This is a genomic window from bacterium (assembly GCA_008933615.1).
GTDB lineage: Bacteria > CLD3 > CLD3 > SB21 > SB21 > SB21.
Genome location: WBUR01000032.1, coordinates 1 through 52,022, shown reverse-complemented (window position 1 = coordinate 52,022; position 52,022 = coordinate 1). Strand labels below are relative to the sequence as shown.

Annotated in this window: 41 protein-coding genes; 21 read left to right on the top strand and 20 right to left on the bottom strand. The window is 44.5% G+C overall.

The features are described from left to right. The first annotated feature begins 20 nt into the window (after window positions 1-20). The 3 genes from F9K33_12260 to F9K33_12250 all read left to right on the top strand — a co-directional run bounded on the left by F9K33_12260 (window position 21) and on the right by F9K33_12250 (window position 4,235). Window positions 21-221 carry an outer membrane beta-barrel protein gene (locus F9K33_12260; GenBank protein ID KAB2878729.1) on the top strand — a complete coding sequence of 67 codons (201 nt, stop codon included), beginning with the start codon at window positions 21-23 and terminating at the stop codon, window positions 219-221. A 254-nt stretch (window positions 222-475) separates the two neighbouring features. Further along, entirely contained in the window at window positions 476-3,607 is a 3,132-nt protein-coding gene (locus F9K33_12255; GenBank protein ID KAB2878728.1) for a hypothetical protein, read from the top strand. A gap of 1 nt (window position 3,608) precedes the next feature. Further along, window positions 3,609-4,235, top strand: coding sequence for a response regulator transcription factor (locus tag F9K33_12250; GenBank protein KAB2878727.1), 627 nt, complete (start codon window positions 3,609-3,611; stop codon window positions 4,233-4,235). Window positions 4,236-4,344: 109 nt separating this feature from the next. Here F9K33_12250 and F9K33_12245 read toward each other — a convergent pair whose 3' ends face one another. From F9K33_12245 to F9K33_12230, 4 genes are read right to left on the bottom strand one after another with little or no spacing between them, the layout of a single operon-like run. Then, window positions 4,345-5,307 carry a stage II sporulation protein M gene (locus tag F9K33_12245; GenBank protein ID KAB2878726.1) on the bottom strand — a complete coding sequence of 321 codons (963 nt, stop codon included), beginning with the start codon at window positions 5,305-5,307 and terminating at the stop codon, window positions 4,345-4,347. Between the two features lie 12 nt (window positions 5,308-5,319). Next, complete coding sequence (locus tag F9K33_12240; protein KAB2878725.1) at window positions 5,320-6,042, bottom strand: NTP transferase domain-containing protein; 723 nt, start codon at window positions 6,040-6,042, stop codon at window positions 5,320-5,322. A 1-nt stretch (window position 6,043) separates the two neighbouring features. After that, a complete protein-coding gene (locus tag F9K33_12235) occupies window positions 6,044-6,817 on the bottom strand; it encodes an HAD family hydrolase (GenBank protein KAB2878724.1) in 774 nt (257 codons plus the stop codon). Next, window positions 6,795-7,805, bottom strand: coding sequence for a phosphotransferase (locus tag F9K33_12230; GenBank protein KAB2878723.1), 1,011 nt, complete (start codon window positions 7,803-7,805; stop codon window positions 6,795-6,797). The genes F9K33_12235 and F9K33_12230 overlap by 23 nt, the downstream gene beginning before the upstream one ends. Before the next feature lie 105 nt (window positions 7,806-7,910). Here F9K33_12230 and F9K33_12225 point away from each other — a divergent pair, with 105 nt between their 5' ends. From F9K33_12225 to F9K33_12215, 3 genes are read left to right on the top strand one after another with little or no spacing between them, the layout of a single operon-like run. Then, complete coding sequence (locus F9K33_12225; protein KAB2878722.1) at window positions 7,911-8,714, top strand: CHAD domain-containing protein; 804 nt, start codon at window positions 7,911-7,913, stop codon at window positions 8,712-8,714. Window positions 8,715-8,763: 49 nt separating this feature from the next. Then, entirely contained in the window at window positions 8,764-9,228 is a 465-nt protein-coding gene (locus F9K33_12220; protein ID KAB2878721.1) for a Rieske (2Fe-2S) protein, read from the top strand. A gap of 18 nt (window positions 9,229-9,246) precedes the next feature. After that, complete coding sequence (locus tag F9K33_12215) at window positions 9,247-9,732, top strand: cytochrome C (protein ID KAB2878720.1); 486 nt, start codon at window positions 9,247-9,249, stop codon at window positions 9,730-9,732. Window positions 9,733-9,809: 77 nt separating this feature from the next. Here F9K33_12215 and ftcD read toward each other — a convergent pair whose 3' ends face one another. The 4 genes from ftcD to F9K33_12195 are packed head-to-tail and all read right to left on the bottom strand — an operon-like array spanning window position 9,810 to window position 13,351. Then, the gene (gene ftcD, locus F9K33_12210) at window positions 9,810-10,850 is read right to left on the bottom strand and encodes a glutamate formimidoyltransferase (GenBank protein KAB2878719.1); all 1,041 of its coding nucleotides are present in this window, start codon (window positions 10,848-10,850) and stop codon (window positions 9,810-9,812) included. Window positions 10,851-10,891: 41 nt separating this feature from the next. Then, on the bottom strand, window positions 10,892-11,368 hold the full coding sequence (locus F9K33_12205) for a hypothetical protein (GenBank protein ID KAB2878718.1): 477 nt from the start codon (window positions 11,366-11,368) through the stop codon (window positions 10,892-10,894). Next, window positions 11,355-11,669 carry a hypothetical protein gene (locus tag F9K33_12200; protein ID KAB2878717.1) on the bottom strand — a complete coding sequence of 105 codons (315 nt, stop codon included), beginning with the start codon at window positions 11,667-11,669 and terminating at the stop codon, window positions 11,355-11,357. Before F9K33_12200 ends, F9K33_12205 begins: the two co-directional genes overlap by 14 nt. A gap of 38 nt (window positions 11,670-11,707) precedes the next feature. Beyond that, entirely contained in the window at window positions 11,708-13,351 is a 1,644-nt protein-coding gene (locus tag F9K33_12195; GenBank protein KAB2878716.1) for a phosphomannomutase/phosphoglucomutase, read from the bottom strand. A gap of 157 nt (window positions 13,352-13,508) precedes the next feature. Between F9K33_12195 and F9K33_12190 the strand changes: the two genes are divergently transcribed. Then, window positions 13,509-14,516 carry an ABC transporter ATP-binding protein gene (locus F9K33_12190; protein KAB2878715.1) on the top strand — a complete coding sequence of 336 codons (1,008 nt, stop codon included), beginning with the start codon at window positions 13,509-13,511 and terminating at the stop codon, window positions 14,514-14,516. Between the two features lie 23 nt (window positions 14,517-14,539). Here the strand turns inward: F9K33_12190 and F9K33_12185 are convergent, their stop codons facing one another. The 4 genes from F9K33_12185 to F9K33_12170 form a co-directional block, all read right to left on the bottom strand. After that, on the bottom strand, window positions 14,540-15,754 hold the full coding sequence (locus F9K33_12185) for a membrane dipeptidase (GenBank protein ID KAB2878714.1): 1,215 nt from the start codon (window positions 15,752-15,754) through the stop codon (window positions 14,540-14,542). A gap of 18 nt (window positions 15,755-15,772) precedes the next feature. Continuing rightward, window positions 15,773-16,387, bottom strand: coding sequence for a DUF4112 domain-containing protein (locus F9K33_12180; GenBank protein ID KAB2878713.1), 615 nt, complete (start codon window positions 16,385-16,387; stop codon window positions 15,773-15,775). A gap of 25 nt (window positions 16,388-16,412) precedes the next feature. Next, window positions 16,413-17,216, bottom strand: a complete 804-nt coding sequence (locus F9K33_12175) for a glucose 1-dehydrogenase (GenBank protein ID KAB2878712.1) — start codon at window positions 17,214-17,216, stop codon at window positions 16,413-16,415. 156 nt (window positions 17,217-17,372) lie between these two features. Next, window positions 17,373-19,481, bottom strand: a complete 2,109-nt coding sequence (locus F9K33_12170; GenBank protein ID KAB2878711.1) for a hypothetical protein — start codon at window positions 19,479-19,481, stop codon at window positions 17,373-17,375. Window positions 19,482-19,699: 218 nt separating this feature from the next. On the opposite strand from F9K33_12170, the gene F9K33_12165 reads away from it, so the two are divergent. From F9K33_12165 to F9K33_12105, 13 genes are all read left to right on the top strand, one after another. Further along, window positions 19,700-20,458: a class I SAM-dependent methyltransferase gene (locus tag F9K33_12165; GenBank protein KAB2878710.1), complete on the top strand. Its 759-nt coding sequence runs from the start codon at window positions 19,700-19,702 to the stop codon at window positions 20,456-20,458. A 75-nt stretch (window positions 20,459-20,533) separates the two neighbouring features. Then, window positions 20,534-21,667, top strand: coding sequence for a hypothetical protein (locus tag F9K33_12160; protein ID KAB2878709.1), 1,134 nt, complete (start codon window positions 20,534-20,536; stop codon window positions 21,665-21,667). A gap of 229 nt (window positions 21,668-21,896) precedes the next feature. Further along, entirely contained in the window at window positions 21,897-22,565 is a 669-nt protein-coding gene (locus F9K33_12155; GenBank protein ID KAB2878708.1) for a hypothetical protein, read from the top strand. A gap of 331 nt (window positions 22,566-22,896) precedes the next feature. Further along, window positions 22,897-24,009, top strand: a complete 1,113-nt coding sequence (dnaN, locus tag F9K33_12150; GenBank protein ID KAB2878707.1) for a DNA polymerase III subunit beta — start codon at window positions 22,897-22,899, stop codon at window positions 24,007-24,009. Between the two features lie 18 nt (window positions 24,010-24,027). Then, window positions 24,028-25,155 (top strand): DNA replication/repair protein RecF, encoded by a 1,128-nt coding sequence (gene recF / locus F9K33_12145; GenBank protein ID KAB2878706.1) that lies wholly within the window; start codon window positions 24,028-24,030, stop codon window positions 25,153-25,155. Continuing rightward, window positions 25,152-25,442, top strand: a complete 291-nt coding sequence (locus F9K33_12140) for a DUF721 domain-containing protein (GenBank protein KAB2878705.1) — start codon at window positions 25,152-25,154, stop codon at window positions 25,440-25,442. Before recF ends, F9K33_12140 begins: the two co-directional genes overlap by 4 nt. A gap of 183 nt (window positions 25,443-25,625) precedes the next feature. Continuing rightward, window positions 25,626-27,560 (top strand): DNA topoisomerase (ATP-hydrolyzing) subunit B, encoded by a 1,935-nt coding sequence (gene gyrB, locus F9K33_12135; GenBank protein ID KAB2878704.1) that lies wholly within the window; start codon window positions 25,626-25,628, stop codon window positions 27,558-27,560. A 17-nt stretch (window positions 27,561-27,577) separates the two neighbouring features. After that, window positions 27,578-27,838, top strand: coding sequence for a hypothetical protein (locus tag F9K33_12130; GenBank protein ID KAB2878703.1), 261 nt, complete (start codon window positions 27,578-27,580; stop codon window positions 27,836-27,838). Continuing rightward, complete coding sequence (locus F9K33_12125; protein ID KAB2878702.1) at window positions 27,831-28,388, top strand: hypothetical protein; 558 nt, start codon at window positions 27,831-27,833, stop codon at window positions 28,386-28,388. Before F9K33_12130 ends, F9K33_12125 begins: the two co-directional genes overlap by 8 nt. A 17-nt stretch (window positions 28,389-28,405) precedes the next feature. Further along, window positions 28,406-30,856: a DNA gyrase subunit A gene (gyrA, locus tag F9K33_12120; protein KAB2878701.1), complete on the top strand. Its 2,451-nt coding sequence runs from the start codon at window positions 28,406-28,408 to the stop codon at window positions 30,854-30,856. A gap of 4 nt (window positions 30,857-30,860) precedes the next feature. After that, window positions 30,861-31,541 (top strand): redox-sensing transcriptional repressor Rex, encoded by a 681-nt coding sequence (locus F9K33_12115; GenBank protein KAB2878700.1) that lies wholly within the window; start codon window positions 30,861-30,863, stop codon window positions 31,539-31,541. Window positions 31,542-31,546: 5 nt separating this feature from the next. Then, window positions 31,547-32,950: a hypothetical protein gene (locus F9K33_12110; protein KAB2878699.1), complete on the top strand. Its 1,404-nt coding sequence runs from the start codon at window positions 31,547-31,549 to the stop codon at window positions 32,948-32,950. A gap of 41 nt (window positions 32,951-32,991) precedes the next feature. After that, window positions 32,992-33,144 carry a CcmD family protein gene (locus F9K33_12105; protein KAB2878698.1) on the top strand — a complete coding sequence of 51 codons (153 nt, stop codon included), beginning with the start codon at window positions 32,992-32,994 and terminating at the stop codon, window positions 33,142-33,144. Here F9K33_12105 and F9K33_12100 read toward each other — a convergent pair. Then, complete coding sequence (locus F9K33_12100; protein ID KAB2878697.1) at window positions 33,141-33,893, bottom strand: serine/threonine-protein phosphatase; 753 nt, start codon at window positions 33,891-33,893, stop codon at window positions 33,141-33,143. The genes F9K33_12105 and F9K33_12100 overlap by 4 nt on opposite strands. A gap of 178 nt (window positions 33,894-34,071) precedes the next feature. Between F9K33_12100 and F9K33_12095 the strand changes: the two genes are divergently transcribed. Continuing rightward, window positions 34,072-34,473, top strand: a complete 402-nt coding sequence (locus tag F9K33_12095; GenBank protein ID KAB2878696.1) for a hypothetical protein — start codon at window positions 34,072-34,074, stop codon at window positions 34,471-34,473. A gap of 236 nt (window positions 34,474-34,709) precedes the next feature. On the opposite strand, the gene F9K33_12090 is transcribed toward F9K33_12095, so the two are convergent. The 7 genes from F9K33_12090 to F9K33_12060 form a co-directional block, all read right to left on the bottom strand. Continuing rightward, entirely contained in the window at window positions 34,710-38,603 is a 3,894-nt protein-coding gene (locus tag F9K33_12090; protein KAB2878695.1) for a T9SS type A sorting domain-containing protein, read from the bottom strand. A gap of 148 nt (window positions 38,604-38,751) precedes the next feature. After that, the gene (locus F9K33_12085) at window positions 38,752-39,330 is read right to left on the bottom strand and encodes a hypothetical protein (GenBank protein ID KAB2878694.1); all 579 of its coding nucleotides are present in this window, start codon (window positions 39,328-39,330) and stop codon (window positions 38,752-38,754) included. 57 nt (window positions 39,331-39,387) lie between these two features. Beyond that, entirely contained in the window at window positions 39,388-43,518 is a 4,131-nt protein-coding gene (locus F9K33_12080) for a T9SS type A sorting domain-containing protein (GenBank protein ID KAB2878693.1), read from the bottom strand. 22 nt (window positions 43,519-43,540) lie between these two features. Then, window positions 43,541-43,948, bottom strand: coding sequence for a hypothetical protein (locus tag F9K33_12075; protein ID KAB2878692.1), 408 nt, complete (start codon window positions 43,946-43,948; stop codon window positions 43,541-43,543). Between the two features lie 517 nt (window positions 43,949-44,465). Beyond that, window positions 44,466-46,775 (bottom strand): hypothetical protein, encoded by a 2,310-nt coding sequence (locus F9K33_12070; protein ID KAB2878691.1) that lies wholly within the window; start codon window positions 46,773-46,775, stop codon window positions 44,466-44,468. Window positions 46,776-46,789: 14 nt separating this feature from the next. Continuing rightward, window positions 46,790-47,725: a hypothetical protein gene (locus tag F9K33_12065; protein KAB2878690.1), complete on the bottom strand. Its 936-nt coding sequence runs from the start codon at window positions 47,723-47,725 to the stop codon at window positions 46,790-46,792. Between the two features lie 15 nt (window positions 47,726-47,740). After that, a complete protein-coding gene (locus F9K33_12060; protein ID KAB2878689.1) occupies window positions 47,741-49,993 on the bottom strand; it encodes a hypothetical protein in 2,253 nt (750 codons plus the stop codon). Window positions 49,994-52,022 lie beyond the last annotated feature (2,029 nt).

The window sequence follows — 52,022 nt, the reverse complement described above, 5'->3', positions numbered from 1 at the left end:
TTGAATATGGATTCAAAAACATGTTCTTCGCACGAGGCGGTTATACCTCGGCATTGAAATCGGATCGTGATTATACCGGAAGCGGTATGAGCGGTCTCACGCTTGGTGCCGGTGTGGACTACAAGTTTACGGATAAATTCGGCGCAGCCGTTGATTATGGATTTATGGACATGGGCGATCTCGGTAAAACCCATCGCTTTACTGTCGGCCTAAAATTCTAAGGCTAAGAGCAGCTATCCAAAGTAACATTTGTCAGATAAAATGAGTTCATAAATATCCTTCTCTTCTCTCCTAAAGGGCATCAACAAAATAGTTGATGCCCTTTTTTGTAACCGAAATAATGAAGCCAGTAAAATAATTAACCCATATAGGGTATTGCTTGCTAATGCTTTTTTAATTAGCATCAATAACCTAAAAGGGTTAATTTTATCTCGTTTGACTGTTTCCCTATACAAACAGACAACTCTATTTTTCAATGAAACGACTAATTGTTATTGTTTATCTATTATTGAATGGGTGCATTATTTATTGCCAGTCGCAACCCTTTCATATTGAAACACTATCTGCCGAGATGGGTCTGTCCCAAAGTACAGTGACGTGCATATTTCAAGATTCGAGAGGTTATCTGTGGATTGGAACACAGAATGGACTCAATCGGTATGATGGGTATTCAATAAAAGTTTATAAACGCAACTTCAATAATGAAAACTGTATCTCAAATAACGGGATAAATTCTATATATGAGGATAACGGTAAGAAACTCTGGATTGCGACCAACAGCGGACTGAATATGTTCGATCCGGATTCAGGTGTTTTTAGACAATTTATTTTTTCTGAAAACGATTCCAACACCTTGAGTGGTAATTTTATACGTGACGTTTGTCAGGATAAAGAAGAGCACTATTGGATTGCTACGCGTGGAAGAGGCCTCGATATGTATGATGCGCGACTTGGCCGGTTCCGAAACTATAGAAACGATCCGAAAAACCTAAAGAGCCTGAGCAACAACGCACTCACATCCCTTTGCATTGATATCAGTGGAAACCTATGGATTGGAACGTGGGGCGGCGGACTGAACAGGTTCAACCCCGAAGATCAATCCTTCTTTGCATTTCGGCACAATCCTCAAGATATCAATTCCATCGCGAGTGACTATATTGTTAGACTATATTCTGATTCTCTTGGTAAGATTTGGATAGCAACTCAGAACGGACTCAGCAAATTGGACCCACAAACAAACACATTCCGATCGTACAAAAATACGGCGAATAAGTTTGATTCGATGGTCTATTCTATTCTGCCGGATAAAAAAGGAATGCTTTGGTTGGGAACAACCGACGGTCTCATTTGGTATGACAGCGAAACGCAAGAGTACGAGAAAGAATACTTAAGCAATTCTCAAGGAGCCGGGACTCAAGAAATATCATCTCTTTTCAGAGACCGTTCAGGTGTGGTCTGGGTCGGAACTACGCGCAGTGGCATTATGAGAATCATTCCTAAAAAATTCAAAACGTACCGGTATGATCCAGTATCAAATCCCGGATTTTCAAATAACAACATTTGGTCCTTTGCTGAACATCCAGATGGAAATATCTGGGTAGGAACAGATGATGGCATATTCTTTTTTGAGCCAAAAAAAGAACGGATTACTCGGAAGTTCAATTCTATTTTTCAATCTTTAAGTTCATCTGCAATCAGTGTTAATGCGTTAATTGTGGACGGAGGTACTCTCTGGGCGGGCACTCCGGTAGGGTTGTTAGAAATTAGCTTGAATAACGAACAATATGTACAGCATCTGACCAATAGAAATGATTCCACTTCTTTGAGTTCAAATTTTGTTCTTTCACTTGAAAAAGCTGATAATGGGGACTTGTGGATTGGTACGTCAACGGGCCTTAACTGGATGGACGCCAAATCAAAAACAATAAAGCGGCTTTATACCATGATTGATACCTCAGCACGCGCACCTAACTATCCTGTCCTATCGTTCAAGAAAGATAGCAAAGGATTTATATGGGCGGGTACTATGAACGGACTGACCCGTTACTCCGGTCACGAGAGAGTTCATTTTTTTAAAGAAAAAGCCTCTAAACTGAAGTCAACAACGGCTTACTCGTGTTTGTCAATTTGTGAAGATGGAACAGGACGACTCTGGATAGGAACCGATGCAGGGATAAGTGTCTTGAATCCAATCGACAGTTCACTCCGGCACATTGATGAGGATAATGGATTACCTGATAATATGATTTACGGTGTACTGATGGACGAAGGAAGCAATTTGTGGATCAGCTCAAACAGAGGCTTGTCCAGAATTGACCGGGATAATCTTGAAAAAATAATAAATGCTGAAAACACCAAGTTACTACGCCTCTCAGTAAAAAATTATGATAAGCGCGACGGCTTACAGGGCAATGAATTTAACTCAGGCGCGTTTCTCCTGACCCGATCGAAAGAGATGTATTTTGGGGGACTTAATGGGTTTAGTCGATTTAATCCGAATCACATAGAACAAAACAATATTGCACCGCCCGTTTCCATTACCTCGGTAAAAAAATACGAAAAGGAAATAAAAGCTGATTGGTCGAGGGAAACCGGTATTGAATTATTACACGACGAAAACATGCTGACCTTTGAGTTCATTGCTTTAGATTTTACCGACCCAGCAAAAAATCAATATGCCTACAAGCTTGCCGGTGTCGACAATGACTGGGTCTATTCAAATTCACGCAGATATGCAACCTACTCTAATCTAGGGGCAGGGGCCTACCGTTTTCTTGTGAAAGCATCAAATAACGATCTCGTGTGGAGTGAAGCCGTTTCGCTGAACATATTTATTCATCCGCCGTACTGGAAAACGTGGTGGTTCTTCTGTTTAGGAGTGATTTTAATTTCTTCAACTGTGTGGATGGCGCACAAATACCGGGTAAAACAAAAAATTAAAACTACTCTAGAGATTGAAAGAATCCGGCGGTTCGAAAATGAACGTGTGAGAAAAAAAGCGTCGGATGATTTTCATGATGAATTTGGACATACACTGACAAAAATCGCAATGCTGGCTGAAGTCCTGAAGCGTGAACTTAGCGACATCACTGAGGAAAATATGACGACATTGCAGAAAATCATTGAAACTTCTAAAATGTTATCTACAGGCATGCGTGATTTTCTATGGGTTTTGAACCCAGACAAAGATACTTTCAGAGAAGTAGCGATCCGTATCAAAGACTTTGGGGATGAACTTTTCGATCAAACGGGCACGGACTTTTTGGTGGACAGTATTCCTGAAAGCTACGAGGCCTATCGGCTATCTATGCACGTGCGAAGGCATATCATACTTATATTCAAAGAAGCTATGCATAATGTATTAAAGCATGCTGAGAGCAGAAAAACAACATTAACTTATAAGATTGAAAACAACAACTTTGTAATTCTATTGGCTGATGAAGGAAAAGGTTTCAATCACAATGAAAAAATTCCAGGCCTTGGAATCCGCAGTATGCGCCGCCGTGCAAATGAAATTACGGCTACGTTGAACATAAGCTCAAAACCAGAGGAAGGAACAACGGTTCGATTTAATTTGCCCATTTCATCCACACTAAACCAATTTTAATATGAAAAATCTCATTACCGTATCTCTTGTCGAAGATGATCGTGACATTTGCTCCAGTCTGGCGAAACTGATTAACAATACAAATGTGTTTACTTGTATTCACCAATACCACGATTGCCAATCTGGAGTTGAAGGAATCATCAAAGATCCGCCGAATATCGTTCTGATGGATATTGGCTTACCTGACCGGTCCGGCATTGAAGGCATTTCAGAAATCCGCGCGAAACTTCCCGATCTCAATATTATAGTTCTGACGGCACACGAAAATGACGACTACGTTTTTAATGCATTATGCGCAGGCGCCTCAGGATACATCATAAAAGAGGCCTCAACGGAACGAATATTAGGCGCAATCCAGGAGGTACTAAACGGCGGAGCGCCCATGAGCACCCAAATTGCCAGAATGGTCGTTAAATCTTTTCAAAGGAAAAACACAACGACACTTAGTCCCAGAGAAATGGAAGTTCTAAATGAACTATGTACAGGTAAGAGTTATAAAATGATCGCAGATGTTTTATTCATAAGCGAAGAAACCGTTCGCCGTCATCTGAAGTCTATTTACAAAAAACTTCATGTGAGCAGCAAATCTGAGGCTGTGGCGAAAGCGCTTAAGGAAAGATTGGTTTAACGAAAAAGTTGGAATTATTTCAGGTGCTAGTCTAAAATTAATTACGTTCAATTCTGGAATCAGCAACCTGGTGCGGAGTGACGGCTCTCGAAAACCGGTTCTTTGAGCTTCAAGGGGAATACCTATCCGGTTTTCTTAAAAAATACCATATCAACAGAAGAACATTGGACAAAATAAAAAGCGCCCTTATGTAAACAGGTAAGTCCAAACGGGTAACAAACCCTTCAATTATCGCGGCTATCACAAGAAAAGGAAGAATACCGAGTATCAATTTGACCGCTTCATACCCGCTAAGCATCAAAGCCTCTTTCCTCGAATACGACCCTGGAAACAACATCGCTTTTCCAATAATCAGGCCGGCTCCTCCGGCAATGAAGATGGATGCCAGTTCAAGCGTCCCGTGCATCATTACCGTTATTAAAGAATCGAGCAGAAGTTCGCGTTGATAAAAAATGAAGAAAAAAACGCCAAGAAGCAGTCCGTTATAAAAAAGAACGTATAACGTTCCAATTCCGGCAAATATACCCATTCCGAAAGCGAAAAAAGTTACTTTAATATTATTTGTCATTATAAATCCGGACATAACCGGGCTGTCGGACTGTGAATAAACGGCGAACGGATCGTTTTGGTTAATATTTTGTTCGGTCATTTCCACATACTGCTCGCCCATAAAAATCCTGGGCAGATTCGGGTTCACAAAACCTCCAGAGAACGAAAGCGCCGTTCCAAGAAAGAAAACGAAGAATGACAACAGAACATATTTTACATTTGCGCGAAAAATGACGGGAAAAATCTCGGAGTAGAAACGTAGGACGGCTTTAAAGCCGATATTACGTTTTCCATAAATACTGTTATGAGATCTGCCTATAATAGAATTAAGTTCCTGGATAATGCGGTCGTACGGAAAAGCCGAACACGCGTAAGCATAATCGGCGCAGGCCGATCGGTATAATTTAACCATTTCGGATAATTCGTTATCGGATAATCTTTCAGTTCCTTGGTGTTTCGTTACCAGTGATTCCAATCGATACCAATTGGTTTTTTTAGTTTTGACGAAGGATTCAAGATTCATATAGGTGATTTGTTAAAATTGAATTTTCGGAAGAAGCCCGCTGTTTCTCACAAAATCCAGATTTTCTTTAGAGCCCGCATCCATCCAGAAACCGTCATAATCGTAACCCATAATATTCAAATTATCTTTAATTGCAATCTGGTAAAAATCAGATATGATAGATGAAAACTCGGGTTTTAAATATGAGAAAACAATGGGATCGAGAATATGAATGCCTGTAAACATCCGGTTTAAAAAAGTAACAGACTCTTCTGTTTTAGGTTTAGAACTAACCGCACATATTCTGTATTCTTGAGTAAGCTTGATTTCGTCAAAATTGGGCATGGCAGTATCATCTCTGACAACCATTGTTGCCGCGGCATTTTGTTCGAAGTGGTAGGCAATGACTTTTTTTAAATCGATGTTACAAATAATATCCGAATTAATAAGAACAAATGGTTCATGACCAAAAAATTTTTCAGCGTGTTTTACTCCGCCGCCGGTTCCCAAAATCATTTCTTCATGTGAATAGGATATGTGTAATCCATACTTACGTCCATCCTGCAGTGCATCGCGGATTGTGCCCGCATGGTAATGGGTGTTAATCATTACATCGACGATTCCGGCCTTCTTAATCAGAAAAAGTGCGTATTCGATAAGGTAATGATGTTGAATCTGAATAAGGGGTTTAGGCAGGTCACGGGTGAGTTCATGAAGACGCGATCCGAAACCGGCCGCAAGGATCATTGCTCGCATATCAGCTTAATGCCTCGATGGCCGCAGGCAACAAACTGACACGTTCAACGGTCGCATCGGGTTCCTCTTTCTTCGATGCCGGCTCTGTCTGCCAGTTTTTCAAACGATGCAGTGATTCCAAATACATTAACTGTTTTTTGGTTGAAGGCTCAAATCCTTTGCGATAGGTATTCCATTTTACCTGTATGGTAAACATGTCAAATTCTTTAGCAGGTATGATATCGCGGTCGATACGGTCACCGATCATCAACGCATTTTCAAAGCTGCATCCTGCGTGGTTGATAGCCCATTCGTAGAGGGTCTTTTTAGGCTTATTGATTCCAAGTAAAGCGCTGATAGCATAAATTTTAAAATAATTCAATACACCTTTGGCTTTTAGAAAATCAAGAATTTCATGCGGTTGATCCGCAATGAGTCCTAAAGAATATGATCGTGATAATTTTTTCAAAATACGCTCCATGCCTGGAATTAGAATTAAATCGCGTTTCAGATTACGGTGGATATGGTTTTTTATGTCGTGGTGCCATTGATGGTACAAACCTTCCGGCAGATACATTTTGGCAATAGTATAATGCGGCGATTCATCCGCATGTCCCAAAATAAGATCTTCGCGGGTTGCAATTATGTCCTGAAAGGAAAGATCAATGTTGTTATCATGCAGGTTTTTTTCAAGAATACGGTAGAGATTAAAGCGTAGTTTGTCTTCGTTAACAAGAGTATCGCCGATGTCAAAAAATATCCAATCTACGTTTTTATTTTTTGGGAGGGTTGGCATGGCTTATCATAGTTAATAAATCATACGGCTCGCTGAAAATCGTATAACGTGACATGACATCCAACGCATGCTGAAATACACTATTAATATAAGGCAAATACTTGATATTTCCAAAATTTTCAAAGCAAAAAGCAAAGGCACCCGCATCATGAAGTTTTCGCTGCAGGGTGGTCAGGTCATATATCCATGAAAAATTGACATCCAAAGGGATCGGAATATGTTTTGCTCTCGCGGCGGACTTATAGTGATTGATAAATTTATTTTTCATATCGGTTTTAAGGGTTACATATACATCCTCGATCAGCGAAACCAGATCATATAAGGCTAGGCCCATTCTAGCGTCCTGAAAATCAATTATTACCAACTCATTCTCTTTGAGAATAAGGTTGGACGCTTGAAAATCCCTGTGTGTGAACACAACAGGCTGTTTCGTCAGCTCATGGACGATGGTCTCAAAAAACCCCTGCAGAATATATTTTTCAGCGTTCGACAAGACATGTCCAAAATAATTTGTTATCAATTTTTTGTATACGTGAAAGTCAAATTCAAAACTGAATTTTTCTTTATCGAACAGTCTTTTCGATACAATGTTTGCAGGGTCGGGAGGTAATGTTTGAAGCGCAAGCAGTAAGTCTATAGCGCCTTCATACATACTTTCAATCATGCTTTGCGGCGCGTTTCGCACCAGTAATTCCAATGTCTGCTTTCCGCAATTTTCCAGAATGATATAACCATGGGCTAAATTAGCATAGAATATTCGGGGCGACCGGATATGGTTCCTTTTAAAATAACGCGTAATCTCCAAGTAGTCTGAAAGCGTATCGGCAGGAGCCTGCATGAGTATGAACATTTCATCCGGATCATCATCTGAAATGCCGGATACGCTGTAGTATTTTTTTGATGAGGCTCCGGTTTCAGATGGCCCCAGCTTAACTATAAGAGGATCAGCCTGAAGATCGCCGGCAATAAGTTGTTTAAGATTGTCCATAAATTAGAGTCAAAGTATTTAGAGAAAATAAAAATAAAATATATCAATCGGTAGTTGAATCGTATAGGAGAAAGTAGTTACCTTCAGTTCGGCACAAACGACTATATGACCCCTTATTTTTTATATACGCTTCGCATTAAGAAACTTGAGCAAGACATTTCCCGTGCTTTGGAAGACTGCGACCCGGATGCGATTCACGACGTCAGAGTGTCAATAAGGCGAATGCTTATGTTATGTTCCGTTCTAAAAGAATCTGGAAAAGCGCCTTATTCAAAAAAAGAACTGCGCATATTGAAGAAGAAATTCAGGAGAGCGGGGGCGCTCAGGGATATACAAGTTCAGCTTCATTTGCTAAACTCATGGGAGGATAAACTTCAACTTCGATTTGACCTGTATAAGCAGCATCTGGAGCGACGAGGGAAAACGCTTCAGAAATATTTCAGAACGGCCTTTCTAACGATTAACCTAAAAAAAGCGATTCCCAATAGGGTAAGTCGTATCGCGTATCGCCGCGCCATCGAAAAAGGATTGCAGGGCCTAGATGACGACTTCAGGCTTGCATTGCAACAAACCGGTTCCTTGCATAAACTGAGAATAATTTCGAAGAAATTGAAATACACACTGGAGGTTCAACAGGCTTGTTATCCCGGATTCGGATCCACTGAGACATTCAGGAAGTATCTAGCCCAAGTTCAAGACTTGTTAGGTGCATGGCACGATATCGAAACGGGCCTGCAACACATAAATTATTTTATCAAGCGTCACAGAATAAAAATAGCAGATCCTGCGTTGTATGACAACTTAATTGCGTTTATGCGAAAAGAAAAAGAAACGATACTCTTGGAGATACGCTCGGAATTACAGAAACAAATTCCGATCAAAGAACTTCTTTCCGTTGTATTGTCATAGTAAAACCATTATATTATTTATATTCGTCTTTCACCATACGTAATAAAACATGGAAAAATCATCGAAGGTTTCGCGTCGTAATTTTTTGGCTTCCGCTCTAACTGCCACATCGGGTTTGGTTTTGGGTAATCTTGCGTCGTCAAGCTCTCTCAACGCTACGGGTATACTGGATGAGACGCATACAGGCGGAAATTCATTAAGCATAAATATTGAAGATTATCCGGAATTAAAAGAGGCAGGCGGTTATAAAGTACTGAAAGAAGTAGCCATCGGAGATATGACGGATTCGATCATTATCGTCAGGAAATCGGATACAGATTTTCTCGTTTATTCATCAATATGCCGGCACAAGAAGTGTAATGTCAAATACAAAAAAGAAAGGGATCTGTTTGTATGCCCATGTCACGGAAGCACTTATGATATAAACGGGAAAGTTATTAAGGGGCCCTCGCAAGGCGATATTCCAAAATACAAAACAAAACTAATAAACGATACACTAGAGATTTCAAATTAATGCATTCAAGGTAAATGTATGAGACGCGTTTTCATTGTTTTGCTTATCCTAATTACTGCAATACAGTTCCTGCGACCGGAGAGATCCAATATTCCGGAAGATCCGGCGAAAAACATACAATCCTATGTGAAAGTGCCTGATGAAATTACAAAAATCCTGATTCGATCTTGTTATGATTGTCACAGTAATACAACACGGTGGCCGTGGTACAGTGAAATTGCGCCCTTCTCATGGGTTATAGCCGATGACGTAAAGTTGGGAAGAAGACACCTTAACTTTTCCGAATGGGGCACTTATTCTCAAAAAAGGATGGGAAAAAAATTATATCAAATCGCCGAAGTGGCCGGGGACAGCTCTATGCCGTTAACCTCTTATCGATTAACGCACCCGGACGCCAAATTAAGCTCAATGGAATTGAAAATGCTGGGTACTTGGGCTGAAGAAAAGGCGGATGAAATTCCGGATAGCGACGATGATTATGAAGAAGGGACGTCGCATAAGTGACATATGCGTACAGGCTTGTATTCCCGTAATCAGCTTATCTGCTGATCATTACGGACAGAGCTTTCAAAAAAAGCACCTTAGATCATAAAATCGATTATTTTTTTCTGTGGGTCAAACGGCGCAAGTTGGTTCAGGCCAAGCTGTTCAATGGCGCATTGAATTAGATCGGTATCGTTATTCAAATTCAATTTTAATCGATCAGCGTAAAATTTTCCCGCCATCACGATGGAATCTTTGGGTATCAACCCGACGATCTCACTTCCTGTAACTTTTGTGCCAACGCTTGCCGCTTCTTTTTTACATTCTTCATACGTCGTATGAATTGCCGTAATCAGATAATTTAATAAATTCATAGAAATTTGAGTGATCCCGTGCGCTTCCATATAAATGCCTTTTGCCTGGGTTTCTCGCAGCGATCCCGGAATACGTAATGACTTCCCGTTCTCATCTTTCATAATTATTCCGTTCTCATCCCGCTTAGGACGGCCGCTTTCCCGTACACGAAATGCGATTTCATCGGCAAGCTTGACGTCAGGTGATGATAAATTGACATTAAACGCAATAAGAAAAAAGCGCGCACCGGTTGCCGTCACTCCTGATCTCGCAACTTTTTCAGTAAAATTCATTTCACCGTAATCCGGCGCCCATTGTAGGTCGCTTAACTTGGATTCCAGCGCTTCGTATTCCCCCTTGCGGATATCGGGTAATTTTTTCCGGTCGGATTTCCGCGCAGCCTGGGCGTACAGGTAAATCGGAATGCCCAATTCCTTCGCAACACGCTGCCCGTATTGATTTGCCAGTTGAACGCATTCTTCCATCGTGATACTGCTGATGGGAACAAACGGCACGACGTCGGTAGCGCCCATTCGCGGATGTTCGCCCTTATGTTTGCGCATATCGATCATTTCAGAAGCCGTCTTAGTTGCGAGGAATGCCGCTTCTACAGCCGCTTTCGGTTCGCCGGCAAAGGTAACGACAACCCGATTATAGTCTTTATCGGGCTCGACGTTTAACAATTTTACACCATCCACATTTTCAATAGCATCTGAAATGGACTTTATGACAAGAGGATCCCTGCCCTCGCTGAAATTTGGCACGCATTCGACAATCTGTTTCATTCTGAATTCCAATATGATTGAGTTAATTGTATGTTGAGGAATTACTTCTTTTCACCGGCTTTATAAAACTTCATAAATTCATCCGGCTGAAGGTATTCCATTTTTCCGAGTTTAGATAAACTATTTTTATAATGTTTTGCATTCCAGGAAACCACGACTCGAACGGGCCGCTGTTTGACCAACGTGAAGATCAGGCTGTCTACCATATTACCTGTAAATTGGGTCGTGTGAAGGATCTCACCGAAAAAGTGATCCATAAAATATTCGGTTGACAAGTCGTATGAACTTGGGTAAATGATCTCAAGGTTATAGGTTCTGTCAAAATTCTCAAAAAAACCGAGAAGTTCTTTTTCGGAACAATGCGGCGCGATCAGACTGCATACTTCCAGGAGATTAAATATAGTGGTTAGATTTTTTGTGTTTTGAACGCGATGGAGGAAAAGGCTGTTTTGTTCATACCGGGGATCGTTTGCATAAAAATTGTCCATAACAAAGATATCGGTGTCAATCATTATCATTGCCGTATCTCCTCAGGCTTTTTGTCGCTTCATCCACGGTACTAAACGGCAGTTTGCCATCAATCAGCGCAGATATCTGTTTCAATTTTTCTCGCGAGTTGACCTGCTGTTCGCTCGAAACTTCAGCCTTGGTTCGTCGCCGTATCTTCTCGATGACGGAAACGCCTTGAAGATCGGGCGCGACATCGTCGGAAACGGATTCGTCCGTAATGACGATCAAGAGCTTCGTGTTATTGTCCGCATGAAACTCCTCGAGCGCTTCGATTTTGCCGTTGCGGTAAACTCCTTGCAGTGTTTTCATGGTACTCATCCTTTGAAATTAAAAACAACAAATAGGGCCTAATACATTTGCAGATCATTATCGTTTATGGTCACGGAAGGATACTGGCGCAATTTTGCAATGATCTCATTCATAATTTCATGTAAGCGTGATTCGGATTTGGCTTCAAAACGTACAACCAATACCGGCTGTGTATTCGACGCACGTACCAGTCCCCAGCCATCGCCGTATAATACGCGAACGCCATCCACGTCGATCACGTCATATTTGGAACGAAAATATTCTTTCACTTCATCAACGATCTTAAATTTTTCTTCTTCGGTTGTGTCAACCCGAATTTCCGGAGTAGAATAAAAATGCGGGATGCTGTCGGCGAGTTCGGACAAAGTATGCGGAGAACGTGATAACAATTGAACCAAGCGGCACGCAACATAGATCGCATCATCATATCCGTAAAAATCGTCGGCAAAGAAAATATGGCCGCTCATTTCACCGGCCAGCGGGTTTTGGAGTTCTTTCATTTTTGCTTTGAGAAGCGAATGTCCGGTCTTCCACATGACGGGAATGCCGCCGTGCGTTGCGATGTCTTCGATCAGGGCCTGGGAACATTTTACGTCAAATAAGATCTGTGACCCCGGTGATTTTTTATTAATCTCGCGCGCGAATAATGCCATTAATTTATCCGCCCATATGACTCTTCCTTTTTCGTCAATTGCGCCGACACGGTCCGAATCGCCGTCAAACCCCAGACCGATATCCGCCTTATGTTCATGCACGAGCTTCTGAAGGTCGACAATATACTCCAATTTCGTCGGATCGGGAAGGTGGTTCGGAAAAGTACCGTCCGGTTCACAATACAGTTCGATGACTTCGCAGCCCAGTTTTCTGAAGATTTTTGGCGCGATCCGTCCGGCAGTACCGTTACCCGCATCGATCACGATCTTAAAGTGTTTATCGAAATGAATTTTCGATTTGATCATTTCAATATATTGAGAAACCACCGTTTTTTCGAGATAATTTCCGGTACCGGTTATGAAATCCTTTGCTTCAATAATCCGCTTCAGATTTTGAATTTCTTCGCCGTAAATCGGAGCGAGCCCAAGGCACATTTTGAAGCCGTTATATTCACGCGGATTGTGGCTTCCTGTGACCATGATGCCGCCATCGGTTTCGAAAAACAGGATCGAATAGTACAATACGGGCGTAGGCACTTCGCCGACGTCAATGACGTTCAAACCCGTCGAGCGCATGCCCTTAACCAAAGCATTCTTTAGTGAAAGCGACGTCGTTCTTACATCGCGTCCTACGGTTACCGTCTGCGCGCCTTTGCCGATCATATAAGACGCATAGGATTTACCGAGAAGTTCCACTACATCCGTAGACAAATCGTCAGCGACAACACCGCGGATATCGTATTCACGGAATATATTCGGATTAACGTATACCGTTTTATGAAGAGCAACCGGAGCGGGCGCCGTCTTCGCCTTTCGCCACACTTGTTTGACAGGTTTAGGGGGAACATTCTTTATTATTTTCTTCTTTATATTTTTTTTCGGCTTAGTTTTCTTTATCGGTTTCTTGGACGCCGGTTTTTTTACAGCTTTTTTCTTTCCAACGGTTTTCTTTGTTTTATTTAAAGAAGGTTTTTTTGAAGTTTTTGATTTCCGGACCTTCTTTTTTATTGGTTTTTTCTTGAGAGCCATGGCGAGTTTCTCCACAGGGTTTGGTGAGATTATATTTTTGAATCACAAGTAATATCAACAATTTTGCCGATGAATGTACTGCCAAATTACAGGTTATTCAAGTATAAAAACGTTTGTATTATTGTGTTTACCTGTTTTTTCAATTATATTTTTCAAAATGAATACGAAAAAAATGTCTGACCTGATCCGAATCAATCACTTAAGAACTTACTTAAACTCCGGTGATATGTGTTTCAAAGCGGTGGACGACATCAGTTTTGATATCCACTCCGGTGAGACGCTGTGTTTAGTCGGTGAATCGGGCTGCGGGAAAAGCGTTACGGCGCTTTCGATTTTGAGGCTGCTGGCAGAGCCGCCATGGGAAGTTTCTGCAGAGGAACTTTGGTTTAAAGAAAAGAATATGTTAAGTCTGTCGGCGGAGACCATGCGGGCTATTCGCGGTAACGACATTGCGATGATATTCCAGGAACCGATGACGTCATTGAATCCGGTATTCACGGTTGGCAATCAGATTCACGAAGCTCTGATTCTGCACAAAAAAATTTCGCAGAAAGAAGCCAAGGCATTAACGATTAAGCTTATGAAAAAAGTCGGACTACCGGATGCAGAAAACAAATACGATGATTATCCGCACCAGTTATCCGGGGGCATGCGCCAACGGGTCATGATCGCTATGGCGCTGTCCTGTGATCCTTCGCTTTTGATCGCCGACGAGCCTACGACAGCGCTCGATGTGACGGTTCAGGCCCAAATACTGGAATTGCTCCGGGCATATCAGCAGGAATCCGGCATGGGACTGCTGCTGATCACGCATGATTTCGGGGTGGTGGCGGAGATGGCAGATCGGGTTGCCGTAATGTATGCATCTAAAATTGTTGAGTCCGGGGATGTTCAGACCATATTCCGTAATCCAAAGCATCCTTATACAATAGGCCTGCTGGACGCAATTCCGAAGATAGATTCAAAAGCAGCATATTTAAAAGTGATACCGGGACAAGTTCCCGATTCTTCACGTTATCCGCAGGGTTGCCATTTTGCGCCGCGTTGTGAATACGCCGTCGAACGGTGCAGAAATGAAAAGCCGGATTCCTTGGAGATAGAATCCGGTCATTTTGTCAATTGCTGGGAATTTGAAAGAGTCTTCAGACAGAACCAGAAAGTTTGAAGATTTGTGCGTGACACCCGATCTCATTTTTGCGAGGCAACCTGCTCCACTTTAGACCAAACGCGCAATAAGTTCAATCCGCATATTTTTCCGATATCTACTTTAGAGTAATTTCTCTTCAAAAGTTCGTATATAAGATTAGGATATTGAGAAACGTCTTTAAGTCCTGTCGGCAGAGAATCGCCCACGCCGTCAAAATCCGAACCAAACCCCACATGATTTACCCCAACCAATTTTACCACGTGATCAATGTGGTCGGCAACTTCTTTGACGTCGGAATAAAAGCCGATCGGGTGTTCTTTTTCATAATGATCTACAAAAGTATGAGCGGCAGGGTCGCTTGAAGATATTCCCATAGCTATCAACGCGTTTCGTGCGTCCGTTCTGACAGTAGAATCACGCTTGAAGTATTCGCCGTTGATAAATGAAGAACCAAAATTGATCATAATGACGCCGCCGTTTTTTGCAAGCATACGGATCATGTCATCCGACATATTTCGCTCCCAGTCGGGTGTAAAATAACGACAGGATGAATGAGAGGCAATCACAGGGGCTTTGGAAATATCCATCACATCATAAAACGCCTCATCGGTAATATGTGACACGTCTACCATGATGCCGAGCCGGTTCATTTCAAGTACAACCTCTTTTCCGAATGCGCTGAGTCCGTGAGATGTTCTCGACGTATCGTAAGATGAATCCGAGATATGATTGTCTTTCGAATGAGCCAGTGTAATATAACGAATGCCGCGATCGTAAAAATGACGAAGGTTTTTAAGATCATGTTCAATAGGCGAACCGTTTTCCATTCCCAAACATAACGATATCTTTTTTGAAGTGAATTGTTTTTTGACGTCCGACGTTGAATGGGCCATTACAAATTTATCCGGCCAATCGGTAGAAAACTTTTCCACCATATCGATCAGCGTGTCGGCCAATAATTTTGCTCCGCCTTTTCTCTCATACTCCGCTGGAACATAAATGGACATAAAGGGCGCATTCAGTCCACCCTCTTTGGCGCGTACATAATCAAAATTGCCGCCCGCTGTCCGCAGCGAAATATCCTCCATTATTTCCCGCAGTCGGTAAGGCGTATCCACGTGAGTATCGATGAGGATGAGTTCCTGCGCGTATTTCATGGCCTTGGTTCGCAGAGATTCTTCGGTAACCAGTTTTTTTGGTGCGCAAGACAAGGTGAATAGACATGACACAGCAACAAAAAAGAATGAACGGATCATACAGCCTTTGAGGTTAAGCTATTGAATTATTCTGGCCACGACGTATCCGGTGACCAAGCCCGTTAAGAAAATAATTACCAACAAGCGGTAGTTTAACACCGTTTTTCCATGGCCGGCTTTGATCGCCACGACGGAAACAAAATAACCCAAGCCATTGATGATCCAGAGAAGCGAGGAACTTAAAATCGTTACCAGTAATGGCCCGACGAACGGGATCAGGCCGATGAGGCTTAATAATCCGGCCGCAAGCCAGGAAAACGCGCTGGATAAGATACCAAAGATCACGATCGAACCGCCCGCTATGCCTCTGTCCCATTCAAAATAAAATGTGATCAGGATCATCCCGATAATAATTAACCAGACCAAAAACATTTTCCGGCTGTCTTTGAGGAACTCCGCTGTGCGCGACGCAAACACTTTCCTCTGCGTGTGAAAACGCTTCCAGAATTTCTTTTTCCTAACGGCATCAGGGATGATCGCTTTTTCCAGCTTTCTATCCGGCTGTTGTTTCTCTTCGATCTTAAGATGAAGATACGCGCCGAGTTCCTCCTCTTCATACTTGGTGGAACCGTTAGGAATTTCCAACTCATTGTCCGGCAAAACCGGATTCATATCTTTTTCTTCATCAGCCATGAGAGATATCTATTAGCTTATAATTTTATCCGCCGAATCGAAATTCCGGATACAGGCACATTCCTCCGTCGACATACAGGGTCGTTCCGGTGATATAGTCCGCCTCATCCGAACTCAAAAAGGCAACTGCCGCCGCGACGTCCTCGACCTCTCCCATTCTGCCGTAGGGCATCTTGGTCATCAGATCGGCCATGCCTTTGGGATCGCTCCACACATTCTGATTGATCGGCGTTTTGATAGCGCCCGGTGCGACGCTGTTGATACGGATCTTCTTCTCGGCGTATTCCTGTGCAACCGATTGGGCAAATAAATTAATTCCGGCCTTAGTTGCGCAATACGAAGAAAAACCCGCCCACATGATCACCTGGTGAACGGATGAAATATTCACGATCTTACCACGCGAACGGGAACGAGGCCGATTCTCATTTTTTAGAAATTGGCGGACCGCCGCGCGGGAACATAAAAAATTACCGGTCAAATTAACGCCGATCACTTTATCCCACTCGGCTTTGGTTACATTTTCGAGAAGGTTATGAATTTCAATTCCGGCGTTGTTTACTAAAATATCGATCGTACCAAACTCTTTGAACATCTGTTTAAACATTGCGTCGACCTGCTCCTCATTGGAAACATCCGCCTTGATGCCGATGGCCTTGCCGCCTCCTGCCTTCTTGATCTTTTCTGTAACTTCCTTGGTGGCGTCTTCATTGAACAGCCAATTGATCACCACGTCCGCGCCTTCCGCAGCAAGTCTTTGGGCTACAGCGGCGCCGATACCGGAATTGGCGCCCGTTACAAGCGCTTTCTGCCCGCTCAGTCTTTTTTCCATAGAATCTCCTTCGGTTAAGTTAAATTTGTACATGTATTAGCGACAAATTTTAAACAAAAGACGTTAACACTGTTGATATGAGAGGCAAAAGACTGGTTTTTGAATTCAAACAAAGTAGTTTAAAAAAACAGCGTTTCAAAGTAAAGATTGAAAAAACTAATAATTCTGTAACAGCACGGATAACAGTACTCCAAAATTACGCGTTCCCGCTTTACGTTGATTCAGGCGCCAGGAAAAGTCCACGCGGGCAAATCGGTGAATATCACCCAACGCAAATCCAGCTTCAAAGATAGGTCGGCGTAAATCCTGAAGGTTTTGATACACCAAATGTGTAAAAGTGCCTTTGGATAATTCAACATAACCGATCCCAAATGTGGGTATCAGATCGATATGCCCGTCTTTTAAATACGGCAATCCGGTATATTCCAGCAATTCGCCGCCGAAATTATGTTCCACCGCCAAAGCAGCCATATAATTACCCTGAAAGTGATTACCCTCCGACTCACGCAGATCAACGGTTCTCAGCGCATAAGGAGATGTGCCTCCGTACAGATCGAATAAATATTGCTGGGGTAATTCATGCGTTCCGTAACCGGCAAATAGCTTTCCGTCGAGCGAACCTCGCCGTGTTGTCGGGTAGTGAAACCGTGCCGTTGCATAATACTTTGTAAAATCAAAATCACTTTTCAGTAAACTCCGATCGGAATATTCCACCGTTCCTTCGATGATCCAATATATCCCGCGGGATACGATGCCCGTCCCGTGCCCGATCATGTACGTGGCGGTTGCCGAAAGCCTTCTCAAACGTCCGGTATTGATCGGATAGACCGGATCAAATTTTTTGTATAAGAAATCCACCATCGCGTATTTGGCATTTCGTTGGGCAGAACTGTCCGTTCGGTCGGTGTAATTAAATTCCAATTTAAAATTATGCCGCGGTTTCACCTCTACAAATGTTTCGTATCCTTTGACATAATAATAGTTGAACGCGTCGTAACGGTATGCAAGCGCAGTCAGGCTGTTGGTCAATACATTTCCGGTTATCTCCCTGTAGGCGATGTCGTCGTAATAACGCGCGCCGACGGTCACTACGCGCGATGCGAAAGACTGCCGGATCTCGCCGGTGTATTTATAACGATCGTCCATGAATCCGTATCCGAACTTACCTTTGAGGGATAGCCCGCGGACATAACGCTTCAATGAAATATTATTAAGCTGAATTTCCCCACCGACGAAACTACCTTCAACCCGGTTATACCTGAAATCGGGCAAGAATTTGAAGCCCCAACGTATATTTTCCTGCCTCTGTTTAAGTTCAAAACTCTCAAGATCCGGGTAGATAATCTTTTTGTTTTTCTGCAAAAAGGCCAATTGCCAGAACCCATTTTCTTCTTCCGTGGTCATAGGAATGATCTGATTTTTATTCCAGAATGTTGAGTCCTTATAACGCGCATCCGACGCGCGCTCGATCAGGCGATTTGAAAACACATGATCCTCGATGACAGCATTAAGCTCGCAGTCGTAAACTTTTGAAATACTATACCATTCCGCTTTTACGTGGTGCCCAAGAAATGAAATATCAAACTGCAAACGCCACACCGTGTTTTCCGGAATCCAATAGATTCCGTTGTGTAAGGAGAAGGTTTGATGAAGCGTAAAGGAGCGGGGTTGGGGAAACAGCTTGACGCCGCTATTAAACGACACGTCGGCAGCCATAAGACGGTAGGATTCGGAGCTGATGATCAGTACGCCATCCATGAGAGGCTGATGCTTTGTTCTGGGAGTAATTTGTATCCGGTACGCCGGAAGTCCATTTTCGATAACGGTGTCCAGAAATTGGAATTGGTAGTACTTTTCTGATCCTTTAGACAACGGGCCCACGACGGACGTATTATTAACCGTTATCTTACTTTGGCTGAAGTCATCGATCATTCCAAAATCAAAATCGTCGTATTCGACAAATTTGGGTTTGTGAATATGCCGGTAAGCCGTCTCAATTTCCCTTCGCCGTTCTGATTTTTTCCAATATAAGTCGGAGTGAACCAGCGTCACCGCCTCTGTTTCGTTTCTATTTTTTTCCGTGTTGAATACCGTAAGAAAAGATTTCGTATACGATTTCAGTTTATACGATTTCAACCGGGCTTGCATGGACGCATCTTTTGCTTTTTCAATGATGCGGTCTGCGTTCAGTGAGTCGCCGGCGGCGAACGCTGACGGGGAAACGAAACAGATCATGAGTAGAAAAAGGGAGCCGAATTTCGACATAGTTAGTAGAATGGGTCTTAATGAAAGAGGTCTTGCGGCATGAAATTTAGGTTAATATATTCCATCAGTCAATATTAAATTCAAATGGGTCGTATTTCAAAATTCCAAATAACAAATAATACGATGACCAAAAAATCAAGCGTCAATCATGCGGTTTGGATGCTTGGAATTTATTTTTGTGATTTGGTATTCTGAAAAGTACCATAACGTTTAGTTTTATGAGTAAAGAAAACCATTACCCTGAATTTGTTGCCCGTTTCTATGACGTGATTTACGATACCATTCGAACCTCAGTGGATCACGATTATTATTTGACAAAAATGAAAAATTCGCGTGGGCATGTTTTGGAGGTCGGCGTCGGAACCGGAAGACTCTTTGCAGACGCACTAAATCAAGGTGTGGATATTTACGGCATAGATGTCAATCAGACCATGCTGGATCAACTTCACCTGCGCATTCCTGCTTCGGAAAATCATAGAATTAATCTGGCGGATGTGCGTGATTTTTCATTGAACATGAAATTCGATCTCATTGTCGCGCCCTTCAGGGTTATGTCGCACTTACTCAATGGTGAAGATCGGTTGGCCGCATTACGTAGAATTAAAACTCATTTAGAGGCTCACGGAACTTTCATTTGGGATGTCTTTGTTCCCGATCCGGTATTATGCAGTAAAGGTTTGGAGCCGACTATGGAATTTGATGGGTTCTGGAAAGAAGGAAAAAGGCTTCAGAGGGTCATTTCTGTCAAACCGGAGCCTTCTCGGCAAATCAATCATGCAACCATGCGGTTTATCTGGGATGATGATGACGGGAAGCACGATGAAACATGGACTTTTCCACTGCATTATTTTTATCGTTATGAAATAGAACATTTATTGCATATCGCCGGGTTCAAAATTATGGATCTTTTTGGCGACTTCCAGGAACATAAATTAGACGATACGTCTAAGGATTTTGTCGTGGTTTGTGGGAAATGAGTTGTAGCGAAGAATTCACCCGTTTTTTGCTCTTTTTTTCACTACGTTAATTAGTTGTTAGACCACAACTCTATCATGTTTAAGTCAAATCTAAATATTTTCGCATTAGGCATTGCCTTGGTATTTTGCCTGAACCTATTTCATTTCTGGGGATGCCAGGAAAAAGATAATCAGGATCCCTGTGAAGGAATGCCCATTGATTCTTGTTTAGTCGATACATGTAAGACCGATTCCTGCCTCGGGGATACCGCAGCCGTCTTTGGAGAATGGAAGTCCCTGGGATTGGTTGGAGAAAATATTTTATCTGTATCCATTGACCCCAAGCGCCCGTGGATAATCTTCGCGGGAAGCCAGTTTGATTTTAGTTCGGGGCATTACGGAAAACTTTTTAAGAGTACAAATTACGGACATTCATGGGATACTCTCATCGTAGGGCAGTTTGGATGGAACTTTCGGGACATAGTCATTGATCCTGTAGACCCTAACATTATTTATACTGCTTCCGGTGGATATGGTGCAAACACATGCATTTTGAAAAGCACTAATGGCGGAAATACATGGCAAGAGATGAGCAACGGCATTTTCCTTGACGGTGAAACCTGGGTGGCAGATATTTCACTTAACCCTCATAACACAAATGTATTATATGGCTATGCGACTGGTTATACTAATGCGGCGCTTTATAAAAGCACAGATGGAGCCTTTACATGGAGCAATGCCACATACAACAATGATTTTCGCGCATTTGGTGCTCTCACTTTTGATCCATTTGACATACATAACATATACATTGGTGCAGGTTCTGGCAAAGTTTATAAGAGTACAAATGATGGATTGACATGGATCAAATTAGACTCCATTCCAACTAGTGATGGAGTCGGAAGAATAATTGTGCTCCAACCTTCATGCTTTTTGGTGGGCGTTTGGAATTCCGGTCTTTTTAGGAGTACTGACGCCGGCTTTACCTGGCAACATATATCTTCGAATTTATCAGATCCTTTGTATATACCTTCTCTGCAGATAGATCCCACTAATTCAATGACCCTGTATGGTACAGCGTTATATGAAGACTACAAATCAAACAACGGTGGTTATGTGTGGACAATTCTTGCGAACAATCAAGAATTTAAGGTTTTAAAAGCCATTGATAATTCTGGCGCAAAACTATATGGCATTAATAACGGCCTGTTCGTGTTTAGAATAAAATAAGTGATAGAGATGTTGTTACTAAACATATCTATTGAGGGAGGAACACATCATGTTAAAAGCACTTTTATTGATATGGTTTTTCCATATTCAATTTTTTCAACCCTTCATTCTCAAGATCGTGTCTTAGGAAAATTGATAAAAACCGGTTTGTGGCGAGGAGTTTCGGCAACAGGCGCTATTTCATCTAAATCAATATCAAAATAAACACCAATCTTTAAAGGAAACTTTCATGAAAAGGACATTACTAATTATCCTATCCTCAGCTATTATCTTCTTCGCATGCAGTAGCGATGATTCAAGGGATGGCACAGTTATTGACATTGACGGAAATGTTTACCGTACGATAACTATAGGCACACAAGTATGGATGGTTGAAAATCTGAATGTAACTAGATATCGTAATGGAGACTCAATTTCTAAAGTGACCGATGATATGGAATGGGCTACTATGGCAACCGGCGGTTATTGCAATTATGATAATAATGATACAAACGCTTCTACATACGGGCATCTTTACAATTGGTATGCCGTGAATAGCGGTAACAATATTGCTCCTGCTGGTTGGCACGTGGCGAGTGATTCCGAATGGGATATCTTGACAACATGTTTGGGCGGCGACAGTATCGCGGCTGGCAAACTCAAAGAAGTTGGACTTGAACATTGGGCAAGTCCCAACACAGGAGCAACCAACGCGACTGGTTTCACAGCACTACCCGCCGGCGCCCGTCTCAACTCTGGTACATTCTATCACATTGGAGACCGAGGTATCTGGTGGTCGGCTACGGAGTACGATGCAGCATACGCACGGTACCGTAGCATGTACTACGACCTCACCCTTGTGTATAAGCACAACTACGTTAAGACAGGCGGGTTTTCTGTTCGCTGTGTTAGGGACTAAATTGTGCTAAAGCTGTTGAACCCTGGTCGAAAGATGAATATTTGGTTGCAGGGGTACGAAGTCGCAGCCGGGGAGGAAATGGTAACAATGAAATAAATAAACCAACAAGGTTTGAAAACCCATTGGTAAACAAGACCACCAATTCTCGCCTTTTTTTCACTTGAATTTCTGCCAAAAAAAACATATTCTCTTCAGTTTACAAACACATTGCCAGCCGTTGAAAAATGACGATTTTACAAGGTTTTATAGACATCATATCGTTTTAAGGCAGGTCGTTTTTTAAAGAACGCATCCAAAGCACATCATCATATCAATACGTAGGAGTAGTAACATGAAGTTTTCTGTTTCACAGGCTGATCTGAGTAAAGGACTCTCACGCGTCATCAGTGTCGTTCCTGCCAAAACGACTTTGCCGGTGCTGGGTAACATCATGTTCAAGGCGCAGGACGGTTTTCTGCACCTGACGGCAACCGATCTGGACGTGTCGATCACAACCAAGATACAGGTTGACATTAAACAGCCGGGAAGCCTTACGGTGCCGTCGAAACAGTTCAGCGAATTGATCAAAAACCTGCCCAATATTCCGCTGGAAATTTCTTCCGATCCGCAGTTTAAACTCTCAGTCAAGTGCGATAAAGGCGATTATAAAATGTCAGGTGAATCGGACGACGATTATCCTGCTTTGCCTATGATCGATGAAAAAGGGTCGCTCAAAATGGACGCCAAAGTGTTATCGCGTATGATCGGGAAAACCACGTTTGCCGTCTCTTCAGATCAATTGCGGCCTGCGCTGACCGGCGTTTTGTTCCAGATATTTGACAAGGAATTCCGTCTCGTTGCCACCGACGGGCATCGCTTGGCCAAAATGGTGTACAGCAAATTTGAATCTACGATCAAAGAAAAAACCAACGTGATCGTTCCGACTAAAGCGTTGACCGAAGTTGCAAAGGACATCAAGGACGTGGTGAATATCAATATCGGACAAAATCATATCCGTTTTGACATGGGCGACACGCAGTTGTACAGCCGCATTTTGGATGAAACGTATCCCGATTACGAACGCGTCATTCCTGCGAATAACGATAAGAAACTCACGGCCGATACACACATGGTAGCGGACGCGTTCAAACGCGTTTCCATTTTTGCCAATCCGATCACCCACCAGATCCGTCTGGCGATGAGCAAAAAAAATATAGCGATCTCCGCAGAGGATATTGACGGCGGGAATACCGGTATGGAAAAATTGCAGGCGGAATACGAAGGCGAGGATCTGCAGATCGGATATAATTCGCAGCTTGTTCTTGCGGCGCTCAATAATGTGGACACGCAGGAAGTGGTGATCCAATTTAAGAATTCCACAAGCGCGGGCATTATCATGCCTTCGCACCAGATGGAAAACGAAAATCAGATGATGCTGGTCATGCCGGTACGTTTGAACGATTAACGACTCCATTTAGGTCTGATGCAAATTACACAGTTACGGCTTAATGACTTTAGAAATTATACATCGGCTGAATTATCATTTTGTGAAGGTATCAATTTCATTCAGGGCCACAATGGGCAAGGGAAAACCTCGGTCTTAGAAGCGATTTATTTTCTTTGTTTGTCCCGGAGTTTTAAGACGCAGGACGACACCACGGCCATACGTTTTGAAATGCCTTATTTTGATATCGAGGGCAGGTTTCATAGAAGTTCTTTGGAAATGAATGCGCGCGCGATCTGTCATCGTACGGAAGGCAAATCGGTTCTGATCGACAAGAAACGGCTCGACCGCTTGTCGGAACTCGTCGGAAAATTTCCATCCGTCGTTTCGTCGCCTGAGGATGTTCAGATCGTATCCGGTTCACCCGGAAACCGGCGGCGATGGATCGATATCGCTTTATCGCAAATGCACGGCGTGTATTTGAAGGATCTTCAGGAATACAGACAGGCGTTGCGTCAAAGAAACGCCTTATTGAATTCGCCGGTTATTCGTCCGGATAATCTGGATGTTTGGGATAAAGAACTGGCGCAAACGGGCTCGACGATCATCCTGCGCAGAATGGATTTTCTCAAGTCATTTTCAGGATTGGCTGAACAGGTTTACCGGCAGATCGCGGCAGATAAAGAAACCGTCGACATGGAATACAAAACTTCCATCGCCGGTTCGGAAGAATTAGACGGCTGGACTGAGGCCGGGTCAACGGAAAAAATTCAGAAAGCATTTCTTGAGCAATTGCGTTCCGGGCGGGAACGGGAGATACAGCGGAAATTATCCTTGTTCGGTCCGCACAAAGACGACATAGTACTGCTATTAAACAAGAAAAGTATCCGGGATTATGGTTCGCAGGGCCAGCTCAAGACTATGGCGATCGCTTTAAAGTTTGCAGAGTTCTTATACATGGCCGATCGCCTGGATCAGAAGCCTTTATTACTTCTCGATGATGTTTTTTCTGAATTGGATTGGGATCGACGAAAGCACTTGATGAACTACCTCGAAAATGCCGGACAGGTTTTTTTAACCAGCGCCGACGAAGGTATGAAGTTTGACACACAAAAAAAAATCCGCTACTTTTCGGTCGAAAATGGGCATGTTATGAGGCAGGAATGAGTAAAACCTCGGTTAAAACGGTTGGGGGCGCTCTTGAGGAACTGCTCAGCAGCTTGGGCATCGACAACCGTGTACATGAACAGATTGTACTCGCAGAATTTGAACGTATTATGGGCGAAACTTTTTGCAAGCGCGCCAGCGCGGTTAAAATCGAACGCGGTGTATTATTTATTGAAGTGGCGAGCAGTGTGTGGAGGCAGGAGTTATTTTATCAGAAGCAGATGATAAAACAGAGGCTGAATGATGCGTTGGGTGAAACGTTGGTGAAAGAGATTATTTTCAGATGATGACCACGTTAAACAAAATACCCTTTGCCACAGAGGGCACAGAGAAAGATAAATTAACACAGCAAATTATTTCGGAGAAAAGCGGCTTGTAGACGGTATAAAAAGAATTTCTCTGTGAACTCTGTGGCAAAAAATTATTTTTGAAAATTTAAGTCAATTTATTAATAAAGGAATCAACTCAAGATGGCAGTTTCAGAAAAAGAAGCGAAAAAGGCAGATAAGTACGGAGCAGAAAATATTCAGGTTCTTGAAGGACTGGAGCATGTTCGCCGCCGTCCGGCAATGTATATCGGCGATGTGAGCATACGCGGCCTTCATCACCTTGTATACGAGATTGTGGATAATTCTATTGATGAAGCGATGGCGGGTTATTGCACCGAGATCAATGTGTCGATCAATGATGATAACAGCATCACGGTTGTGGATAATGGGCGCGGCATCCCGGTGGAGATGCATCCGACTGAGAAGAAACCCGCTGTTGAGGTTGTTATGACCGTGTTAGGTGCGGGCGGAAAATTTGATAAGAACACCTACAAAGTTTCCGGCGGTTTGCACGGCGTCGGCGCGTCGGTTGTGAATGCGCTTACTGAATGGTGCGAAGTTCAGGTTCGCCGCAATGGAAAAATTTATCAACAAAAATATAAAGAAGGTAAAGCGGTCTCAAAAGTGTTAGAAATAGGCAAATCCAAAGAGACCGGAACGACAGTCGATTTCCTTCCGGATAAAACTATCTTTAAGAAGATCACATGGTCGTTTGAAACGCTTTCCGGCCGGTTACGTGAACTGGCATTCCTCAATTCCAATCTTCGCATCTCGTTAGAGGACAAGCGTGAAAAGAAAAAAGAAGAATACCATTATGAAGGCGGGATTTCTGAATTCGTAAAATATCTGGACGAATCGCGTCAATCGATCATGAAAAAACCCGTGTACATTTCGATGGAAAAGGACGGCACGCCCGTCGAGATCGCGTTTCAATACAATGATTCCTATACGGAGAACGTGTTCAGTTACGTTAACAATATCAACACGGTCGAAGGAGGAACGCATTTATCAGGTTTCCGTACTGCGCTTACCCGTACTCTGAATAATTATGCGTCAAAGAATAATCTGATCAAGGAAAAAGAAGGCCTTACCATGACCGGGGACGATACGCGCGAAGGCTTGACTGCTATCATCAGCGTTAAAGTGGCCGAACCGCAGTTTGAAGGTCAAACTAAGACCAAACTTGGTAACAGCGAAATGAAGGGCATTGTGGAATCGGCGGTCGGAGACGGCCTGGGAGAATTTCTTGAAAAAAATCCCGGTATTTCAAAACAAATTATTGACAAGATCATGATGGCCGCGCGCGCCAGAGAAGCGGCGCGCAAGGCGCGCGATTTGACGCGCCGGAAGAATGCGCTTGAAAATTCCGGTCTGCCCGGTAAACTGGCCGACTGTTCCATTACCGATCCGCAATTTTGCGAAGTGTATCTCGTCGAAGGCGACTCTGCCGGCGGCTCAGCCAAACAAGGCCGCGACCGTAAGTTCCAGGCGATTCTGCCTTTGAAAGGAAAGATTCTCAATGTCGAAAAAGCGCGTTTGGATAAAATGTTGTCCAACGATGAAATTCTCACTCTCGTCAGCGCGATCGGGACCGGCATTGGCGCCGACGATTTTGATATAGCCAATTTACGTTACGGGAAAGTCATCATCATGACCGATGCCGACGTGGACGGCGCGCATATTCGCACGCTGCTGCTCACGTTTTTTTTCCGGCACATGCGCCCGCTGATCGAGAACGGCAATCTTTATATTGCGCAACCGCCGCTGTATCGCCTTAAAAAGGGCAAAGAAGAAAAATACGCGTTTGATGATGAAGAAAAAGAAGCCTTTCTTAAACAATGGGGCGCTAAAGAAGATGATGTATATCTCCAACGATACAAAGGTCTGGGAGAGATGAATCCGGAGCAACTATGGTCGACGACCATGGACCCGGATAAACGCGTGCTCATGCAGGTAGCAATTGAGGATGCGGCAACGGCCGATCACGTATTTTCGACTTTGATGGGCGACGCCGTGGAGCCGCGAAGAAAATTCATCGAAGACAACGCGAAGTATGTGAGAAACCTGGATATATAAACTAGGTATGATTGCGGATGAACAAAGAACAATATCTAAAACGACAGGCAGCGTGGAATTTTTTTCACGAATGGGAGAGAGAAAGGCAGTATCGGGAATATTCTGAAATGTCTTATGACAAGAGGTCAGAGATTGGTCAAATGTTGTTTGAATGGATGTTACAGAGTAATCCTGAATTTTTAAAAAAAAACAGAGATAGTGAATTTGATTTTCAGCACAAGTGTCAAATGGCGCAATTAAAAGCCAGGTTGCGTAAATATTCTGTGGCGTATGGATGAAATAATTAGGATTTTGGCACAGTTTTTTGACAAAGAAAAAATTCCATATATGATAGCCGGCGGTCAGGCTGTACTCATGTACGGAGAAGCCCGATTTACAAAAGATATTGATATTACCGTCGCGATGAGACCGGAAAGTTACAGAAAAATTCTGGATGTCTTGCCCGCAGACTTTGCGGTTGACAAGAATAATATTGAAGAATTTGTTATGAAAGCTTGGGTCATGCCCCTACGGCATAAAGAAAGTGAAATCACGGCCGATTTGATTTTTGGGGATACGGGGTTTGAGTCGGAAGCCATTGCACAGGGAAGAAAAATTGTAAAAAATGGATATGAAACAAATTTTATCGCCCCGGAATTTCTTATTGCGCAAAAGATATTTGCAGGACGGTTAAAAGATATTTCTGACGCGGAGTCCATAGTCAATATCCAGAGAAAAAAATTAAACTATGGAAAGATAGAACAGTTATTAAAGAAATTGGATGAAGAACTTGGCCAGAACGATTTCATACAGTTATGGAGATCAATAATTGAGAAAAATAAAATATAAAAGGAGCAAACGGATTAATGTCAACGATTGAAAAAATTCTGCCGGTAAATATCGAAGAGGAAATGCGCGATTGTTACATCGACTATTCTATGTCGGTGATCGTATCGCGCGCCATTCCGGACGTGCGCGACGGACTGAAACCTGTGCATCGCCGCGTATTGTACGGAATGAATGAACTCGGCCTTGCGTACAATAAACCTTATAAAAAATCAGCCCGTATCGTCGGAGAGGTGCTTGGGAAATACCATCCCCACGGCGATAGTGCCGTTTATGATACCATGGTTCGTATGGTGCAGCCTTTCTCGCTTCGTTATCCGCTTATCGACGGGCAGGGTAATTTCGGATCGGTGGACGGCGATTCTCCGGCGGCCATGCGATATACCGAAGTTCGTATCTCGCGAATCGCCGAGGAAATGTTGCGCGATCTTGAGAAAAACACTGTCACCTTTGTACCCAATTTCGACGACACGCTAACCATGCCGTCCGTTTTGCCGTCGGTCATACCGAATTTGCTGATCAACGGTTCTGCAGGAATCGCCGTAGGAATGGCGACCAATATTCCTCCGCATTGCCTGACCGAAGTAGTAGACGGATGCGCGGCGCTGATCGATAATCCGGACATTACGATCAAAGAATTGATGAAGCATATCAAAGGGCCCGATTTTCCGACGGCAGGTATTATCAACGGAACCGGCGGCATTAAGTCCGCTTATGAAACAGGTAAAGGAAAGATCACGGTTCGTGCACGCGCGCTGATCGAGACTGCAAAAAACGGACGCGCCAGCATAATTGTTACGGAACTGCCTTATCAGGTTAATAAAGCTAACCTGATTGAGAAAATTTCCGACTTAGTTCGCGAGAAAAAAGTTGAAGACGTCAGCGCATTGAGAGATGAATCGGATCGCGACGGCATGCGCATCGTGATCGAGCTAAAGCGTGACGCCAATGGGCAGGTGATCATGAATAACCTCTTTAAGCATACTCAGATGCAAACAACGTTTGGGATCATCATGTTATCGCTGGTAGACGGCCGCCCAATGGTGCTTAACCTGAAGCAGATGCTGGAGTATTTTGTCGAACACCGCCATGAGGTTGTCTTGCGTAGAACCAAATTTGAACTCGAAGCGGCAGAAAAACGTGCGCACATTCTCGAAGGGTTAAAAATTGCACTTGAAAATATCGATGCGGTAATTGCATTGATCAAGAAAGCGAAAGATCCGTTGACTGCCAGAGAAGGTTTGATGAAAAAATTCAAACTTTCCGAGATTCAGGCGATCGAAATTCTGAAAATGCAGTTACAGCGCCTGACTAATCTGGAAGTGGAGAAAATTGAAAACGAATACAAAGAAGTCATCAAGTTGATAGAGAAACTGCAGAGTATTCTGAAAAGCCGGCCGAAACGTATGCAGATCATCAAAGACGAGTTGGCTGAGATCAAAAAAGTATTCGGCGACGAACGTCGTACGGAAATTCTCAAAAAGGAAGTAGAAGATATTGACTTTGAAGATACGATCGCTGAAGAAGAAATGGTGGTGACCATTTCCCATCAAGGTTATATCAAACGGTTTCCTGTCAGCGGGTATCGCCGGCAGGGACGCGGAGGACAAGGCGTTGCGGGTGGAACAACAAAAGAGGATGATTATATTGAGCATCTTTTTGTTGCGTCGACCCACGATTATATTCTGTTCTTTACCAACAAAGGCCGCTGTTATTGGCTGAAGGTATATGAAATTCCGCAGGTCGGTAAAACGGCGCGCGGTAAACATATTACCAATGTGATCGAGCAGCAGCCGGACGAACTGGTTCGCGCTATCATCAACGTGAAAGAATTCGATGAGAAGTTCTCCGTTGTGATGGTAACAAAAGAAGGCACGATCAAAAAAACAAATTTGTCCGAATTCAGCAATCCGCGCAAAGGCGGTATTATTGCCATCACCATCGAAGCTAAAGACGATTTGGTCGAGGCGAAATTGACCGACGGAAAGCAGGATATCATATTAGGAACTAAAGACGGCATTGCCATCCGGTTCAAGAATGACGACGTTCGCGAAATGGGACGTTCTGCGCGTGGTGTTACGGGAATAAATCTAGGCAAGAAAGATTTTGTCATTGGCATGGTGACGCTCAAACGTGAGAACGGAACGGTTCTTGTTGTGTCCGATAAGGGCTATGGCAAACGCAGTGAAGTGGCTGAATACCGCATCACACACCGCGGCGGGAAGGGCATTATCACGATGAAAGCTGCAGACAAGACAGGGGTAATGATCGCCATTCGGGAAGTAGTGGACAATGAAGACCTGATGATCATTACCGAAAACGGTATGGTCATTCGTCTGAAAATGGCCGACATTCGTACGATGGGGCGAAATACGCAAGGTGTTCGCCTGGTCAAACTGAAAGAAGATGATCGGATTTCCGATATTACAAGTATTCAAGAAGATGAAGCCACAGATAACGAAGGCGAGTAAACTTATGAAAACCAAGAAAAAAGCAAAAAAAAGCCCTCCAAAGAAAAAACAAATGCGGGTTTCGGGATCCACAGTCAAAAGACTGTCGAAATATTATCGCACATTGAATGAACTCATCAAAGAGGACATTGATAATATTTCATCAGAAGAACTTGCAAAACTGGAGGGGGTGACGTCAGCCCAGATTCGAAAGGATTTTTCATTTTTCGGAAATTTCGGCCGGCGGGGTCTCGGCTATAATACACAGGAACTCAAAACGCACATTGCCGGTATTCTCGGGCTTAACCGCCACTGGAATGTCGCTATCATTGGCGCCGGCAATATCGGATCGGCTCTGATAGATTATGCTGAATTCAAAGCGCACGGTTTTCATATCAAACTGGTTTTTGACAACGATCCCGCTAAGATCGGAAAGATGCTGAAATCGCTGATCGTTAAGAATATTGATACGATCGAGTCGGAATGCCAGCGGGAGAATATCGAAATTGCAATTATGGCCATACCGGCTCAAGCGGCGCAAGTTGTTGCGGAACGGATCAACAAAGCCGGTGTCAAAGGTATTCTCAACTTTGCACCCAAGCGTCTCCAACTGCCTAATCACGTTGTTATTCGCCAGGAAAATACGGCGATGGAACTGGAAACGTTATCTTATTTTATCATGAATCAAAAAGACCATCTGAAATAATGAGTATGTTCGATACGATCATAGAATCCGTCATGGCGCAGCTGCACATGAAGATCAACCCGTCGCAGTCGCGATGGTCGTACTATGAATTAACCCGCAAGAACGCCGACGAAGTGATTCGAAAGATTTTCACGATGCGTTACGAGGAAGTTTTCGACGACGAACGCAAACGTATCCTGTCGACGGCGGAGAGCAGCAGGATCCAATACACATCGGACCCGGTGATCAAATGCGTCGATGCATTGATAGACGAACACAAAAAGAATTTTTTCATACCAAAGAGCGACATTGAAAAAATTATCAAAGATACGCTGTTGGTCAGATTAGAGTATATTATCATGCCGCTGGCTACCATTGAAAAGCTGCTTTATCAGGACGTGTCTGCCAGAAGCGTGACGGATGTCGTCATTCAATTCCGCGAATTTGAAAAATTCAGGTATTATCCCGATGCGCTTGAAAAATATGCGCATGCAAAGAACATAACCCATCTGACCAAAGGCCAGTTGCGCCTACTGATAGCCGAGATCAATCAGAGTTTGTTTGGCCAGGGTAATCCGGATAACGTGCTGAAACTTTCTGCGCTGATCATGAAGGAGATTAACGACCTGCAGGGCAAAGATTCCAAAAGTATGGAGACTGCTCTGCTTATGAAAGCTTTCAACGACCGCACCCTGAGGGATTATGAGGTTGCGCTGAATATTGAAAAAGAACTTGGCAGCGATCAGATCAATATTTACGGTTTACGCCAGGTGTTAAACCGGTTTAATATACTGAAAGAAAAGAATGCCGTACCTTCATTTGCTGCAGAGCCGACCGCTGTTGATAAACCGTTGCTAGAAAAGTTAAAAGATACCACGGACGTGATCATTGAAAAGGTCTTGAAGAACGACGAAAGCGGCGAACTTATCGATATTCATCAGATCATATCGCAAAAAACAAAAAAGGAACCGACGGATCAGCTCAGAGCGCCTGTTATGAGCGAAAATCCCAAGACCAATCCCGACATGGTATTGACGCGAAGAAAAATAACAACGCCCAAGATCGAAAAGGCGTCCGATGTTACAGGTGAATTTATCCGGGAAGAATTGGTTGAGAGTTTTTCAGACGATACCAGCGCCATCAAACTTACGGCATTAAAAGAGTCTGACAATTTAGTATTGCTGCAGTCGCTCATTATGCCCAAAGATGAAAAAATATTCATGAATGCGGTTTTTGATAATGACAAAAAAGATTATAACGAATTTATCAGTTCTGTCAATCGAACCAAAACATGGAAGGAAGCCATCGCGGTATTAGATGAAACGCTGGCGGCTGCAAAAGTGGATCCGTACTGCAAAGAGGCGATCCGGTTGAGCGATATCGTATACACGAGGTACTATCCTCCGGAAACGACGATCGTGACGTTCTGACATTTTTAATTTCAAATGATCTTATTAATACGGAGTAAAGAATGGAAAACATGCCCTATTTGTTCTCAGCATTTGCAGTCGTATGGATTTTAATTTTTTATTATGTGTATCGAATGTCACAAAAGCAGAAGCAGCTTTTGAACGATATTGAACAGCTGAAAAAAATTGTGGAGGAGAGAAAAAAGGAGGGTTAATTTTTTGCGCCATTTAGCGCGTCGACAAAAATAACGATGGCCGTCATATTATCCATGGCGCCGCCGTCAAAAACGACGTTTTTTATGGCGAGACAGACCTCTTCCGGCGATTGGCCGCTTTCGCTGAGTTCCTTTATTTTGTCTTGCGTCAGATATTCCGAAACTCCGTCAGAACAAATCAAATAAAAATCACCATTCATAACATTGGATTCACGCGTAAACACATCGACGTCAGGTTTGTGTGCAATACAACTCAGAAGAACATTTCGCATCGGGTGGCGCCTCGCCTGTTCCGGCGTGATGACGCCTTTCTCGATCATCTGCTGAACGATGCTTTGATCCTTTGTCAGCTGTTCGACAAGGCCTTTACGCGCCCGGATGATCTTACTATCGCCCACATGGCCTATCAGCAATTCGCCCATGTAAAAATACAGAATCGACAACGTGGAGCCCATGTTCCTGAACTCCGGTTTTTGGGCTTCTTCATGTACGACTGAATTCACCCGTTTAACCACGCGCTCGAGCACTTTGAGTTCTCCCTCAGGCGTCAGGCCATTCTCGCGCGTAGCGTCTTCGAAAAAATCTTTGAATTTTTCGATCGTCATATGGCTGGCAACTTCACCTGCGAGTTCTCCGCCCAAGCCGTCAGCAACTATGAAAAGAGGCTCAGCCACGAGAAGGCTGTCTTCGTTGTGCGTTCGGTTGGGATTCAGGCCTCGGTCTGTAATGCTGGCCACGCGAAGCTGCATGATATTTCCTTACGTGTTCTGAAAAAGTTTAAGTGTATTATGATAAAAAAAATAGCACGATAAATCAAGACTGATTTTGGGAGCGGCGGTATGTATGATTCGAGAGCAGATTTTTGCATTTGACTTTAAATGAAACCGTGAGTAGATTTAAGAAACAACGGTCACATCGGAGAAAACTATGAATAATATTTTAAAGTACGTAACGGTATTTCTGTTTTTCATTTTGGGCACGCAAGTATTATTTGCGCAGGATAAATCCTATAATACCGATGCCTTAAAAGGTCTGAAGAAAATCACGCCCGAAGAATGGAAGTCGATGCAGGATAAATCTGTTGCGCGACAACAACAATTCAAAGACGTGAATACCGGTGAAAATACGGCCTGGGCTGAAAAAGGGTATACCGTATTAAAGATGAATCAAACGATCAACCTGAACGCTGAAGTGAATGCTCTGTTTGATTTTATGGCATCCGGGGGACAAAATGCGGCCGGGGCTACGACAACAAGGAAACGCAATGTCTTCAAATTAGGGCCTGGAAATTTTGAGATTAAAGACGGAGTGATCAAGAGAGTGAAGTAGTCAATACATTTTTTGTCATTTGTGAAACCCGTACGTGTGAACGTACGGGTTTTTTTTACTCTAGTTACCGGATTGTAATAATAATTCTAACTCATTCCGGCGTTTCGGGAAAATCAGGAAATTCCAACGGCTCGTCGTTACTTCCGGTCGGATGTTTTTCGCAGTTTAATCCCAATACGATAAGCATGAGGAGTAATATGTATATACCGATCCTATATTTCATGACCACCTGCTTCTTATTTGATGAACAACATTTTTCTACTTTGAATAAAGCCGGATGTTTCGAGCCTGTATATATAAACTCCACTCGAAACAGAGATTCCGCGCTGATCCGTACCGTCCCAGGGCACAGCATAAGAACCCGTTTGCAGAAATTCGTTCTTGAGTAACCTTACTTCCTGCCCCAGGATATTATAGATCCTGAGTTTAATGATACCTCCCCTAGCCAGATCAAACGGGATCATCGTGTTAGGGTTAAACGGATTCGGATAATTCTGTGACAATACAAATTTCCAGGGAAGTTTTGCCTGAATTTCACGTGTTTTTGTTTCTACATAACCGGCGCTGCCCATGATGATCTTAAAAACGTTTTCATTCTCATTTTTGAATGAATAACCGTCGCTCGCTTCAGTCAGGTCTACAAATACATTGTGCGTAATATCCACTAATACGGATTTATACGACAAGGGCATATTTTGTCTTTCCCAGGACAAATTGATCCATGCATCGTTCGTCATATTCTCAACGCGCATGTTCCATACATGGCCGGTTGTGCTCGCCGGCCGAATATCCGACGATAACCTAACCATCCCATCCATTTCATTTTGGAAGTACAATGAGACACTCTTGCCGAATTGAGGCGGTTCGAATTCATCCTGCATGTCAATACCGTCAGCGCTTTGGCCATCCATCCCAATGAAATTGTAGTTGTCTTCGGTATTCTCTGTTTTACACTTAAATTGAATTCTGGGAAAGGCAGAGGCAGTTGTTTTCGCCGCTATGGAATTCCAATTAAGTACACTGTTGGCGCGGATATCAACGCCGGCCTTATTATAGACGGCATAACCGGCGAAGGGCTGAAATTCAGAACTGTGCGACCAGTTGTTTTCGTATAACGTCCATAGCGTTCCGATTTTAGTTGGGTCCAGGACGTTTATAGGAGCGCTGAATGCAAATGGCCACGGAAGAAAATTCCATCCGGGTTTGAGGAATAATGAATTGAAAAAATTGATATCATTTGTCGCTCCGGAATCCGGAGTGATCTTAACGTGAGACGACGAGGTATGATGAATAACATAGCCTTTGTTTGAACTAAGCACTAGTTCCGAAATACCGGTTGTATTATAACTGTATGCGGCCCAGTTGGTCGGAACGCCGTCCTTGTTGCTTCTTTGCGCCCCGAATATTTTGGTCAGCGATACTTTTGTTTCGAAAGGAAGTGAAAAAGTATTCCAGGTATCCGGAATTAAGCCTTGAGCGAAAACACTGTTGTTTCTTACGGCTGCGATGGTTGAGGGAGTTACATTAACCGCGATATGCGCGCGTCCTGCCTCAGAGGGGTAATAAGACGTTGCCGTGTTTTCTATTTTGACCCGATACCACAATCCTTTTTCAGTAACGTAGGCCGCAGGTATTTGTCCGGTAAATTTGATGCCGTCGAAACTCATCGACGTTGAGTCGTTTGCCAAAAGATCGTTCGTTCCGTAATAAAGCGTGGCAGAAGAACTCAATTCCGGAATAAATGCAAACAATGTTATCGCTTGAGACTCATTAGGTTTGGACGGATTAATGGTCGCTATCAATGCAGGTTGGAATAATCTTGTCTTGAATACGCCGCGCCCGTGGGTGGATGCAAACAATAAACCGGTCTTATGATTTACCACCAGCCGCATCACGAATGCGCCGGAAGGAAATCCGTTATTGAACGGCGTCCACAACGCGCCTCCATCGGTTGTTCTGAATATCCCGACGTCCGTTCCTGCCACGATATCCAATGTGTCGCCGGGATTGAGCGCAAGCGCATTCACCGGAATGTCGGGCAGATTGCCGCTGATATTGGTCCACGATATTCCGGCGTTATTTGTTTTCCATACATGGCCTTTATTATCAACCTGCCCTAATTGTGCGAATCCCTGAAAGGCCGCATAAAAAGTGTTTTCATCCGTCATCCGAAAAACAATATCGCTTACCGGCCGCTGGGGCGGAGCATTAGAACTTAATGTTGTCCATGTGGTTCCCGCGTTTGTTGACAAAGAGATACGTCCATCAAACGTTCCGGCGCAAACATAATTTGAATTATTTTGCGCAACACGTATGGCCGTGATCGTATGATTGCCGTCGGTCAAATCGCCGCTTACCGCCGTCCATGTAATCCCGCTGTTTACCGTTCGATATACCCGAAATGTTCCGAGGTAAAGTCTCGTCGGCACATTTTCATCCAAGGTATATGGAACATAAAACTCCGAACGGTCACTTGCAGTTAATCCGGTGTTAATACCGGATAAAGACTGCCAGCCATTGGTCGTCTTTATTTGCGAGAAGCTTTCAGGCGCAACATGGAACCGCTGAGAGTATTGTATATTCGAATTTACAGGATCGATTTCTGTAAATCCGCCGTCGCCGTCGGCAACAAAATCCCATTGCATGTTACCTGTAAATAATTCCGTCCCGTTGTCCTGCGAGCCTGCCAATACGTGATTGGTGTCTTGCGCAGCCACGGCCAGTCCGATGAATTGTGTGATCTGCAGGCCATTATTTAAATCGATCAGGTTTTGTCCGCCGTTGTATGATTTCATTATACCGCCATCCCCTGCGAGATAGATGGTGTTGGGGTTAAGAGGATTGAAGGCAAAGGCTTGCTGATCGGGATGAAATTTTCTTGTTATGACATACCCATCGGTCATATTTGACCAATTGCCGCCGCCGTTCGTTGTGCGATACATATCGATCCCGCCGGCATAAACCATATTTGGATTGGACGGATGTACTGCTACATAAATGTCGTACATACCTTGTCCGTTGAAAAAAGAAAGACCGCCGGATGACTGATCGGGTAAATTGGCGTTTGTCCAGGTCAGACCGCCGTTGGTGCTTTTAAATAAGCCGCTGTCAGAGCCGGTCAGTTCATCGTCTCCGTTAATGCTGTTACTAAAAATGGCATACATGAAATTCGGTTGGTTTCTGCAAATACTCATGACCGATTTGCCGCCTTGATTTTTCAGATCGGGCAAACCCTGCGCCGCACTGTTGGCGAGCAAAAACCATGACGCGCCGGCGTTGGTTGATTTCCAAAATCCGTTCTGGTTGTGAACAACGGTTCGCCCCATAAGCGCGTAAAGAGTATCGTTATTCGACGGATGGCCAACGAGGCTTGAAGGCCGGAATTCGGTGCCTGAAGCATTCGTTGCCTGCCATGTCGCGCCGGCATTGGTGGAGCGGTAGATTCCGTTGGTGACGGGGTCGGCGCTGTTGTAGTAGTTGGCAACTACAATGATGTTCGGATTATTTTGATTGACTGCAATGCCGGCGATATGCGTTAGAATAATGCCGAGCGTCCCGGTGACGGTCCAAGAATCGCCTCCGTCGGTAGATTTGATCACGCCGATTCCGTCAATGGCGCTGCCGACAAAACTAGGTTCACCCGTACCGGCGTAAATCACATCAGGATCTGTGGGATGACGCGCGAAACAACTGACTGCAAGCGAGCCAAGATCATCGGATCGCGGAGACCAATTAAATCCTCCATCGGTACTTTTCCAGATTCCTCCTCCGGCAGTTCCGATAAGAACGATATTCGTATCAAACGGACTGACGTTGACTGATATGATGCGGCCGGTATAGTTATGGTAGCCTGTATTGACAATAGCGGACGGCCCTAAAGAAGACCATGCGGAATTGGTAGTGTTAGTATTTTTGGATAAACGGTTCTTTTCAAAATCCGCAACGGTCTTTCGGATCTGCATATAATGCGAGGCCGGGAATTCTGCATTGACCGTGCGGCGTGATAAGAACCAGCTTGCCCGCGCCTGAATCACTTCTTGCTTATCGTATACCTTAATTTCCGATTGGGCAATAACAGATGGTGACCAAATAGCATAACACCATAGCAGAGAAAAAAATGTTCTTATCATTGCAATACTTTAGGGTTGTATGTACCAAAATACGGCTCTTTGCGATGTAAAATCAAAATAAATTAACAAGCGCTGTTGTAGAATAATCTTTAAAAAAAAACCCCCGATCTTTCAGGATTGGGGGTTCTTGTTACATGAGAATTTAAATCTACGAAGCTACGGCCACGCCTAATGACTGCAATTTCAGCAAGAGCGCATTGGCAATTTCAAATGAAGTTCCTGTCGGCATCACGTATCCTGTGTCTAATATTTTTATCTTATTAAAGCACTCCGTATTATTTCCGAGCTGGAGGTAACTGCTCGCCTGTATCCAGACGAGATGAGCGGCCGTTACGCGCGTGTCAAGGCTCAGAGTGAAAGTCGGGCTTGCGGCCAGAGCTGAATTGGCATGCGTTATCGCATCCGTTGCATTGTTTAGCGCCCAGTTGGCAAAGCTCCAACCTGCATAACCGTCAGCATTAAGCGTGACCGTGCCGGCGGCGGTGAAGAAACTGTCAGCTTGCGCGTAGTTGTCCAGGCGTATCGCGCACCAGGCCGCGCCGGCAATAGCCGGAGCGCCTTCGCTCGATATAAGATCCGCATAGGCTTCCAAAGCGTCACTGTATGTCCCGGCGGTGAAGAGATCATTAGCTTCCGTTAGCGTGAGCTTTTCTTTTCCTCCTCCTCCGCCTCCGCAGCCGATAACCAACGCGAAGAGGAACGCCGTGATCCAAGTTATTTTATTCATAGTTCATAACTCCCTATTATCAGTTTAATTCATATTTATTCGGTTTTGCACATTCGATTATTTAATGAATAACATCTTCTTCGATTTCACGATGTTACCCGCTTCCAGCCGGTAGAGATAAACTCCTGAAGCGACTGATCGGCCCATCTGATCTTTGCCGTCCCACTGGACATGATACACGCCGCGGCCCTGAGTTGTGTTGGCCAAAGTACGGACTTCCTGTCCGAGTAAATTGTATACTTTGAGTACGACACGGCCTTCGCTCGGAACTTCGTAACGAATGGTCGTGGAGGGGTTGAACGGATTCGGATAATTCTGGCTTAAAGTAAATTCTTTTGGAACGTAAACGTAGTCCGGATTGTAGAATACAGCTACTCGGCTGCCTTTGAAGAGCGCAGCTACTTTTCCATTAACGCCTTCGCCGCCGGTATGCTTCCACGAGCCGTCGGCATATTCATACAGTCCGATTTTAGCATCCTCAAAATCGGCATAACGTGACTTCAATGCCTCAAGTGCACCTGTGTAGTTGGCTTCTACATTGACGCCGTTATTGGAACCGGTGACCAGCATCTCGACCGACTCGCCGATCATCATCCAGTTTGGCGGTGTAGTTTCGGCGGGAGCCAGATTCATCAAGAGGTAACCGTCTCCGCTGCCGCTGACCTTGTAATTTGCAAAGGTTGTCGCTTTCGATAAAGGCGACACGTTGTATGTTCTGTTTATCGCAGTGCCTGCGTTTGAATTCAAATCGGATCCATTGGCCACTACATTTAAGCTGCCGGCCGATGAAAGAGCATACGTTCCGAAAAATATATTGCTCTGTTTGGTCAGGGTCACGGAAGAACTGTTGACTGCAAGCGATGCAGTACTAAGGTTTTCATTTCCTGATACGGCAAAGCGAACGACATTGACCACAGGCGAAGCTAATGCGCCAAGAGTCAATACAGGCGGCGTTACGTCGGCCAGCGCGACGTTGAGCGACCTTATGTTGGATTTATAAATGACGCCATTCTTGTATGACCAAACTTCAATGGTTATCTTCTTTGTTTGCGTGACCGTATAATTGACCACATCGTTGCCCGTGGCGCCGTTGGCGGCCAATGTTTGATAGGCCGCGCTGTCGACGCGCACCACAGTGGAATCGTAGAGAGAACGGTAGGTCAGACTGATCGGCACGGTGTTGCCGTTTTGCTGAAGGCCGTTAAGCACCGGAGTTATCGTCAACGGGAATGGAATTGCAGGAATATCTACGCTCCAGATACCGCGTCCGTGTGAAGCCAGAACCACCTGTTGATCTACAATCCACATTTCCCAGATCGCGAGAGCGGGCAATCCGTTATTGGCGTAGTTCCATGTAGCGCCGTTATCTGTTGAGATAAAGAGCCCGATTTCCGTGCCTGCCCATATTTCGTTCGGATTGTGCGGCATGACAAGCAAGCAATACGTGGCGACATCAGGGAAACCATTCGTACTCGTGGTACTGCTTCCATTGAATCCGGTAATATCCTGCCAGCTTTGGCCGCGATTGGTCGTGCGCAGAATTTTCGGCTGTTTCGAAACAGAGAATAATGCATACGCGGTATTATCGTCGGTTGCATGAGTGGCCATCCCGCTCAGTCGCCACGAGGCGGTCGGATAACTGGCGGTTTCTGTAAAAGTAACTCCGCCGTCTATAGAGACAAAAACTTTTGCAGTACTGCTCATCGTCTTTCCCGCCCAGACAACTTGAGGATTTATGACCGAGATTTCCACAAACGTTGCGCCGTTTGGAATCCATCCCCATTTTGCCGTGCTGATACCCGATGACAGCGCCCAACTGGACCCGAAATTGGTAGAGCGCCACACGCCGCTGCCCCCGGTCGTGAAGACAATATCGGGTTCCATCTTGGAGCGGCCGATCTGAGTAATGAATGGGCTGTTTGTTCCGTTCACATCCAGTAAACCCGTCGTGGATTGGACGAAACTCGCGCCGCCATTCGATGATTTATAAATGCGATTATCATACAAACTTCCAAGTACGAGATTAGAATTGGTATAGTGCCAAGCCGCGTCAAACCCATCTCCGCCGATCTTGAAACTCCAGTTGGAAGTGAACGTTGGGTTGATCGGAGATAACCACGATCCGTTATCCTGAGTGCCTCCCATGTACTGATCGCCGCCCGGTTTCTTGTCGACGCCATAGAATTGAGTCGTGTTATAGCCGAAGATCGAATTCTGATCGATACCCCAGGTCTTGCCGCCATTGGACGAGTAAGCCAGGCCCCCGTCGTTGGCATTGAGTATCGCAAAAGAATTGGTTCCCTGGTCTATAGGAATAATCACCAGATTGTGATGATCCGGATGAACGTTGTCATTTGCGCCGCCATACGCGCCATACGGATCACTTACTGAAACCAGTGAATCATTACGCAACACGATACTTCCCCAATTAAAGGTCATAGTCGCTGTCGGCAAGGAGCCGGGATTCCAAGTAGCTCCATCAGGCAAACTTGGACCGATCTCATATATTGTTTTGTACTTGCAGCCGGAAAGACCGGAAATGAAGGCATTAGGAGTTGTAGAGCTGTAAGGTACAGCGTGAATAAACAGATACTCTCTATAAGTTCCGTCCGCGGGGGAAGGCGAAAGATCAAACTGGCCGTTTCGGTTTTCATCCCGAAATGAGACCATTAACTGTTGAGTATTTGTAATATCCCATACTTCAAATGGAATGTCTACATAATTCTTGAAATGGTATTGTGAGGCAATCTGGCCTGCGCCTTGTGATTCGGTCGTGTCTTGGTGTGCTTTCTGAGTCTTGCCCGGACCAAAACGTAACTGGACAGAAACAAATTCGTTGACATTTAAATTGGATGCAGTGGCAGTTCCAAATCCTTCGTTAATCCCTATTTCAACACCGCCGCCCATATAACTTAGCCCGAAATTGGTAAAAGCCAAGAAACCGCCCGTTCCTATAGTATCAATACCTAATAGTCCAACGCTTTGCGAGGAGCCCGTTAACATGATACACTTGCTTATATTGACCCCTCCAACAAAAACCGTATCCTTTCCGTATGGATGTACGGCAATGGTGTTGTCATACCATCCTTGGGTTCCGGCCGAACTGCCAAGCCAATGTTGATAATTCTTTGGCAGTACTTTTTCCCAGTTCACTCCCGCATCATCTGAGACATATAAGAATGAACTGTCTCCAACTTCGGCTGAGATATACAAACGCGTCGGATCAGTAGGCGCAATAGCGATTTCCATTCGGCCTGCGCCGGTAATTCCGCTCGAACTTGTCCAAGAATCACCGGCATTGGTTGATCGAATGACGCCGGTTGCATTAATCGTGGCCCATTGTTTATCAAAATCCGCCGGGTCGGCAATAATATGCTGAACCCGGCCGGCGGGGCCGTAGACTGTAGTCCACGACGTGCCGCCGTTGGTCGATTTGTAAATACCGTTATTCGTAGAGGCTAAAACGATGTTCGGATCGCTTGGACTGACGATGATACGATTGATGTTTTGAAAATTGGCCACGCCGGCGGTGGAGACCAGCTGCGTCCATGTTTCGCCGTGATCGGTCGATTTCAGAATGCCGTCGCCGTCGATCGCGTCGCCATTGAAGAAACCCTCACCGGTCCCTGCATATATAATGTCGGAATTAGACGCTGCCATAGTAAGCACGGTCGTAGCCAGATTTGGGATATCAGGGGTTTTATTCACCCAGGATGTTCCTTTGTTGGTTGTTTTCCATATACCGCCGCCGACAGAACCCGCCCACCATGTACTGTTTGTGACGTCGGCCGGGTCCACGATGAGCCCGCGGGTACGTCCGCCGACATTGGCCGGGCCTCGTTCTACCCAGTTTAGGGCGCCGGCTTTACTCAGCCGTTTCGACGATTTCGACAAAAGCGGATAATCAATAATGCCCGCTTTCTTGAGTTCTATCATTTTGTAATTTAATTCATAGGACGACTTGTCCGATCCGACCGGAGTACGAATCTGTTTTTGAAATTCGGCGTATGCGTCCGGCCGATCCGATTTTTTCCCTTCTTTCCGCGAGCCCTCTTTTTCGCCTTTAGCATCGATCGCCGTATCCGTAGAATATTTCTTACGAACCACATCCGTGGTGGCAATGATGTATAACGTGACCGCGAGGCCGGCAAGAAGAAAGATCCTAATCAGTAATGATTTTTGATTCATGGGACTTACCCTTTCTAAATTATTAGTTTTCTACTTTATCTGATATTCTTTGTTTTGTAATTACGTCGAATTTATATGTTCCGAAGTGCGGCACGGCAGGATCTTTGGAATCTAGACCAAGCGTATAGCTTACTTCAATTGCATGGTCATTGATCCAGCGAACACTTCCATCGACCACAGTCTCCTCCATGACAATCGCATCGTTTTTTATGTCATAGACAAAAAAACGGACCCTGTGCAGCGGTTTGAGCGCCGTCGGTTTAGATGCATTGACGCACAGGACGAAAGACTTGCTTTCGTTATAAACGTAATCCACGTTTTCCTTATATTTTTCGATAGCCAGAGACTTGTATTTTTCCTGTGCTTCTTTGGATGATGCGCAGGAAAAAACAAGAAAAATTATGATCAGAAAGGGTATTTGAAGCTTCATCGGATAGATAACCTTTTTTTGTCAAAAAAAGTCAATTGCATTCAGATTAAAGTTGCCGAAATGAGGTGTAATGGCGACACTGACGTGTGGGAAAAACTTAGCACAGTTCACATGTAAAGTCAAGGATTTTAGATGAGAATTTTTAGCAGAAGTGTCCAACGTGGACTAAAATCACCGCCGAATTCCCCCCGCGGACGCGGGAGGAATTCTCCTCATCTCTTGTTACCCCTTCCCAAAAGTAAAAAGAGAAGCGGCGGCGATTTTTTGAGCTTTGATTGCTCTTCGAACAAAAGTTCGATTTTAGGCCTTTTTACAGGCTTTTGGTTGGAAACCCCAATTTTGTTTCTTGTATTTCCCTGTTTATATAAGTGCGAGGCAGGCCAAAAAACTTACAATAAATCTTTTATTTTTTTTACTGCAGAGGACGCAAAGATCATGGCAAGTAGTTCAGTGAATACTCTGCGTCCTTTGCCTGCCTTCGCCGAAGCGCTTCGCGCAGGCAGGCGGTTAATAGTTTTCATTGTATGATCGCAAATTTAACTAACCGTTTTCCTTCCGCCGATTCCACGAGTGCGATGTACATGCCGCTGGCAACGTACCGCCCGTTTGACGTTTTTAAGTCCCACCGTTCGATGGAAGTCGCGTCGTCTGCGGGCGAGTAAGTCTCATCATACGGACGGTTATTCACACGATCGTTATTCGACGAAGAATTATGATTCAATGTGCGAACCAGATCACCCGCAACGGTAAATATCTTGATCGTGCAGGATGATGGGAGATTGGTGAACTTGATCAGTTTATCGAGCGACGTTTCGTACGACGAATACTTGTAAAAGGGGTTGGGCACAACTTTGATGTTCTTCACAGTAGAAGCAACCGTCTTGAAAGGCACGACGGAGACGGCATTGGCTAAAATGGACGATTCCAATGACACAGGTAAGCCTGCGGGCTTGGGAATATATATTCCATCAAAAAGCATACTGTCCGGCCCGGCGATATAGGGCTGTGCGTCGTAGGCTGTGACGGAATAAAAATAATTCTGTCCGTTGGTCAGATTGGAATCGACATAATGATAGACAAGGCCTGAATTGGAACCTAAGTTAACATCCTCGATATCCAAATGATTATTCGTATTGATGAAGCGGTTGGTAATGATGCCGAGCGAATCGACTTTATCATATTGGGCAAGTAAAGAAAAACTTCCTTCCAACCCGGTGAGGCTTCGATACACACGATACCCTTGAAAATCACGTTTGACATAATCCGCGTTATATCCATTGGCAACGGTGATACCGAGTAACTCACCTGCAAGGTCATCCGATACTTCCGCATTATTCTGCCAGGTGAGTGTGACGCGTCCATCTAAAGCAGTAACCGAAAGATTCGGAATTTCCGGAGGCGCCGGAGCGGGGAAGCCTGCGTCAAAAAAAGCCTGAGCAATATCATCGGTGGCAAAGAGATTGGCCACGGCATTGAGGCGGCTGGGTCCCACAGCGCCAATAATGCCAACCCATATTTCCTGTGAACATCCTGCTTTGATCGTAAAAGGGCCGGTGCCGATCAGGATACGCCAGTTCGCTGAACCTTCGCCTGGAATTGGGGGTCCATCTGGAATTTGGACACAATCTCCTAAGTTGAATGGTCTGCCACGAAACACAAAATAATCCTCGAGACCGCAACCGGATTTCAGAGTGCCGGTCGGCGTATGAACGCCGCGAATTAAATCGTAGCGTTCTCTGTCATCAGTCGGGTCCATATAGTCAAACGTGGGCGAGTATCCATACTGCTCTGTGAACGCCGTTGTTGTCACGGCGCCTAAGGCTATCCGATCGCCCGTAAGCAATTCTGCGGCGAACCGATTTTGTTCGGGGTCGTAAATGCGAATCGTTTTGTTGTTCTGATTACGAAGAAAATCACGAGTTGGAATCTCTGCTGCTTCAACAATAGGACCTTGCATAATATCAAATCCGACAGCCTTATCGTTGGGTGTTTCGATAAGACGCTTACCTTCAAATCTATACAGATACTCACCGTACAAATTATAAACATATTCCATGTTGCGCGTCGTATCTGTTCCGATGATATCATTGTCGGAGTAACCTACATCAGCATCTGACCACGCACCGAAATATGTTTGCGGATAATCGGAATTGGTCTTGTTTTCAAAAATGAATCGAAGATATACCGTATCGCCGATCTTGGGGCCATTGAAAGCATACGATTCCAAAGTGACCTGTATTCCCAATCCGGGATCGGGGCTTTCCTGCAGAGATTCTTGATTGAGAGAGGTGTCAAGATCATTGAACACCGCCCAGGTCTGCGCATCGGCAATCAGAGCCGGACGACCGAAGGCATCGTGTAATGCGTCCTCTGGCCAGTCTGTATGGTGTTCACGATCGATCAGATAAACCTTTTGGGACGGCAATGACGGGTCTTCCGCAGTTAGCTGATCGAATGAAACATGGGAATTGGTAATTCTTCCCGGCTGAAATTCAGAGTTGTATTCGACCTCGCTTACAACCGGAATGCCGTTCTTGATGGTTCCAATATAAAATCCACCTGCATGGATGAGAGTTCCTCCGCTGCCTCTTGGAAATTCTCCGCCGCCACGGTTGTTGTCAAGTCCGTCATTCATATAACTGCCGTTATTGCGCATGACGTACGACCAGTTGTTGTAGTTGACGAAGACGAGATCGATAATGTCAGGTTTTCGCAGAGAGATCTTATTCTTTCCTTTTTCTCCGCTTCGTGCGATACCAAATCCAGCGACGCAGGCTAGAGTCAGCATAAGAAGCAAAGATACGAACTTTATTGTATTGAGCCGCATCTTAAGTCATCCTGTCAGAGACCGTTTGGATTGAATACGTTTAAACCGCCGCCGAAAGTGGCGATCCAGACGTTATTCTTTTTATCAAATGCGATACCGGTAATATTATTGGATGAAAGCCCTGAATTCTCTGTATTGTAAACAACCCATTGAGTGTTGTCATAGTATGCAACGCCCAGATCGGTGCCGATCCACATATGATCTTCCTTATCAAAAGCGATCGTCTGGATCTGGTTGCTTGGGAGTCCTGAATTTGCGGTATCATAAACGGCCCAGCCGGTGCCGTTGAATCGAACTAAGCCGGACTTGTTCGTTCCAATCCAAACGACGTTATTATCATCGACGGCTATGTCCAGCAGATATTGATTGGGGACGCCAAAGTCTGCTATTCGATAGATCACAGAATTCTGTCCGCGTAACTCTACAATCTGACCATAGCTGCACAGCCACACGTAGGAGTTACGTGCAATGGCAATGTGGTCGCCGTAAAGATTAAAAGGTGTCCAATTGTATTCGGGATCAAGCTTATTAACATAGGGAGTACATGTCCATATGCTGTTATCCGAAGCAACGGCAATATCTTGTATGCGTGACCCGGAATAAATAGAAGGAAGAGATCCATTTTCAAAATGAAACAATCCCGAATCGGTTGCCGCCCAGATTGTATTGAAGTGGTCAACGGCAATGGTATAGACGGTTCTGTTAAAAGGTGCAGGATTAGTTGTGGTGTGATGGGTCCACAGTTTGCCGTCAAATTCCGTCACATCACCGTAAAAATTTCCAGTCCAAACGTGATCATCAGAATCAACCGTAACGCATAGGACGTAATTATTGATCAGTGCAGAATTATTCAATGTATACGCATTCCATTTTACGGGTAGCTCTTTTTCTTTGGAGTCGCACGCAGCAAAAATCATTATAGAAAAAATAATGTAGGTAGTGTTTTTCATGACGCACCGATTAGTTTATTGTATGATCGCAAATTTTATTAACCGTTTTCCTTCCGCCGATTCCACGAGCGCGATATACATGCCGCTGGCGACGTAGCGGCCGTTGGCCGTTTTCAAGTCCCATCGTTCGATGGAGGTCGCATCGCTTGAGGGTGAATAACTTTCATCATACGGGCGGTTATTCACACGGTCATTGTCCGAAGCTGAATTATGATTCAATGTGCGAACCAGATCACCCGCAACGGTGAATATCTTGATCGTGCACGATGACGGGAGATTGGTGAACTTGATCAGCTTATCCAATGACGTTTCGAACGACGAATACTTGTAAAAGGGGTTGGGGACGACTTTGATGTTCTTCACGGATGATGCGATGGATTTAAGAGGTACTAAGGAAACCGCATTGGATAAAACAGAGGACTCCAATGAAACTGGAAGCCCGTCAGGTTTCAGAATATATTTTCCGTCGAAGAGTATGCTGTCGGGCCCGGCGATATAGGGCTGGGCGTCGTACGCAGTAACAGAGTAAAAGTAATTCTGTCCGTTCGTCAGATTGGAATCGGTGTATGAGTAGCTTAGGCCGGTATTGGAACCTAAGTTTATGTCTGAGATCTCGATATTATTATTGGCATTCAGGAACCGATAGGAGATGGTTCCCAGAGAATCGATCTTGTCGTATTGAGCGAGGAGTTCGTAACTGTCTTGTAACCCGGTCAAACTTCGATACACACGGTAGCCCTGGAAATCCGATTTTACATAATCAGCAGAAAATCCGCTGTCGACACGAATACCTAATAATTCACCCGCCAGGTCTTCCGATACTTCCGCATTATTCTGCCAGGTGAGAACGGTCTTTCCGTCGAGCGGGGTGACCGTGAGGTTCGGGACTTCCGGAGGCGAAGGAGCGGGAAATCCCGCATCGAAGAACGACTGGGCGAGATCATCGGTTTCCCAAAGATTACCCACGGCATCCAAACGATCAACTCCCTTAGCTCCGATCACGCCAACCCATATTTCCTGCGACTCACCGGCTTTAATAGTGAAAGGGCCGGTATTCAGCAAGGTTCGAGCATCAGTTCTCCATCCATAAAAATCAATAATGATTGGATTGTTATCACCAGCAACATCACACGATCCTTGTTCTGTGAGAGGGTTACCGCGAAACATGAAATAATCCTCAAACCCGCATGGACCCCATTTCATGATTCCAATGGTTTGATCAGCACCACGCATAAGATTATATCGTCCGACATCATTGGTCGGAATTGAACCAAACAGATGTGCCACTGAAGATACCGCCCCCAAGGCAATGTGATCATCTGCAATAGCTTCACTGACAAAAGTATTCTTTTTAGGGTTATATCTGATAATTTTCTTGTTGTTTTGATACCTTAAAGCGTCTCGGGGAGGTATCTCTGCGGTATAGACAACAGGCCCCTGCAGAATATCAAATCCAACAGAAAAATCATTACCGGGTCCTTCGTTAGTATTATTATACACATATTCCATACCGCGAGTTGTGTCCGTTCCGACAAGGTCGTTTTTGATGTCATTCCCTACATCCGGATCGCTCCATACTCCAAAATAGGATTGTGTGTAGTCTGAATTGGTTTTGTTGGTGAGAATATACCGCATGAATACAACATCGCCGATCTTGGGGCCATTGAAAGCATACGATTCCAAAGTGACCTGTATTCCCAATCCGGGATCGAGGCTTTCCTTCAGAGATTCTTGATTGAGAGAGGTGTCAAGATCATTGAACACCGCCCAGGTCTGCGCATCGGCAATCAGAGCCGGACGACCGAATGCATCGTGTAATGCGTCCTCTGGCCAGTCTGTACGGTGTTCACGATCGATCAGATAAACCTTTTGGGACGGCAATGACGGGTCTTCCGCAGTTAGCTGATCGAATGAAACGTGGGAATTGGTAATTCTTCCGGGCTGAAATTCAGAGTTGTATTCGACCTCGCTTACAACCGGAATGCCGTTCTTGATGGTTCCAATGTAGAATCCTCCTGCACGGACAATGGTTTTCCCGCTGCCTCTTGGAAATTCTCCGCCGCCACGGTTGTTGTCAAGTCCGTCATTCATATAACTGCCGTTATTGCGCATGACGTACGACCAGTTGTTGTAGTTGACGAAGACGAGATCGATAATGTCAGGTTTTCGCAGAGAGATCTTATTCTTTCCGTCTGTGCGGGAGAAACCAGTCGAGAAAAGGCTGATCCATGTTAAGAGGATTAAAATTGTGATTATAACTTTTTTCATATCTCATCTGCATATATTTTAACCGCAAAGGACGCAAAGCGCGCAAAGGTTTCTTTGCGTTCTCTGCGCTCTTTGCGGTTAGTTGTCTTCATTGTATCACCGCAAACTTAACCAACTTCTTTCCTACCGAAGATTCCACGAGCGCGATATACATGCCGCTGGCAACGTAACGCCCGTTAGCGGTTTTCAAATCCCATCGTTCGATCGAGGTTGCATCGCTTGAGGGTGAATAACTTTCATCATACGGGCGGTTATTCACACGGTCATTGTCCGAAGCTGAATTATGATTCAATGTGCGAACCAGATCACCCGCAACGGTGAATATCTTGATCGTGCACGATGACGGGAGATTGGTGAACTTGATCAGTTTATCGAACGACGTTTCGAATGATGAATATTTGTAAAACGGATTGGGTACGACTTTGATATCTTTCAGTGCACGTTTAACATCGGACTTTGATGCCGCAGTGCGAGCTGTGGTGGAGTAGGTGAAGACGTCGTTGGTTGTGATGACATGATTGGCAAGAATATGGAACGTACCGTCATCGGGTATATTACGGTAGATCGTGTCCTGCTCAGCTAATGTGATGGTTGATCCTCCGTCGCTTCCGGGAAGTGTGGCATGCTTTGCTAATTCGTTCCAGGTGTACCCATCATAAAACATCGGTGCCATGTCAAACAAGAACATGGCCGGAATTTCAATAAGGTTGTGTCCCCAGATCACGGCGTCCTGAGTTCCGCTATCGTAAGGCCTGTTTGTGATAGTGGTGTAAACGCGCGTTTGAGGGCCGGTGCCGTCACCGCCTAACGTATTATCGAGATACCAGCCGTTCAGATCATTTGCATCACGTACAACCACATTCACTTCACGCGGCGTTGCGTCGCCATCTCTGGGGTCCACTTCGTAGGCTTTGAAGGGTGCAAGGAAGGTCTCATTGACAATACCCAAAGCGCCCGTATGTCCGTACACCGTAGACCAACCGCTCGGGTTATTACTGAATACAATATCGACGTTCAATATCGTATCGGATGGACTTGGAGCGACGGTCAACCCGCCGGAAAATTGTTCGAATCCGAGATTAACGCCGGTCATCCATCGCGAACCCGTTCCCGTGCTACTCGTATAACTCCAAGCTAATACTTCCGAAGGAGGCCCATACGCTTTTATAAATATTCCTTCACAAACTCCAACCAGTTCCATCTCTGTGGGGGAACCGATTATAGATGTGTTGAAAAATTGAGCGCTCGCCGAAGTGACGGTATAGGATGTGCTGAAGAATCGGTCATCAAAGATCGAATCGCCGTTGATCAGATTTCTATCGGCGTCCATGTCAAGAATTCCGTTGCCCCCGTCGATCCAGGTTTGCGGATCGTCTACTTTTGAAGAAAGGGCTAAAACATTTCCATCTCTGCGCACTTCAAACACCATCTGACCGGCCTGTGTGGTTCCATTATACACAATCCTTTTATGATCTGCGGAATCCGGTAAGTAATGAAACGTTACGGAATAGGATCCGTCAACGACCACATCGGGATCGACCACTTCAAGCTGTAAGTAACCGCTGGACAAACCGGCGGCGTGATGCGCCATAGAAGAATCGGCCATCGCATCGTAGCGGAATGACGAACTTAGTTTCTGCGGCACGGCGGACACGGTATTTGACAAGATGGATGATTCGAGGGACACGGGGATGCCTGAGGGTTTCAGAATTAATTTTCCGTCAAAAAGCATACTGTCCGGCCCGGCGATATAGGGCTGTGCGTCGTAGGCTGTGACGGAATAAAAATAATTCTGTCCGTTGGTCAGATTGGAATCGATGAAGCTGTATCGCAATCCGGAATTGGTGCCGAAATTCAACTCGGCAATTTCAAGATTTGAATTATTATTTAGAAATCGATACGACAGAAGTCCAAGCGTATCTACCGCATCGTACTGCGCCCGCAGCTGAAAACTCCCATCCAACCCGGTGAGACTTCGGTACACACGATACCCTTGAAAATCACGTTTGACATAATCGGCGTTATATCC

Excerpts from the sequence above, each read along its gene's own strand:
- gyrA (KAB2878701.1), top strand. The coding sequence starts at position 28,406 with ATGTCAACGATTGAAAAAATTCTGCCGGTAAATATCGAAGAGGAAATG.
- F9K33_12095 (KAB2878696.1), top strand. The coding sequence starts at position 34,072 with ATGAATAATATTTTAAAGTACGTAACGGTATTTCTGTTTTTCATTTTG.
- F9K33_12075 (KAB2878692.1), bottom strand. The coding sequence starts at position 43,948 with ATGAAGCTTCAAATACCCTTTCTGATCATAATTTTTCTTGTTTTTTCC.
- F9K33_12170 (KAB2878711.1), bottom strand. The coding sequence starts at position 19,481 with ATGTCGAAATTCGGCTCCCTTTTTCTACTCATGATCTGTTTCGTTTCC.
- F9K33_12105 (KAB2878698.1), top strand. The coding sequence starts at position 32,992 with ATGGAAAACATGCCCTATTTGTTCTCAGCATTTGCAGTCGTATGGATT.
- F9K33_12060 (KAB2878689.1), bottom strand. The coding sequence starts at position 49,993 with ATGAAAAAAGTTATAATCACAATTTTAATCCTCTTAACATGGATCAGC.
- F9K33_12085 (KAB2878694.1), bottom strand. The coding sequence starts at position 39,330 with ATGAATAAAATAACTTGGATCACGGCGTTCCTCTTCGCGTTGGTTATC.
- F9K33_12185 (KAB2878714.1), bottom strand. The coding sequence starts at position 15,754 with ATGATCCGTTCATTCTTTTTTGTTGCTGTGTCATGTCTATTCACCTTG.
- dnaN (KAB2878707.1), top strand. The coding sequence starts at position 22,897 with ATGAAGTTTTCTGTTTCACAGGCTGATCTGAGTAAAGGACTCTCACGC.
- F9K33_12155 (KAB2878708.1), top strand. The coding sequence starts at position 21,897 with ATGAAAAGGACATTACTAATTATCCTATCCTCAGCTATTATCTTCTTC.
- F9K33_12090 (KAB2878695.1), bottom strand. The coding sequence starts at position 38,603 with ATGATAAGAACATTTTTTTCTCTGCTATGGTGTTATGCTATTTGGTCA.
- F9K33_12160 (KAB2878709.1), top strand. The coding sequence starts at position 20,534 with ATGTTTAAGTCAAATCTAAATATTTTCGCATTAGGCATTGCCTTGGTA.
- F9K33_12195 (KAB2878716.1), bottom strand. The coding sequence starts at position 13,351 with ATGGCTCTCAAGAAAAAACCAATAAAAAAGAAGGTCCGGAAATCAAAA.
- F9K33_12215 (KAB2878720.1), top strand. The coding sequence starts at position 9,247 with ATGAGACGCGTTTTCATTGTTTTGCTTATCCTAATTACTGCAATACAG.
- F9K33_12070 (KAB2878691.1), bottom strand. The coding sequence starts at position 46,775 with ATGCGGCTCAATACAATAAAGTTCGTATCTTTGCTTCTTATGCTGACT.
- F9K33_12080 (KAB2878693.1), bottom strand. The coding sequence starts at position 43,518 with ATGAATCAAAAATCATTACTGATTAGGATCTTTCTTCTTGCCGGCCTC.
- ftcD (KAB2878719.1), bottom strand. The coding sequence starts at position 10,850 with ATGAAACAGATTGTCGAATGCGTGCCAAATTTCAGCGAGGGCAGGGAT.
- F9K33_12245 (KAB2878726.1), bottom strand. The coding sequence starts at position 5,307 with ATGAATCTTGAATCCTTCGTCAAAACTAAAAAAACCAATTGGTATCGA.
- F9K33_12255 (KAB2878728.1), top strand. The coding sequence starts at position 476 with ATGAAACGACTAATTGTTATTGTTTATCTATTATTGAATGGGTGCATT.
- F9K33_12125 (KAB2878702.1), top strand. The coding sequence starts at position 27,831 with ATGGATGAAATAATTAGGATTTTGGCACAGTTTTTTGACAAAGAAAAA.
- F9K33_12175 (KAB2878712.1), bottom strand. The coding sequence starts at position 17,216 with ATGGAAAAAAGACTGAGCGGGCAGAAAGCGCTTGTAACGGGCGCCAAT.
- F9K33_12140 (KAB2878705.1), top strand. The coding sequence starts at position 25,152 with ATGAGTAAAACCTCGGTTAAAACGGTTGGGGGCGCTCTTGAGGAACTG.
- F9K33_12190 (KAB2878715.1), top strand. The coding sequence starts at position 13,509 with ATGAATACGAAAAAAATGTCTGACCTGATCCGAATCAATCACTTAAGA.
- F9K33_12130 (KAB2878703.1), top strand. The coding sequence starts at position 27,578 with ATGAACAAAGAACAATATCTAAAACGACAGGCAGCGTGGAATTTTTTT.
- gyrB (KAB2878704.1), top strand. The coding sequence starts at position 25,626 with ATGGCAGTTTCAGAAAAAGAAGCGAAAAAGGCAGATAAGTACGGAGCA.
- F9K33_12065 (KAB2878690.1), bottom strand. The coding sequence starts at position 47,725 with ATGAAAAACACTACCTACATTATTTTTTCTATAATGATTTTTGCTGCG.
- F9K33_12200 (KAB2878717.1), bottom strand. The coding sequence starts at position 11,669 with ATGAAAACACTGCAAGGAGTTTACCGCAACGGCAAAATCGAAGCGCTC.
- F9K33_12240 (KAB2878725.1), bottom strand. The coding sequence starts at position 6,042 with ATGCGAGCAATGATCCTTGCGGCCGGTTTCGGATCGCGTCTTCATGAA.
- F9K33_12100 (KAB2878697.1), bottom strand. The coding sequence starts at position 33,893 with ATGCAGCTTCGCGTGGCCAGCATTACAGACCGAGGCCTGAATCCCAAC.
- F9K33_12220 (KAB2878721.1), top strand. The coding sequence starts at position 8,764 with ATGGAAAAATCATCGAAGGTTTCGCGTCGTAATTTTTTGGCTTCCGCT.
- F9K33_12230 (KAB2878723.1), bottom strand. The coding sequence starts at position 7,805 with ATGGACAATCTTAAACAACTTATTGCCGGCGATCTTCAGGCTGATCCT.
- F9K33_12110 (KAB2878699.1), top strand. The coding sequence starts at position 31,547 with ATGTTCGATACGATCATAGAATCCGTCATGGCGCAGCTGCACATGAAG.
- F9K33_12260 (KAB2878729.1), top strand. The coding sequence starts at position 21 with ATGTTCTTCGCACGAGGCGGTTATACCTCGGCATTGAAATCGGATCGT.
- F9K33_12115 (KAB2878700.1), top strand. The coding sequence starts at position 30,861 with ATGAAAACCAAGAAAAAAGCAAAAAAAAGCCCTCCAAAGAAAAAACAA.
- F9K33_12225 (KAB2878722.1), top strand. The coding sequence starts at position 7,911 with ATGACCCCTTATTTTTTATATACGCTTCGCATTAAGAAACTTGAGCAA.
- F9K33_12180 (KAB2878713.1), bottom strand. The coding sequence starts at position 16,387 with ATGGCTGATGAAGAAAAAGATATGAATCCGGTTTTGCCGGACAATGAG.
- F9K33_12165 (KAB2878710.1), top strand. The coding sequence starts at position 19,700 with ATGAGTAAAGAAAACCATTACCCTGAATTTGTTGCCCGTTTCTATGAC.
- F9K33_12250 (KAB2878727.1), top strand. The coding sequence starts at position 3,609 with ATGAAAAATCTCATTACCGTATCTCTTGTCGAAGATGATCGTGACATT.
- recF (KAB2878706.1), top strand. The coding sequence starts at position 24,028 with ATGCAAATTACACAGTTACGGCTTAATGACTTTAGAAATTATACATCG.
- F9K33_12235 (KAB2878724.1), bottom strand. The coding sequence starts at position 6,817 with ATGCCAACCCTCCCAAAAAATAAAAACGTAGATTGGATATTTTTTGAC.
- F9K33_12205 (KAB2878718.1), bottom strand. The coding sequence starts at position 11,368 with ATGATAATGATTGACACCGATATCTTTGTTATGGACAATTTTTATGCA.